This window comes from Blautia sp. MSK.18.38, from assembly GCF_024460535.1.
Taxonomy (GTDB): domain Bacteria; phylum Bacillota; class Clostridia; order Lachnospirales; family Lachnospiraceae; genus Blautia_A; species Blautia_A fusiformis.
In genome coordinates, this window is record NZ_JANFYP010000001.1 from 229,234 (window position 1) to 286,904 (window position 57,671).

General features: G+C 39.2%; 53 protein-coding genes (2 of these 53 only partly in view). 14 read left to right on the forward strand and 39 right to left on the reverse strand.

Annotation, left to right across the window (positions count from 1 at the left end; genetic code table 11):
- The 3 genes in view from NE638_RS01180 to NE638_RS01190 are tightly spaced (at most 41 nt apart) and all read right to left on the reverse strand, a layout consistent with a single transcriptional unit that may run on beyond the window.
- Nucleotides 1-160: the 5' portion of a helix-turn-helix domain-containing protein gene (locus tag NE638_RS01180; protein WP_055055853.1), read on the reverse strand. 62 nt of this gene lie to the left of the window's left edge; the window shows 160 of its 222 coding nt (coding positions 1-160); it begins with the start codon at nucleotides 158-160; its stop codon lies off the left edge, out of view.
- Between the two features lie 10 nt (nucleotides 161-170).
- Nucleotides 171-647, reverse strand: a complete 477-nt coding sequence (locus NE638_RS01185; protein ID WP_021652392.1) for a helix-turn-helix domain-containing protein — start codon at nucleotides 645-647, stop codon at nucleotides 171-173.
- A gap of 41 nt (nucleotides 648-688) precedes the next feature.
- Nucleotides 689-889, reverse strand: coding sequence for a helix-turn-helix domain-containing protein (locus NE638_RS01190; RefSeq protein ID WP_021652391.1), 201 nt, complete (start codon nucleotides 887-889; stop codon nucleotides 689-691).
- Nucleotides 890-978: 89 nt separating this feature from the next.
- On the opposite strand from NE638_RS01190, the gene NE638_RS01195 reads away from it, so the two are divergent.
- The 5 genes from NE638_RS01195 (at nucleotide 979) to NE638_RS01215 (ending at nucleotide 4,554) form a co-directional block, all read left to right on the forward strand.
- Complete coding sequence (locus NE638_RS01195) at nucleotides 979-1,185, forward strand: hypothetical protein (RefSeq protein ID WP_021652390.1); 207 nt, start codon at nucleotides 979-981, stop codon at nucleotides 1,183-1,185.
- Between the two features lie 113 nt (nucleotides 1,186-1,298).
- On the forward strand, nucleotides 1,299-1,661 hold the full coding sequence (locus tag NE638_RS01200; protein WP_173745659.1) for a helix-turn-helix domain-containing protein: 363 nt from the start codon (nucleotides 1,299-1,301) through the stop codon (nucleotides 1,659-1,661).
- A gap of 40 nt (nucleotides 1,662-1,701) precedes the next feature.
- On the forward strand, nucleotides 1,702-2,547 hold the full coding sequence (locus tag NE638_RS01205; RefSeq protein ID WP_173745660.1) for a hypothetical protein: 846 nt from the start codon (nucleotides 1,702-1,704) through the stop codon (nucleotides 2,545-2,547).
- 14 nt (nucleotides 2,548-2,561) lie between these two features.
- Nucleotides 2,562-3,116, forward strand: coding sequence for a helix-turn-helix domain-containing protein (locus NE638_RS01210; RefSeq protein ID WP_117628362.1), 555 nt, complete (start codon nucleotides 2,562-2,564; stop codon nucleotides 3,114-3,116).
- Nucleotides 3,117-3,450: 334 nt separating this feature from the next.
- Entirely contained in the window at nucleotides 3,451-4,554 is a 1,104-nt protein-coding gene (locus NE638_RS01215; protein ID WP_158439091.1) for a site-specific integrase, read from the forward strand.
- Nucleotides 4,555-4,826: 272 nt separating this feature from the next.
- On the opposite strand, the gene NE638_RS01220 is transcribed toward NE638_RS01215, so the two are convergent.
- From NE638_RS01220 to NE638_RS01230, 3 genes are all read right to left on the reverse strand, one after another.
- Nucleotides 4,827-5,006 carry a hypothetical protein gene (locus NE638_RS01220; RefSeq protein ID WP_028086473.1) on the reverse strand — a complete coding sequence of 60 codons (180 nt, stop codon included), beginning with the start codon at nucleotides 5,004-5,006 and terminating at the stop codon, nucleotides 4,827-4,829.
- Nucleotides 5,007-5,063: 57 nt separating this feature from the next.
- Nucleotides 5,064-5,693, reverse strand: a complete 630-nt coding sequence (locus NE638_RS01225; protein ID WP_173745661.1) for a type III toxin-antitoxin system ToxN/AbiQ family toxin — start codon at nucleotides 5,691-5,693, stop codon at nucleotides 5,064-5,066.
- A 324-nt stretch (nucleotides 5,694-6,017) separates the two neighbouring features.
- Nucleotides 6,018-6,431, reverse strand: coding sequence for a hypothetical protein (locus NE638_RS01230; protein WP_173745662.1), 414 nt, complete (start codon nucleotides 6,429-6,431; stop codon nucleotides 6,018-6,020).
- Between the two features lie 108 nt (nucleotides 6,432-6,539).
- Here NE638_RS01230 and NE638_RS01235 point away from each other — a divergent pair, with 108 nt between their 5' ends.
- Nucleotides 6,540-6,740, forward strand: a complete 201-nt coding sequence (locus NE638_RS01235) for a helix-turn-helix domain-containing protein (RefSeq protein ID WP_055264806.1) — start codon at nucleotides 6,540-6,542, stop codon at nucleotides 6,738-6,740.
- A gap of 51 nt (nucleotides 6,741-6,791) precedes the next feature.
- Here the strand turns inward: NE638_RS01235 and NE638_RS01240 are convergent, their stop codons facing one another.
- Both NE638_RS01240 and NE638_RS01245 read right to left on the reverse strand, forming a co-directional pair.
- Complete coding sequence (locus tag NE638_RS01240) at nucleotides 6,792-7,352, reverse strand: sigma factor-like helix-turn-helix DNA-binding protein (RefSeq protein WP_173745663.1); 561 nt, start codon at nucleotides 7,350-7,352, stop codon at nucleotides 6,792-6,794.
- A gap of 351 nt (nucleotides 7,353-7,703) precedes the next feature.
- Nucleotides 7,704-8,156, reverse strand: coding sequence for a hypothetical protein (locus NE638_RS01245; RefSeq protein WP_055299417.1), 453 nt, complete (start codon nucleotides 8,154-8,156; stop codon nucleotides 7,704-7,706).
- A gap of 184 nt (nucleotides 8,157-8,340) precedes the next feature.
- Here NE638_RS01245 and NE638_RS01250 point away from each other — a divergent pair, with 184 nt between their 5' ends.
- A complete protein-coding gene (locus NE638_RS01250) occupies nucleotides 8,341-9,495 on the forward strand; it encodes a hypothetical protein (RefSeq protein WP_173745664.1) in 1,155 nt (384 codons plus the stop codon).
- A 15-nt stretch (nucleotides 9,496-9,510) separates the two neighbouring features.
- Here NE638_RS01250 and NE638_RS01255 read toward each other — a convergent pair whose 3' ends face one another.
- From NE638_RS01255 to dinB, 3 genes are all read right to left on the reverse strand, one after another.
- Complete coding sequence (locus NE638_RS01255; RefSeq protein ID WP_055299421.1) at nucleotides 9,511-10,005, reverse strand: hypothetical protein; 495 nt, start codon at nucleotides 10,003-10,005, stop codon at nucleotides 9,511-9,513.
- Nucleotides 10,006-10,279: 274 nt separating this feature from the next.
- Nucleotides 10,280-10,519 (reverse strand): hypothetical protein, encoded by a 240-nt coding sequence (locus NE638_RS01260; RefSeq protein ID WP_026650126.1) that lies wholly within the window; start codon nucleotides 10,517-10,519, stop codon nucleotides 10,280-10,282.
- Nucleotides 10,520-10,539: 20 nt separating this feature from the next.
- Nucleotides 10,540-11,784 carry a DNA polymerase IV gene (gene dinB / locus NE638_RS01265; protein WP_173745665.1) on the reverse strand — a complete coding sequence of 415 codons (1,245 nt, stop codon included), beginning with the start codon at nucleotides 11,782-11,784 and terminating at the stop codon, nucleotides 10,540-10,542.
- A 194-nt stretch (nucleotides 11,785-11,978) separates the two neighbouring features.
- Here dinB and NE638_RS01270 point away from each other — a divergent pair, with 194 nt between their 5' ends.
- The 3 genes from NE638_RS01270 to NE638_RS01280 all read left to right on the forward strand — a co-directional run bounded on the left by NE638_RS01270 (nucleotide 11,979) and on the right by NE638_RS01280 (nucleotide 13,391).
- Complete coding sequence (locus NE638_RS01270; RefSeq protein ID WP_055299425.1) at nucleotides 11,979-12,431, forward strand: helix-turn-helix domain-containing protein; 453 nt, start codon at nucleotides 11,979-11,981, stop codon at nucleotides 12,429-12,431.
- 77 nt (nucleotides 12,432-12,508) lie between these two features.
- A complete protein-coding gene (locus NE638_RS01275; protein ID WP_173745666.1) occupies nucleotides 12,509-13,063 on the forward strand; it encodes an ImmA/IrrE family metallo-endopeptidase in 555 nt (184 codons plus the stop codon).
- 34 nt (nucleotides 13,064-13,097) lie between these two features.
- Entirely contained in the window at nucleotides 13,098-13,391 is a 294-nt protein-coding gene (locus tag NE638_RS01280; protein WP_173745667.1) for a hypothetical protein, read from the forward strand.
- A 72-nt stretch (nucleotides 13,392-13,463) separates the two neighbouring features.
- Here the strand turns inward: NE638_RS01280 and NE638_RS01285 are convergent, their stop codons facing one another.
- Nucleotides 13,464-14,219, reverse strand: a complete 756-nt coding sequence (locus NE638_RS01285) for an 8-oxo-dGTP diphosphatase (protein ID WP_173745668.1) — start codon at nucleotides 14,217-14,219, stop codon at nucleotides 13,464-13,466.
- A gap of 286 nt (nucleotides 14,220-14,505) precedes the next feature.
- Between NE638_RS01285 and NE638_RS01290 the strand changes: the two genes are divergently transcribed.
- Together NE638_RS01290 and NE638_RS01295 are read left to right on the forward strand one after the other, a co-directional pair.
- A complete protein-coding gene (locus NE638_RS01290; protein WP_161286424.1) occupies nucleotides 14,506-14,829 on the forward strand; it encodes a MobC family plasmid mobilization relaxosome protein in 324 nt (107 codons plus the stop codon).
- Entirely contained in the window at nucleotides 14,796-16,154 is a 1,359-nt protein-coding gene (locus tag NE638_RS01295; RefSeq protein WP_173745669.1) for a relaxase/mobilization nuclease domain-containing protein, read from the forward strand. The genes NE638_RS01290 and NE638_RS01295 overlap by 34 nt, the downstream gene beginning before the upstream one ends.
- Nucleotides 16,155-16,265: 111 nt before the next feature.
- On the opposite strand, the gene NE638_RS01300 is transcribed toward NE638_RS01295, so the two are convergent.
- The 16 genes from NE638_RS01300 to NE638_RS01375 form a co-directional block, all read right to left on the reverse strand.
- Nucleotides 16,266-17,453 carry an iron-containing alcohol dehydrogenase gene (locus tag NE638_RS01300; protein WP_173745670.1) on the reverse strand — a complete coding sequence of 396 codons (1,188 nt, stop codon included), beginning with the start codon at nucleotides 17,451-17,453 and terminating at the stop codon, nucleotides 16,266-16,268.
- 13 nt (nucleotides 17,454-17,466) lie between these two features.
- Nucleotides 17,467-18,153: a hypothetical protein gene (locus NE638_RS01305; RefSeq protein ID WP_173745671.1), complete on the reverse strand. Its 687-nt coding sequence runs from the start codon at nucleotides 18,151-18,153 to the stop codon at nucleotides 17,467-17,469.
- Nucleotides 18,150-19,007, reverse strand: a complete 858-nt coding sequence (locus NE638_RS01310; protein WP_173745672.1) for a radical SAM protein — start codon at nucleotides 19,005-19,007, stop codon at nucleotides 18,150-18,152. The genes NE638_RS01305 and NE638_RS01310 overlap by 4 nt, the downstream gene beginning before the upstream one ends.
- The gene (locus NE638_RS01315; protein ID WP_173745673.1) at nucleotides 18,988-19,869 is read right to left on the reverse strand and encodes a 4Fe-4S cluster-binding domain-containing protein; all 882 of its coding nucleotides are present in this window, start codon (nucleotides 19,867-19,869) and stop codon (nucleotides 18,988-18,990) included. The genes NE638_RS01310 and NE638_RS01315 overlap by 20 nt, the downstream gene beginning before the upstream one ends.
- 23 nt (nucleotides 19,870-19,892) lie before the next feature.
- The gene (locus NE638_RS01320) at nucleotides 19,893-20,807 is read right to left on the reverse strand and encodes a hypothetical protein (protein ID WP_173745674.1); all 915 of its coding nucleotides are present in this window, start codon (nucleotides 20,805-20,807) and stop codon (nucleotides 19,893-19,895) included.
- Complete coding sequence (locus NE638_RS01325) at nucleotides 20,804-21,931, reverse strand: radical SAM protein (RefSeq protein WP_173745675.1); 1,128 nt, start codon at nucleotides 21,929-21,931, stop codon at nucleotides 20,804-20,806. The genes NE638_RS01320 and NE638_RS01325 overlap by 4 nt, the downstream gene beginning before the upstream one ends.
- Entirely contained in the window at nucleotides 21,931-23,061 is a 1,131-nt protein-coding gene (locus tag NE638_RS01330) for a radical SAM protein (RefSeq protein WP_173745676.1), read from the reverse strand. Before NE638_RS01330 ends, NE638_RS01325 begins: the two co-directional genes overlap by 1 nt.
- A gap of 31 nt (nucleotides 23,062-23,092) precedes the next feature.
- Nucleotides 23,093-24,418, reverse strand: coding sequence for an aminopeptidase C (locus NE638_RS01335; RefSeq protein WP_173745677.1), 1,326 nt, complete (start codon nucleotides 24,416-24,418; stop codon nucleotides 23,093-23,095).
- A gap of 3 nt (nucleotides 24,419-24,421) precedes the next feature.
- Complete coding sequence (locus NE638_RS01340) at nucleotides 24,422-25,213, reverse strand: radical SAM protein (RefSeq protein ID WP_173745678.1); 792 nt, start codon at nucleotides 25,211-25,213, stop codon at nucleotides 24,422-24,424.
- Between the two features lie 108 nt (nucleotides 25,214-25,321).
- Nucleotides 25,322-25,459: a hypothetical protein gene (locus NE638_RS01345; RefSeq protein ID WP_173745679.1), complete on the reverse strand. Its 138-nt coding sequence runs from the start codon at nucleotides 25,457-25,459 to the stop codon at nucleotides 25,322-25,324.
- A gap of 66 nt (nucleotides 25,460-25,525) precedes the next feature.
- The gene (locus tag NE638_RS01350) at nucleotides 25,526-26,464 is read right to left on the reverse strand and encodes a hypothetical protein (protein WP_173745680.1); all 939 of its coding nucleotides are present in this window, start codon (nucleotides 26,462-26,464) and stop codon (nucleotides 25,526-25,528) included.
- Between the two features lie 88 nt (nucleotides 26,465-26,552).
- The gene (locus NE638_RS01355; RefSeq protein WP_173745681.1) at nucleotides 26,553-27,146 is read right to left on the reverse strand and encodes a hypothetical protein; all 594 of its coding nucleotides are present in this window, start codon (nucleotides 27,144-27,146) and stop codon (nucleotides 26,553-26,555) included.
- Nucleotide 27,147: 1 nt separating this feature from the next.
- On the reverse strand, nucleotides 27,148-28,542 hold the full coding sequence (locus NE638_RS01360; protein ID WP_173745682.1) for a radical SAM/SPASM domain-containing protein: 1,395 nt from the start codon (nucleotides 28,540-28,542) through the stop codon (nucleotides 27,148-27,150).
- A complete protein-coding gene (locus NE638_RS01365; RefSeq protein WP_173745683.1) occupies nucleotides 28,542-28,829 on the reverse strand; it encodes a hypothetical protein in 288 nt (95 codons plus the stop codon). The genes NE638_RS01360 and NE638_RS01365 overlap by 1 nt, the downstream gene beginning before the upstream one ends.
- A gap of 12 nt (nucleotides 28,830-28,841) precedes the next feature.
- Nucleotides 28,842-29,771, reverse strand: a complete 930-nt coding sequence (locus NE638_RS01370) for a radical SAM protein (RefSeq protein WP_173745684.1) — start codon at nucleotides 29,769-29,771, stop codon at nucleotides 28,842-28,844.
- A gap of 80 nt (nucleotides 29,772-29,851) precedes the next feature.
- Nucleotides 29,852-30,295: a helix-turn-helix transcriptional regulator gene (locus NE638_RS01375; protein WP_173745685.1), complete on the reverse strand. Its 444-nt coding sequence runs from the start codon at nucleotides 30,293-30,295 to the stop codon at nucleotides 29,852-29,854.
- Nucleotides 30,296-30,496: 201 nt separating this feature from the next.
- Between NE638_RS01375 and NE638_RS01380 the strand changes: the two genes are divergently transcribed.
- A complete protein-coding gene (locus tag NE638_RS01380; RefSeq protein ID WP_173745686.1) occupies nucleotides 30,497-31,630 on the forward strand; it encodes a tyrosine-type recombinase/integrase in 1,134 nt (377 codons plus the stop codon).
- A gap of 231 nt (nucleotides 31,631-31,861) precedes the next feature.
- Nucleotides 31,862-32,032: a helix-turn-helix domain-containing protein gene (locus NE638_RS01385; protein ID WP_244094787.1), complete on the forward strand. Its 171-nt coding sequence runs from the start codon at nucleotides 31,862-31,864 to the stop codon at nucleotides 32,030-32,032.
- A 60-nt stretch (nucleotides 32,033-32,092) separates the two neighbouring features.
- Here the strand turns inward: NE638_RS01385 and NE638_RS01390 are convergent, their stop codons facing one another.
- From NE638_RS01390 to NE638_RS01440, 11 genes are all read right to left on the reverse strand, one after another.
- Nucleotides 32,093-34,846 (reverse strand): YodL domain-containing protein, encoded by a 2,754-nt coding sequence (locus NE638_RS01390; protein ID WP_173745688.1) that lies wholly within the window; start codon nucleotides 34,844-34,846, stop codon nucleotides 32,093-32,095.
- Between the two features lie 80 nt (nucleotides 34,847-34,926).
- Nucleotides 34,927-42,609 (reverse strand): DEAD/DEAH box helicase family protein, encoded by a 7,683-nt coding sequence (locus NE638_RS01395; RefSeq protein WP_173745689.1) that lies wholly within the window; start codon nucleotides 42,607-42,609, stop codon nucleotides 34,927-34,929.
- 68 nt (nucleotides 42,610-42,677) lie between these two features.
- Nucleotides 42,678-43,766, reverse strand: a complete 1,089-nt coding sequence (locus tag NE638_RS01400) for a DUF5688 family protein (RefSeq protein WP_148463343.1) — start codon at nucleotides 43,764-43,766, stop codon at nucleotides 42,678-42,680.
- A gap of 6 nt (nucleotides 43,767-43,772) precedes the next feature.
- Nucleotides 43,773-43,913: a hypothetical protein gene (locus NE638_RS01405; RefSeq protein WP_170962603.1), complete on the reverse strand. Its 141-nt coding sequence runs from the start codon at nucleotides 43,911-43,913 to the stop codon at nucleotides 43,773-43,775.
- An 85-nt stretch (nucleotides 43,914-43,998) separates the two neighbouring features.
- A complete protein-coding gene (locus NE638_RS01410; protein ID WP_330603336.1) occupies nucleotides 43,999-49,491 on the reverse strand; it encodes a SpaA isopeptide-forming pilin-related protein in 5,493 nt (1,830 codons plus the stop codon).
- On the reverse strand, nucleotides 49,383-51,407 hold the full coding sequence (locus NE638_RS18375; protein WP_244094781.1) for a DNA topoisomerase 3: 2,025 nt from the start codon (nucleotides 51,405-51,407) through the stop codon (nucleotides 49,383-49,385). The genes NE638_RS01410 and NE638_RS18375 overlap by 109 nt, the downstream gene beginning before the upstream one ends.
- The gene (locus NE638_RS01420) at nucleotides 51,408-52,826 is read right to left on the reverse strand and encodes a CD1107 family mobile element protein (protein WP_330603334.1); all 1,419 of its coding nucleotides are present in this window, start codon (nucleotides 52,824-52,826) and stop codon (nucleotides 51,408-51,410) included.
- The gene (locus NE638_RS01425) at nucleotides 52,789-53,142 is read right to left on the reverse strand and encodes a DUF4315 family protein (protein WP_244094782.1); all 354 of its coding nucleotides are present in this window, start codon (nucleotides 53,140-53,142) and stop codon (nucleotides 52,789-52,791) included. The genes NE638_RS01420 and NE638_RS01425 overlap by 38 nt, the downstream gene beginning before the upstream one ends.
- Nucleotides 53,123-55,924 carry a CD1108 family mobile element protein gene (locus NE638_RS01430; RefSeq protein WP_173745697.1) on the reverse strand — a complete coding sequence of 934 codons (2,802 nt, stop codon included), beginning with the start codon at nucleotides 55,922-55,924 and terminating at the stop codon, nucleotides 53,123-53,125. The genes NE638_RS01425 and NE638_RS01430 overlap by 20 nt, the downstream gene beginning before the upstream one ends.
- An 18-nt stretch (nucleotides 55,925-55,942) precedes the next feature.
- Nucleotides 55,943-56,053 carry a DUF3789 domain-containing protein gene (locus tag NE638_RS01435; protein WP_173745690.1) on the reverse strand — a complete coding sequence of 37 codons (111 nt, stop codon included), beginning with the start codon at nucleotides 56,051-56,053 and terminating at the stop codon, nucleotides 55,943-55,945.
- 16 nt (nucleotides 56,054-56,069) lie between these two features.
- Nucleotides 56,070-57,671 carry the 3' portion of a VirB4-like conjugal transfer ATPase, CD1110 family gene (locus NE638_RS01440; RefSeq protein ID WP_173745691.1) on the reverse strand. Its footprint extends 855 nt past the window's final position, so only the last 1,602 of its 2,457 coding nucleotides appear in the window; its start codon lies off the right edge, out of view; it ends in the stop codon at nucleotides 56,070-56,072.

A 57,671-nucleotide genomic window follows, 5' to 3' on the forward strand; every position in this document is an offset into this window, starting at 1 on the left:
TGGCAAGCTGTCCATCGGCTATCAGGTCCGATCTAAGGGAACGTATCATGCGATATGCCGTATCCCTACTCACACCCATCATTTCTCTGACCTCAGCGGCTGTATAGTAAGAACGTTCCGCAGATGTAAGTTTTTTGATTACACCGTTTGCATTTTTCATACCAAGCACCTCATTCCAGATTTCTCTCAATCCAATTTTTCAAATTCTGCGTGATCTCATTTACTTCGTCTAATGTCTGAATGATTTTTTTCAGTTCCGGTTTTTCCTCTTCTGAGATAATTCCGTCTGCCGTAATATCAAGAAGTGATTCCTTTGCCTCGTTTATCTTCTTTAAAGAAGAAAGCATTCTCAGGCTGATTCTATCCAGTCCTGCATTCTCGATCTTCGGCATGTTCTTTCCAAGCGGGCACATCTCCCGGCAATAATTTCCTTTCAATTCTGGTGCCTTATAGCAGTCAGCCATCAAAAGGACCTCTTCCTGATATGGTATTGTGCTCCCAAGTTCGATTCTGGCTAGCCTTGTACGATCAATTCCTATTTCTTCCGCAGCACCTTCTCTGCTGCTCAGACGCTCATTTGACTTTGCCGCCTCATATCGTGCCTGGCAAAACATATTAGCCGCTGCTTTCGTAGCAAATTTCGACATTTTTCTCTCCTTCTATAAGCTGTATAATCAAGTTATGGTAATTAAATTGTGTACTCTGTATCGATATCCAGAGCCTTGCTGATTTTTTCAGCAAGTGCAGGTGCATACATTCTTCCATTTATGGTGGTTGTCACATAGTTCCTGCACATCCCAACTTCACCGCATAATTCCGTGACAGACATATCTCTGTCAATTAGGGTTTTCTTTACTTCTTTGCACCATGGAGACAGTTTTCGCTTCAAAATATCACCTCCGTTTTCAACAAATGTTTATTACATTTGTTGTTTACATTTGTTTGCGATTGCATTAAAATAATCAGAAAGGAGTTATCATGGATAATTGGATTGATAATCTCAGAAGAATTGGGCTTAAACGTTATGGTGACGAAAACCGCCGGATTCTTTCTGAATTATTAAGAAACGGTATTCCTGCCGGAAACACTGTTATGTCGGAAGCATCTGCTGAGGCTCTTATCATTGCTGTGGCGGCCATGATTGAAGAAAACAATAAAGCATTGCTCTCCGATTTATCGATGTAACTCTCTCTTTTTTTGTTTTGCATTAAACATTTGTTTATTACATTTTTAATATTAATCCCAATTTGTGAATTTGTCAACCATATTTTTCACATTTTGGGATTTTGGAGAATTGTATGATCACTCAGCGTATTTTATCACTGCTTGAAGAAAAGTCTTTGACAGCCACTGATTTATGTCGGGCTATCGGAATAAACACAAGCACTATGACCAACTGGAAGAACCGAGGGACTGATCCGCCCGCAAAAATGATAATCCCAATTTGTGAATTTTTAGGCGTGTCTAGCGACTATTTACTTACGGGCAAAGAAAGAAACTCAAAGCAAAACATTCTCTCTGAGGACTCCGAATGGTTAGCATTGATTCACCAACTTCCGCATGATGCGCAGTTGGAATTTCGAGGTGAATTGAAGGGGTACATAAAATGTTTAAAACGGCAGGAAACAGATACTGCCGAACCTCTTAAGAAAGCAAAATAATAAGCTTCGAGTGGTACCGAAGCAAAAGGGGGGAATGGCCATGAAAAGGAAAGTTATTGTGCTATTATGTACCTGTTCACTGATTTTATCTCCGGCTCAGTTCATTTACGCTCAAGCTCAGCAACAGGAGCAAAATTCATTAGAATTAGATGGACAGAAATTTACAAATGAAGATGCGCTATGGGAATACTTGGAAAAGACATATCCCACCGTCACGAGCACAGATATTGAGTCAGGAGATTATACAGGGAAATATGCAATTATTACTTCAATTGCTCGCAACGTAGACGTCCAGCCGACTATTGATTATGTCACTTGTGATATGTACTTTCACTCCAGAGACGAAAAATATGTTTTGGATGGATTATGGTGTACTTTTTATGATGATGAAGATATGAAAAAAAATGGATGCGTTAGCGGCGCTGATTATTTGGCGTCTATGAAAAACGATGATGTAGTTGAAGCTTGCTACTATATTAATTCGGATAACTCTTATGGTGCAATGAATATGTTAGCTATTCGTAAAATCGGTGAAAATGATGGATCTGCAGAATTAAGCGAAAAACTTCAGGTTTGTTTTTATCCCAGTGTTCCGAATGACAAAACTGGCAGATGGCGGCTTGCAACAACTTCAACTACTACTCCCATTGTAGGCTATGCCTTGAACTACTATAAGGACTATTTTAAATCCGATGACGAAATACATGGTATTGTCAATAAAGAACTTGATCAAACTTACAGTCTTTCTATTGTTGCAGGACAATTGTATGTCGTTACTCATAAATATTTAGAGGGAGAAGAAAAAGATGCCTCTTTGCTTTTCGGTGGCGATGTTATTTCTCAGATATATATCGATCCTGATACAGGTATTGTTACTGTTGCTTAATTTAGAGGTTGCTTATGACAATTGGTGAACGAATAAAAGAATTGCGGGCTGAGGCTAATCTGCGTCAGTCCGAACTTGGAAAAGCAATAGGTTTTTCTGGCCAAGTAGTATCGAATGTCGAAAGAGGTTACTCTTTCCCGTCAACAGAATTTGTTAATCGCAGTGCTGCATGCTTCGGTGTGCCAGCAGATTACATTCTTGGCCGGACTACTTCAAGATATGCTGTTGCGGATCCGAAAGAAGTTTCCGCAGTGCAAGCAAGAACAAAAGCCCGTTTGGCTCAGTTGCAGATGAGCCTTCCGGACCTGATCAAAAAATCAACGCTGACAGAGGAAACCTGCTGTGACATTCTGGCCGGAAAGACTGTTCCTGGAATAGATGCCACTGCGAGCCTGTCAAAAGCCCTCGACACCTCTATGGATTACCTTGTGGGTAATTCTGAATACAGCTGTGCCATTGCTTCAGAAGACGAACAGGATATCATCCTGCGGTACCGTCAGTTATCCAAGAAGGGAAAACGTATCTTTTTGGGAATGATGGAGAAGATGGAAGAAGAAAAAACAGAATAGTATATTTAACTGGGGAACCGTTGGGGTGTTATGTCAGCCGCCGGACACTTTGGTGAAAGGAGGCTGGTGCTGATGGTTACATATGGTGATTTATTTACTTTTGTAATTATGCTTTGTGCAGTTGTAACTCTTGTTATCAATTTAATGCATAAAAAATAGCGCCCTCGTCCTGGTAAGATAAGGCGCTATTTTTAGCTATTGTTTTATCCGGCGGTCAGGTGTACGCTGACCAACGGTTCTCTTGTTAAGTACATTATATCTATATTCAACATTTTTGTCAAACATTTGTTGATTACATTTGTTTGACACATTTGTTTAATAATGGAGGATTCAGATGCCGGCTTATAAGTATTTTACCAAAGATGGAAAGACAAAATGGTATGCCAACTTCTACTATGATGATTGGCTTGGCAAGCGTCAGCATAAATGCAAAAGGGGTTTTTCTACCAAAAAAGAGGCTATAGAATGGGAACGTGACTTTCTGGCACAGGGAGCCAAGGATCCAGATATCCTGTTTTCTGCTCTGATCAAGAATTATATGTCAGACTGCAGCTCCCGGCTGAAACTGACCACTCTGGAAAATAAGCAGTATCTGATAGACATGAAACTGCTGCCATTCTTTAAAGATATGAAGATCGGTGACATTACCCCGATCGTGATCCATCGGTGGCAAGATGCCATGATTAATTACAGAGATGAAAAGGGAAGTCCTTATTCCCAGACGTATCTGAAGACCATCAATAACCAGATGTCTGCTATCATGAATTATGCCGTCAAATACTATAAGCTCCGGAGTAATCCCTGCCTTGCGGCCGGTGCGATCGGGAAAAGCAGTGCAGATGAAATGAACATCTGGACAAGAGAACAGTTCGATTACTTCCTGACATTTGAAAAGAAAAGCGCATACAGGATGGCATTCAGCCTCATGTTCTATGGCGGGCTTCGGTCTGCAGAGGTTCTAGCCATTACTCCGGCAGATATCCTGCCGGACTGCTCCGTATCCATTAATAAGAACTTTGTGGTGATAAAAGGCGAACAATACTTCCAGACACCAAAAACTGAAAAGAGCAAACGTGTCGTGAATATTCCTCAATCGTTGTACAAAGAGCTTCAAGACTATGTTGCAAGTATGGCCATAGAGCCGGATGAACGCATCTTCTACTTCCAGAAGTCCGGAATGCGGTCAGAATTTAAACGTGCAACTGCCAGATCTGGTCTTCCAGAGATCAGGATCCATGATCTTCGCCATTCCCACGCAAGTATGCTGATTGACATGAAGTTTTCTATCAAAGAGATTTCGGACCGGCTTGGACATGAATCACCGGAAACAACCTGGAAAGTTTATGCTCATTTGTACCCAGGAAAAGACAGGAAGCTTGCTGACGCTCTCAATGAAGTAAGAGCCACAAATGATAATGCAGAAGATAAAAACATATGAAACGTACAGTATCATATAATAACAAAAAATCCCCAAAAATAAGACACTTTCTCCCCATTAACATCACCGTAGCATCACGGACAAAAATAAAATCCCGGAAACCCTTGTAAATAAAGGGTTTCTGGGATTTTGCTCATTATTCAAACTCCTTTGCGGACTGCGTTTCATAGCACGCAAGGCATATAATTAGACGCTTTACAATCGAACTTTTGTTTGAAAATTTATATTTTCCGTACCGTTCGTGAAGAGATAAACTCCAAAATAACTCCATTCTACTCTTTGTTATTTTGTTGTTCTTCTCTTGCGTAGAGGAGATCCAATGCCTGACACACAACACCACTCATACTCTGATAATGTCGCTCTGCATACTCGACAAGCCTCTGCTTTTGCTCCGGAGTCACCCGTACTCGTATGTTTTCTTCTTTACCATCTTTTGGTGTTTTTCTTGCCAAACATATCACTTCCCTTCCACAAGTATAGTTTACTACTGATTACTACAAAATGTCAATCTATTTTTCATCTTTTTTATATTCGCCAAGTGCCTGTTCAAGTTTTCGATAATCGCAATGGTAAGGAAGAACTTTATTCTTTCTAATCTGTTTTTCATATATTTTTGTTGCTTTTTTTGCAATATCATCTGCTATCTCTTTTAAAAAGTTATATTCCTTAATCATAAGAAATGTTCTTTGATTATCACTCCTTGATCCACTACTGCTGATATTAAATTTCACTTCTGTGTATACGGTATTATCTACCGGAAACATTTTTCTCATATCCAATACTGAAAGTATACGTTGTCTTGCATTTCTCTGATCTTCAGGCTCTATTTTTCTCAAAATTTCCTGATTTTTCACTTCAACAATAATATCATCTCTATCTACTGGATCCTTTTTGATGTCTATAACTTCATAAACTCTATACCAATTAGCAGTCACATCTGCCCATCCCTTATGTTTTTCTTTTGCAGATGTTAATGGAATTACATACTTCATTCCGTCATTGTTCAATAAAATCCCCAGGTGAGGTTTCAATCTATAATTTTCATCTTCTTTATTGAAAAAGATTTCAGAATCTATTCCATTTAAATATTCCATATAGTCTACATCAATGTAAACGAATTGTACTTTATCAAAATTCATATGTATCCCCTAAAAAAAATAGGAAGCTGTCGCTTCCTTTATCGTTCCACACTTCAACGCCTTTGGTAGTGGTACACCAACCTATATAGTTCTGCATTTCAACGCCTTTGGTAGCAGCACACCAACCTATATCGTTCCACATTTCAACGTCCTCGGTAGTGGCACACCCAACACAAGTGTTGATTCTTTTAATATAGCCAGTATATCATAAGCACCAACTTCTTGTATAATTATAATATGATAAAAACCTCGATTTGTCAATATACTTTCATCTTTACTTTAGTAAGTCTTTTATTGATTTATAATAACCAGATATCCCTTATCCTATTCTTCTATCTCCAGTATAAATTCCTCTGGATTGTCTATAATATTATACGTTCCATCACTCTCCTCCGGCAAGTAAGAAAATGCAAACATCTGCTTTCCCTTCTCTGCCTGCCGCTTTGAGGCATACACAATCACATATAACACATTCGGAATCGACTGGTCATAGCTGAACCGCACGCTTTTAAATGAATTTTCCCTGCAGCATTTTACAATTTTTTCTGCACAGGCTTTCTGATCCGCCACATACAGTTTATTTAGCACTACTGTCAAACGCTCTTCATGGTAATTGTCCGCTGTCATTGCATAGGAACCATACACATCCATATCTCTTCCAAACTGCAAATATCCCAGACAACCACCTGTAATCATTATTATACCGATTATCAAATAGATAAACCACCTTTTTTTCATCTTTCTTCTCCTTCGCCCTCCCCTGTATCATAATACAAGTGTATGACGGAACAGCTTATTTTTCAATACAGTTGTATTTATAATTTTAGGAAAAGACGAGGTGTCGTTATGATTGTATATATGGATTTGGAAAATCTGCTTAAAGAAAAGAATATCAGCAAAAATAAGCTATGTGAAGCCTGCAATTTACAGCGTACACAGCTTAACAACTACTGTAAAAATAAAGTGTCCAGAATTGATTTCTCAATTCTTGCAAAACTCTGTGAATTTCTGGATTGCACACCGAATGATATACTGAAATTAAAGTAGGGCATTGGATTTCTCCAGTGCCCCTTTTGATAATTTGATATTCAATTACGTTTATTTATTGCCATTATGATCAGACGGCAATCTCACTTCTCCTGAGCGTCTTTTCATAATAGAATTTTGTGTCTCCATCAGTGTTGGGATATAATCATTTTCCTGCAGAAAATCACCAGCCGCTTCCGCATAAGATTCATAGCCAGCTGCTTTCATTCTCTTCAACATTTTTGCTAAAGCACTGTTCTTGTTCCTGCTTACCTGGCGGGTGCTGATTCCAAGTTCTTCTGCTGTTTCTTTCAGCTGTTTTCCCATGATGAAATAATCACTCACGATTTTCTTTTCATTCTCTGTCAGAACACTGAACAGCTCCTTGAAAAAGATCTCATTTGTAATATCAGCTACAATATTCTGATCTCTGTCAGCAATAAAATCCGTTGCACTACTGATTTCCGACTGTAACCCACAGAATAATACGGTATTATTTCTCCGATGCTGCTGATGAAACATATAATGTTCCTTATTGTAAGAAGTATTGAGAACTTCCAGTTCCTCTGCTGTCACGTTGTCATATTTCACTTTCTGGTATCTGTCATAAAATGTATATTCTCTTTCTTCCATGATTGTTCCTCCGATTTGTCGATTAAATTGATTTGCAACAAATCGAAGGTCATGGATATCTGGCATAGTGCCAGCCTTTTGCCTGCATTTCGATATGCCTTTCCCTTCCGGCATTTATGCCGAAAACGAAACAACATAACAAATATGTAACCTCATTTTGGGCATAAAAAAAGGCCATACCCTTCCGGGCACAGCCATACGCCTAAATATTTGAGAAAAGAAAAACCTCCGCAAACAACTGTCTGCGAAGGTCTATTTCTCTCAGCATATCAAGTTTAGCATATTGATTTTTTCAAGTCAGTACCAGCACTCTTTCATTTATCTTCCATTTTAGTACCAATACGGTTTCACTTATGTTTCACTTCCCTCTGTAAGATTATTAGTCCATAATAATTTAGAATATGTAATTTCTGCTTCCTTAAAATATCTATAGTAAGTGGTTCTTGACATATCAAACATTTCCGCAACCACCTTGTGTCCATTATTGAACCCCGAAAAGTAAAACTGATATAGCATGTCATAATATATCGCACCTTTCCCTGGATATTTGCGAAGCCATTGTAAACACAGCTCCATTCTATGTAGCAACGTGGCTGTAGCACGCACTTCAACCAATTTATTTTCAAGATATTTTCCATTGAGCATTAAATCTTCTCCCAAAACAGAATCAATAAGATTTTCTATAGACTTCATATCACTGTCAAAAAGTTCATCTTCCACTTCCTGTGTTCTAACCATCACTGCAAATTTCGCCATCTGGTAAGATTTTAGTAATACTTTGGTCTTGCGTAACATTTCTTCCATGATCGTACCTCCTTATTATCCTAAGACACTTTCATGGGGCCCCTTTGATATTTATAGTGTATCACGAATACATACCCTATTCCAGAACATGTTCATTTATTTTTATACCTTATTCAAGGTATTGTTTTATTCCTGTATCAGGTATATAGTTTTATTATAAGGTATTTCATGGAGGTGCATAATAATGAATCAGCCACAAAAAAATAATTCCCAAACCACCGATATTCGTCAGAAACATATAAATGCAATACGTCAAAGATTAAAGCAGAAGCGAGAAGAATATTGTAAAACACGTTCAGATAAAAATATACTTGGACCTGGTGCAATCCATAATTATTTAAAAGAAAACTACCATGTCTACACAAGCCAAACAACTATACAGAACTTTTTTTCCAATAGTGACGGTATTCAAAAAATTGATATTTCCGCTGTTCTCGCAATGTGCGATTGGTGGGGATGTGATCCAGGCGAAATATTAGCTTTTCCTGATCAGTCTTCTTTCTCCACAAGTAACAGTTATAAGCAAACACCACATCAACAGTTGTTATTGGATACCAGTTATAATGGAAAATTTCATTGTTATTTTTTCAAAATCTCCGGAACTGATTCTTCATTTAACACACCATATCCTTACTCCCTGAAGAAAAGGGAAGATTTAATCAAAGGTACAATTACCTTTAATATTGATCCCGACAATGGCTCAAAAGCTTATTTTGAATACAAACAACTTGTTCATCAGTTTCAAAAACCTGACGAAATAAAAGTCAAACGCTGTACTTGCTTTCCAATGGAATCTACACTGAATCATAATATATATTTGGACTTTGTCGATCAGGACGGACGTTTCTACTACATTTTTTTCAATCATCAAGTGTTTATAAATGGTCCCTTGTATTTTAGGATTGGTGGTATGATAACAGAATCATCAGAGCATGATAATGGTCCATTTTTCCAAAAAATAGTTCTTTTTCACGAAAGACCTGACGATTCACAAGATGACTTAATTCGCGGATTACTTAATACAAACCCATACAATTACTTATTGGATGAACGAGAACTTGAGCGACTTGCGGCAACTGATACTGATATCAAAAAATTCTGGGATAATTATAAAGATTTGCTTGCTCCTCGTAAAAGAGAAATCTATTTTTTTAACGAAACCTTAATTACCAAAGAATCTGGATATCTTAGTGAATATGATGCAAAAAAGACGCTCATTAAATTACGCCACCACAGTTACTCTCAAAACCAAATCATCATTGGTCGTGATGAAGATGCTCACCGAATAGCCCGACGAATGCAAAATCCGAAAGACATTGAGCATGATGATTACCAATAAACGGTAACAGGCACATTATTGTGCCTGTGCCTTTCTGGCTACTCCCCAAAGCATCGCTGCATACAAACGAATGGCTTTTTTCCTCTTTCTGTAGTATGTTGTATATGGCATATCTTCTAGCATCATCATAACATCTTCATTCGTATTCTTGAACGAATCAAAGTACCTGTATCGCAATAGCCGATAAAATAATTCTCCATCATCCGGGTATCTTTTTACAATTAGCAGTGCATCTTCCATTATTTCGAGTAAACACAAATTGAAATTATTTGATGCAAGTCGTTCTTGAATTCTCCTCTTTTCTATTGTGGAATCAAAATCAAGTATGTTGTTCAATAATAGAGTTAGATTCTTTCTATCCTCTATATAAAGTTCTTCATCTATTTCCTCAAGATTTCTATACACACGAAACTTTACCTTCCGATATAAATCCAGTAACATTTCCGCATTTTTATACATTTCATCTGTTACCTGTTCCACTTCATCTAATACTCCAAACAAGTTCTGCATAATTGTCCTCCTTCCCGACCGCTTCCGCAGCCAGACCAATCATTGTATTGTTTATTCCATTCACAGTCTGTCACTGTCCTAACATCTCTTCATGCAGATTCCGCAGAAATATCCGCTGTGGGATAACTTCTATTTCTGGCTGACCGGCAACTGTATGATCTCTTGAAAGCAATCGGTTCTCACGGGAAAGGATGTATCCCCGACTGCTGATGTTCTCATCGAATATCTATCTCTCCAAAGGGGCCCTGATTCAGGGCTCCCTTTTAGGACGCCGTTATTTACGTTCCATAAACCATTTATAATTTTCTTCATAGGTCAGATGACAGATTTTCCCGCCCACCTGACATGTATAACGATATCCGGTTCCGCCAGCTTTTCGACTGGCACAACGTTCCGGTTTTGAAACCTTATCAATCGCATACTTACGTCCATCTTCCCAGACAAACGCTGTAGGGATCAATTCTCCTTCCCGGCTGAATACCGCCAGGACATCTACATACACTTTAGCTGTCATTACAAAACACCTGCTCTCTCCTATCCATGAAAATATGCTTGTGGATGAACTGTGTGTTCCTTAGCATTCAGCTGTGCCAGTATCTTATCTTGATACATAAATGCTCTCTGAATACTCTGATAACCGAATCTTCCACGGATCTCATCTACCACCTGGTCCATTTTTTTGATTTTTTCTCTTTTCGTTTCATCCATAAATAAATCAAGCTGATAAGGCATCTCTTCCGACACCAGATCACATCCTCGAACACCAAGACTACGAATCGGATGTTCCCAGTTATAATTTTTCTGAAATAACTCAAATGCTGTTCTGACAATTTCTTCTGTAAGGTTACTTGCCCTGTCCAACTTGCACTGTCTCGTGAAATGATACAGTCCATTATCCCGAATCGAGATTTCTACTGTCCTGCACTGAAAACCATTTTCACGAAGCCTGGCTCCTACACTTTCTGAAAGCGCCATCAAAATAATCTTCACATCCAATTCACTAACAAGATCTCTTGGTGTTGTTGTGCTGTTCCCGATAGACTTGATGGGTGCTTTATATCCTTCTACTGAAACTGGAGTCTCATCCCATCCATTTGCAAAGGTATGAAGTACCAATCCCATCTTTCCAAGATATGTTTCTAATATAGAAGGTTCTGCTCCTGCCAGATCTCCGATTGTACAAATGCCTAGTTTCTTCATCGTCCGTTCAGTGCTTCGTCCTACCATGAGTAAGTCTCCTACTGGAAGTTTCCATGCAATATCCTTGTAATTGTCTTTGGAAAACTCTGTGATGGCATCTGGCTTTTTATAATCAGAACCGAGCTTTGCAAATATCTTATTCCAGGAAACACCAATACTTACAGTAACGCCCAGTTCATATTTAATCCGTCTGCTGATTTCTTTCGCAATCTTCATTCCGTCTCCCTTGATAGAAGTACTGGCAGTCACATCCAGCCAGCTTTCATCAATCCCAAATGGTTCTCTCTGATCCGTGTATTCACTGTAAATCTCCTGTGCCATTCTGGAAAACCTCAAATAAAGATCCATGCGAGGTGGTACAAAAATTATTTCCGGGCAAACCTGCCTTGCCTGCCACAATGCCATACCTGTTTTTACTCCGGCTCGCTTTGCAATATAATTCGCAGTCAGCACAATTCCATGTCTTGCCTCCGGATCACCACCGACTGCCATCGGCTTCCCGGCAAGTTCTGGATAATGCAGCATCTCGACACTTGCATAAAAACAATTCATATCTGAATGGAGAATTGTCCTGCTCATAACATTCACCTACCAGTCTTAAAAATCATAATAAAAGTTCTTTGCTTCATATTGACTTTGTGAAGTTTTTGAATTATAATTTCTACTAACTTCACGAACATTTGTTTGTATTTTATACGTGATAATGAACTCTGTCAATAGTTTTTATAAAGTTGATGAAGTTACGATTTCAAAAACTTGGAAAGGATCCCACTATGAATTTTTCAGACAAGATTAAATTTCAACGAGAACAGAATCATCTGACACAGAAAGAACTTGCAGAACTGGTCGGCGTATCCCAGCGTGCGATTGCAGCTTATGAAAGTTCCGGCACTATCGCACGAATCTCTACTATGAGAAAACTCGCTCATGCATTAAATGTCTCTTACGATTATTTAAAACATGATGAGATCACAGATCCTTCTTATGGAATTGAAAAAATGGATTATATTGATGAAGTCAATGGACAGCTTGGTGAAAAAGGAGCCAGAGACATCAATGAGATTCTCGAAGCTAACCGTGCTCTTTTCGCTGGTGGCGAACTTGACGAAGAAGCAAAAGATGCTTTCTATCAGGCTGTAACCAAAGCATATCTTTCCTGTAAGATGGAAGCTAAAAAGACATTTGGACGGAAAAAGAAAAACACTGAAACGGAAAGTGATTCATAGATGTCCGTATTTTCGTACAGCACTTTTGCTACTCTATACTTGCAGCAAACTATCTTATGAAATATCGAGGTGTTTTTATGAGTTCAAAATATATAAGAGACACTGTTAATAAAGTAAAAGCAAAATATCAGGAAAGTGATCCGTATCGTCTTGCAGCTGCTATGCATATTATTGTTAAGAAGCTTCCTCTTGGAACTGATCCAAACTGTTGTAAAGGCTTCTGTATGCGGGAATGTCGAAAGACCTGCATCGTCATTAACAGCGATCTGCCGGAAATCATACAACAGATTATCCTGATCCACGAGATTGGGCACGCACTCCTTCATCAGCAAACCCTTCAGATCAAGTGTTTTCATGATTTTGAATTATTCGATGGAGTGTCACAATGTGAATATGAAGCGAATTGCTTTTCCGCTGATTATCTTCTGGAAGATGAAGATGTCCTGGAAATGCTTAACGCTGATATGTCCTTTTTCCAGGCTGCAGCTGAACTGAAAGTTCCACCGGAACTTCTTGATTTCAAATTCCGAATGATGAAACGTAGCGGCGTTCAGATTGTAGATTCTCCGATTACTTCCAACAGTGACTTTTTAAAAGATATCCCTACTTCGGGAATTATAGAAAATTACTAAATATGCTATTTTTTGAAAAAGGAGATTTTTGAAAATGATCAACTTAAATAAACGTAGAATAGATTTTGGAAAAGGGGATGTAGGCATTGGTGTCATCGGAAACACTATAGATTCCGCACAACTGGCATTTTATAATCAGAGTGCACGTCCCATCCATATACTCAAGAATCCAGATCAGAATCCTGGGTTCGAACCCATGGAATTTAAAGAAGAACCTTTTATCATGAGCTTTTCCAATCCAGAAAGCATTGATGCAGTTATTTCAATTTTACAACGTGCCAAATATATTAATTTCACTTCCAAAAGCGAACAGCAAAAAACAGAATAAATAAATGATATATCTTATAAAGAATGGCTGTCTTTTCTCCAATGATCCGGCAGCCATTTCTCATGTAATTCTTTAATACAAATCTCCCACATATCCATCCGCTTCCAAATGCATATAGCACTCATCCACCTGCTCTGATTCCAGAATCTGCAAAACGTGTTCCATACCTGTAGCAAGTTCTCTTGTTTTTAACTCTTCCAGCGGAATCCAATAAACGCTTCCTTCCTCAGAACTCTTCAATTCTCCGGTAAACTTATCCGCTTTATACAGGGTAATGACATAGTGCACACCACTCTTATGCCAATGATACAATCCTCCAAGCTTCGGTGCTTCAATCGTAAGTCCTGTTTCTTCCCAAACTTCACGAATCATAGATTTCTGAAAAATCTCATTCGCTTCTACGTGACCACCTGGGAAAGTCGTACCGGTATAGCTATCATCCACTTTATCCAGAGCCAGTACGTTTCCTTTATCATCCTGAATCATACACATATTCATAAAACAGACCTTCTCAATCCGACTCTCTTCTTTTTCATTCAGAGATTTTCTGACACGTTTGTTGATATCCGATCGTTTGGATTTATAATGCTTAAAGACCTCTCCATATGGAATCCAAATTTCAGCATCTTCGATTTTTTCATAGACAGTATCCACTACTTCTTCCAAATGTTTGTCATTCGGAAAAGTGTATTTTTTCATATAATAATCTCTGGTTGCCTGAAACATCCATTCCGCAATCTTTTCTTTCTGTTTCATTTTTAACTGGGAGTACTTCTTATTCGTTTGCAGTAGTCTCCCATCTATCATCTTATGGTTTTTCCGTGACATCGGTTTGACCTCTTTTCTTCTTTCTCATTCAGATTTTACTATACCACAGAATCAGGCCTGCGTCATACTTCTGAGCTTCGATGTCCTCTTTTTCTTCTCTCAGTACCTTATTTATAGAGGGATCTTTTTTTAAGACTCTCTTCCGGCGGCTGTGCCACCGGTAAATAGCAAGGACAGGAAGTGAGGATACACTTCCGAAAAATCCCAATTTAGGGTACCCTGCCCTAAATTGAAAAAGCGCTGAAAGCAACGATACTACTGCCCTCGCAGAAAGGAGAACACGCCAATGGCTGAAAGAAAGCGAAACAAAGAAATCCATTTTTATGTCACCGAAGAAGAACGGAAGCTTATCCGCAGAAAGATGATAGAATCAAAGACCAAAAACATGGGAGCTTATCTGCGTAAAATGGCAATCGACGGTTACATCGTCAACACCGATACCACTCCGCTGAAGAAACAGTATGAGGAAATGCACAAGATTGGCGTAAATATCAACCAGATTGCGAAGAAGGTGAATACCACCGGAGATCTATATCCGGAAGAAATGCAAGAACTGAAAGAGATGGTGAAAGAACTATGGCGTATATTAAGATCTTCCCCATTAAAGTAACAGACAAGAAAGCTCTGGACTATATCACGAATCCAGATAAAACTGATGAAAAACTGCTTGTTTCCAGTTTTGGCTGTTCTCCTGAAACAGCTGATCTGGAATTTGCCATGACAAGAGAACATGCAAAAAAGAACGGAATGGATAAAGGCGATAACCTGGCATTTCATCTGATCCAGTCTTTTAAGCCTGGTGAAACAGATGCAGAAACCGCCCATCGCTTAGGACAACAATTTGCAGATGAAGTACTGAAAAGAAAATATGAATACGTGATCAGCACTCATGTTGACAAAAACCATATCCATAACCACATCATCTTTAATGCAGCAAGTTTTGTTGATCATCATAAGTATGTTTCCAATAAGCGGAGCTACCATAAAATCTGTCGGATCAGTAATCGTGTCTGCTATGAAAATGGACTTGCCACCAGTATGCCAACTGGAGAAAAAGGAAAAAGCTATAAAGAGAACATGGAATATCATCGTGGCACGAGTTGGAAAGCCAAGCTACGTGTCGCAGTTGATAAGGCAATCTGGACTTCCATCAACTATGAGGAATTTCTACAAAAAATGCAGTTAGCCGGATATGAAGTTCGACAGGGAAAACATCTATCCTTCCGTGCACCGGAGCAGAAGAATTTCACTTATATGAAATCTCTTGGAAGTTATTATAGTGAAGAAAATGTCCGTATCCGTCTGGCTAAAAACCGTAGCAAAGTGAAAACTCCAAAGCATTTGTCCAGAGAAGCTCGCCTATATATCAATATCTCCACGTATGTTACGACCGGCAATCGAGAAGGATTTGAACGATGGGCAAAACTCAATAATCTGAAAGAGGCTGCTCGTACCTTCAACTATCTTTCCGAAAATAACCTGCTAAATTATGAAGATTTCCAACAGCATCTTTCTGATGTTGATGCTTCTGTTAAATCGGCTGAGCAGAGAATAGTACAAATCAACAGTGAACTGAGCACGCAGAAAATCATTCAAAAACACTGTGATTCTTACCGGCTTTGTCGTAAAGTGATTGAAGATTGCAAATCTGCCAAAAATCCAAAAGCATACCGGACCAAACATCAGGCAGAATACCAGCTCCACGATTCACTAAAAAAAGAGCTTCAGGATCTCGGTGTTACCAAAATCCCAAGCTCTAATAAAATCCAGAAGAGGATAGAAAATCTTGAATCTGAACAGGTTGCTACGGTCCGAGAAAAACAGGAACTGCAGAAAAAGCAAAAGACACTGGATATCATTAGACAAAATTTTACAGCACTGCTCAGTGCTCCGGAGATGCAAATTCCTGTATCAGGAAAAGAGCCAACTCTTTAAAACGAAGAGGTACCTACATAACGGTGCCTCTTCGTTTAATTACATACGTATCCATAGGTGATATCCTTTCTTAAAAATCCAAATATTAATGCAAAATCTACTCTTTACTTACTACCCTTCACTTATTTTCATACAGCATTCTCTCAAAATACTTATAATATCGTGACTTCTAATATTCTTTATTCCAGTCAATTCACATTTCCCGCATATATGATATGCCATCTCACTAATTGTGGTCTCAATATCATTTGAAAAGCATGAGAAAGTCTTTTGCAGTTCCATTTGTTCGTATAGATAAGTTTCTAAGTGTTTCACAGTTGCTAGTGCACCATTACTATCAACTGATATGTCTAGCCCAAAAACTTCACTTCCAAATCTACAAATTGCATCTATCGTCTCATTACATATAATGTGCCTCAACCATTTAGGCACTATAACCGCCATACCAAAGGAATGTGGTATATCATAATATCCCGACACTTCATGTTCTATTGCATGACAAATCGGTGTTCGTCCTGTTCCATTTTCCAAAAAACCATTCAACGCCCAGGATGCAATCCAACACAAATTAGCTCTAGCCTCATAATCCATTGGAGACTTTTTTAAAACAAGAGAATACCTTATGACATTTCGCATCAAGCACTCCATAACTTCAATATTCATCTGCATTTTGGTGCCTCTAGTAAAATATGTATTCTCCATTATATGAAAAATAATATCTGCACAACCAGCCAATGTATATTTAATATCCTGTGTGTAAGTAAACTCTGGAACAATAAAGGAAGCTTTCGGGTACAATAAGGAATGACCAAAACTGATTTTTGCTTTTTTTTCAGGAATAGAAATAAGCCCACCACAATTCATTTCAGATCCTGTAGACAAAGTTGTTGGTATTGTGACGACTGGCAAAACATTTTCTATCCTGACCTCTCTATTCAGTAAATCTTCACAGGTTTCCTCAGTACAAGCTATTGCAGATACTGCCTTGGCGCAATCCATAACGGAACCTCCACCCATCGCAAGTAACAATTTAATCTTTGATTTTCTACACAACTGAGCAATCCGATCAACAACATAAGCACGTGGATTTGCCATTATCCCACAACATTCTATTGTTTCTACATCTTCACTATTCAAAATGTTTATGATTTCATCGTAATAACTTGAATTTCTACGAAAAGAATCACTATACAGTACCAATACTTTCTCGCCATACTGTTTGATTACGGTAGGAAGGTGACATAATTCATCCTTACCAAAAAACACACGGACAGGGTTATGAAATTCAAACTGATACAAGCTTAGCCCCCCTTTAATCATATAAATGATATAATTCATACGCTGCACGCACCAAATACAGCGATTCTTTATTATGAAGAAATTCTGTTCTCAGCGAACAATCACGTAAACGGAACCTATCTAATGCATCGGCATCCTTTATAATACCAAGCAACATTTTCCCATAATTAATATTATCCATTGAATTTGTCCATTCCAGCCATACTTTCTCAAATGCCTCATCCCTGAGTGAATGAGCAGTAATGATTGCCCCATATACATTACTTTTTTCTGAAGTGTTTCTGAAATATTGACTATATAGTATTGCTCCTCGTAAACCATGATTTTCATCTTCCCCATCGTTTATTCTCCCTATATCATGGTATTTGGCAATTTCTAGAACATCGCGGATTATTTCCAAAGGAAACTCTTTTATACAAGCCAGATAGTAAGCAAAAATACATACTCTACTTATATGTTTTTCACCATGCACTTGGCTTTTATAAAGCAAGGAATTAACTAAAAGGTTCATTTCTTCTATAAACAAATTGTATGTAGAGGTTCTTTTTATCTCACTTAATAAATGCTCTGCCGAACATTGGGATATTTCCGTCAGATGAGGATAATACTTATCTCGAACTTCAAGATAAAATTCCTCACCAACAGATTTACTTTGCCCATTAAATATATGTTCGAAAAATTTATTTTTAAACTGATTCATTGCAATATTTCCCCTTGGCTTCCAATTTGTATTCCCGGCGGTATAGAATATGGGTTCATTTCTGCAATACCCATGCAGTATCTGCAATAATCCTTATATACTTTCGTTGATATTGCAGTTGCAATTTTCGCTTTTGCACAAACCCCAGTTCCAATTTTCTTTATGTCTATGTGCTCCCATGGATTTTTTTCCACACCGTATACTTCTTTTGTTGTAATTCCCCGTGGACACACAGTGAGTTCCCCATTACTCAGAGTATGACAAGATTTCAAAGCACATTCAGTGTAAATCATCTCTGAAGTTCTACAAGGAATGATTTTCTGGTTGGGACCACTCAATTTTTTCCATCTCATTTCTTCAAACACACTATGTCGAAGCAATGTACATCTTATTCCCGCTGTTGTTAACTTATCATAAAACTCTTGTGCACGAGTCTCTCGCCCTGGATAAACATCAATTCTAACATCAAGTTTATTATTAAGTTTTCTCAGTGAATTCATCATCATATCATTCGGCATGATCGTACCATTCGTGATTAGTTTTCCATCTTTAATATTTTTTGATTCTGCAACAAAATCAATAAGTTTATATAAATCAGGATTAGTAAATGGTTCACCTCCTAATATTGAAAAGAAATCAACATCACACAATTCAAATAGTATTTTGCAATCCTCGATTAAAGAATCCACATCATATATAGACGGTTTGATGTAAGGAATCATATGGCAACAGTCTCTACACTTTAATGTACAAGTTTGACCTACCCATACCTCTAAAAAAGATAGTTTTACCTTTCTATTTCGATATTTAATTAGATTTTCAAGAAATAGTTTTCTATATTTCAAATTTTTCATATTCATTGCTCTTTACCTGTACTCCCGGAACCACATAATATGGATTAAATGCTGTAAGTCCTAGACAATATTTACAATAATCTTTATATAAAGAATCTTCAAAACATGTTGCAATTCTTGCCCTAGCCTCTACATCATTTTTCAATTCACGTATATTAACGTGTTCAAATGGGTTCTTTTCAAGAGAAAACACCTCTTCAGTTGTTATTCCCCTAGGACATGCTGTTAATTCTCCATCACACATAGTGTAACAATGTCTGACAGTACAATCACTATAAATCATTTCCGACATTGATTCACAGATTTTCATCTGCATTGGACTGGAAACATGCTTCCAGTTTGATTTCTTATCCCCTCGGTAAAACTGTATATGGTTTCGGATTTCATTTTCTTCCAGAATCTTTATGAATTTAGCCGTCTTATCCGCCTGTCCAGGATAGACATCCACTCTAATCTCTAATTTACCTTTCATCCGTCGCAATGCGTCTATCGTCCGCTCTTCCGGAACAACCGTTCCATTAGTAACAATTTTTCCATCTTTAATATCTGCAGATTCAGTCACAAAATCTATCAACTCAAATAGGTTTTTGCAACAAAATGGTTCTCCGCCTGCAATAGAAAAGTAATTTATGCTACATAGTTCCAGAAGCCTTTTACAATCACTAATTAATCTCGACACTTCTAATTTTTTCTGCTTGATATATGGAATCATGTGCAGACAGTCGCGGCACCTCAGATTACAAGTTTTTCCAACCCACACTTCCAAAAAATCTAGTTCGACTTTACTATTTTTGTATTTTTTTAAATTTTTCTTGTATATCTTCTGATATTTTGCATTTTTTTCTGAAGATAATTCTTTCATGGCTTTTACTCCTTGACAACTAGCTAGATTCTTACAATTTTTCCACTTAATACCAACGACAGCAATACTTCATTCAAACAATTAGCATCCATTTTTTTGAGATATGTCTCTCCGAGAGTGATTTCATCAACTACACCCGTATTATAATAAAATTGATGCTTAGTCCAGTCATTTATAGATACTGCCCGTAGGGAAATGCCATCACACGAAACTTTATTCTTTCGCGAAATCCATTCATGCCCGAAAAATATTTCTGCTCTTCCATTGTTTAAGACATAATCAATTACTGGTTCAAATTCATCCAAAGATACCCTATACAAATAAATATCTTTCTTTAATACAACTATTTCTTCTTCTACTGATTGAACTGGATTCCGCGAATAGATGCATATATTTCCATTTTTCATAACATGCATTCCACCTGCAACAGCACGGCCGATATAGAGAATTAGTTGATCATAATCGCTTACTGAAAACACACCATCAACCACCTCATTACAGTACATATTCTCTTTCTGTACAGATGCTTTCAATTCTGATAATCCACTTATCGAATTAACATGATAGGCATACGGTTTCATTGCCCTAAGTAATTCTTCTTTAAATTGTTTGATTTGCTTCAGATTAGCATCAGCACGTGCATACACTATTTTCATCATTTCATCTAGTGTTTTTTTTTCATCCTCACCGAGCAATACTCTTACATACTTTGTTGCTTCATCTTCAATTCTAATCAAAGTTTCTTTTCTGTCTGGCTTGATCTTGAGTTCGGCAAGATAACGTTCATATGCGAAGCATGCATCAATATATTCTCTTTCTTGCTTTGACCAAACTTCATTAATTCGATAATTCATATCATCTAACAATTGTAAGATTGTCTGCTTTTTTTCTTGAAGAGAATTCTTTATTTCATGCAATATACATACATCTGATTTCATATGCTCCAGTCCTGAATAGTTGTATTATTCTTATCCGGTAAACGCTCCCATTCAGTCCAATTCCCCTTAGGTGCACAATAGCGGCACATATCAAAAGGTGTGTGCATTCTTTTTATGATTTCCTGTGCTGTTAATCCCTCTTCCATTAAATCAATCTTCCCTGTTTCTTCTATTGCAAGATTAAATTTATCCGAAAGATAATGTATCACAAATGGTACATAACAAGTTGCAATCTTAGTACCATACATAGTTGCACAGCTGCCTTTCCAATGACAGCGATAAAAGTTTTCGTCAATATCGGAATCTCCTAATGCATTGTAAATTTTCTGAAACTCCAGGACAGCTTCTGTCACAATATAACGTATACCTGTTTTGGATAGAAAACGATTGATTTCATCAATAGAGTGCTTTAAAGAAATATACTGAGTCACAATAAATGTAACATCATTATCGATAATCGTCTGTATCAGTTGGTCACTCATTTTTGTCACAAGTATTCCGTTTGAAATTAAACGAATGTCTGTATATGGATAAACATTTCTGATTAAGCGAATATATTTATCCAATTCTGGATTCAACAGTGGTTCTCCTCCGATAATGCGAAACTTCTTAATATGAGGAAAAAAGTTTTTCAACTGTTTGATTCCCTCTTCGAATTCCTGATAACAAGGAAAATCGCATGTTTCTACCAAACCGCAAAACATCGAACAGTTCTTACAATTCAGATTACAATGCTCTGCAGCATGAATCTCCATGGTTTCAAGTTCTGTTCTTTCTGTATAAAGACAGATTTTAGCTATTTTTTCACCATCTGACAGTTCGCCTTTTAATGTTTCAATTGGCGCATATAATAAATTGTCCAAATCAATTCCATATGCAGATATCATTTTTTCAGCTCTATAATTCAGCTGTTCGTCCAAAGAAGGTACAATAAACTTTTCTATACTACCAGCTTCAAACATAACAGCTCCTTTTCCAGATGAAACAATAGGAGCCTCTTTATATCTTAAATCCCATTTACAGTTATTATCCTCAATAATGCATACTATGTTATATCCATTTCGATGAAGTAAGTCATATAGGATGCGACTTTCATCCCCCCATGTAATGATTGCAACATTCATTATTCACCATCCCCCATTTCTTCAAGGTATTTATCAATGGCATGTGCCGCCTCATTTAACTGCATGATATACGCGCTATCATAATCAAGCAATTTACTTCTATTCATTTGAATTTGAACGCCTGCTTTGAGACACATTCGGTTAAAAATACAAATTTCTGGACTTTGCTTTTGCATATTACCAGTTAACATATGATTTGCAGCAAAACAAATTCTACAAAAACGAATCAACTTGCATCCATAACATATGTTTTCTTCTGTAAACACAAAATCACTGGTTTTCATTTTTTTGTACTCAGCTGCTTTTGCTTCGGAACCCATTGTAAATTCAGTAAACCCATGACAAGGTGCATATTTCCCCGACGCATCATAACACTCTAACGGATCGTCTATTTCCAGACAATATCGAAATGAGCCATCTAACGGAAGGAAAAAATCCTGTAAATGATACCTCAGTAAAAGACAAACTCTTTCCTGTGGCTGTTCTGAATAGTATTCAATGAGTTTATCAAGTTCTCTGTCTAAGAGAGGAATGCTTTTTTCCAAATTCCAGTCTGTTGCCCATTCAAATGCATTGCAAACATCGAACCCTTGCTCTTGAAGCCATATTGTTCCCTCTGCAAGATGAGCAATTGTCTTTTCATTAATTGTCATACTGACTGGACAATGTTTCCAGGTCTGCTTAAAAAAATCAATATCAATTTTTTTGAAACTTCCCTCACCATTTATTAGTTTTCTGTTTTCATCGTTCTGATCCTGCTTTCCATCGATGCTCAACATTAGTTCGTATCGATCCACTCTATCTTTCAGCCAATCCTGGATTTCTCCATGTACCAGAGTACCGTTTGTAATTGCCCGGAATAAAACAGGAATATGATTGTAATTCTCAATCACATAATCATCAATTTTCTTCATCAACGGAAAATTAATAAATGGTTCTCCACCATGTAATTCTATGACCATACTCTCATATCCACTCATGTCTAAATATGCATGATCAATAATTCTTTTTGCAGTTTCAAAACTCATACTTTTTCCGTTTTTATTTTTTTCATAGCAATACTTGCAACGAAGATTACAGCTTTCTGTAATAATCAGCATTATTTTTTTATGATTTGCTAGCCATTTCATTTACAATCACCTTCATATATTATTAACAATTTTAATCTGCGAGTGTTCCGATTGGATGCCATCGTGGCAATAAAACCGGATCCGATTTATAGATTCTTATTTGGTTATCAGACAGTAAACTTCTATCTATTACTGCTTCATATACATATTGATCAAACCAACGATCTTTCATATCCAAATATCCATTATTCCCCTTTTCTGGACCATAAGAATTTTTAACGAGCCAACCAGATAATCTTCCTTTCGAATCAAATCTTACCCCTTCAAAAAGCATAGCATGAGTAAGTTCTGAAATATGATATAAAAGGCTTTCTTCTCTGTCAGGAAATTGTATTCCTATTTGATTCATATCATAAAAATTTAAATCAAGAACTCCTTTTTTCTTATCTACACCATACCTAGAATCGCAACCAAACCAAACAGGCATATTATGCTGAAGCTGATCAAGGATTAGACGCTTAAATTCTCTTCTTCCTAAGTTTAAGTACCGAACACTCCTTCCCTCAACCATGTTTTTCAAACCTTCAATCTCATATGCATGGTCGGCTTGCATTTCTAACCCTGATAAACTTGTAATAGGAATCATAGTCTTAATTCTCTCTGATGGAAAAAAAGTATGATAAAACTCCCTCGGTGTCATCTTTTCTTTTTGTTGCGCATCGGATCCAACATAAATCTCTATAGATTCTGGTGGTTCACCCATTGCAGCACATAAAAAACTATAGATTTTGCTCATTTCATTCTTTTTTATGAAATTGAAATCCGCTTTTTTATTTTTTAAAACATATTCCTTTTTTATATTACTTGCAGTAATACGAAGCATATTGCTTAATACTGCAATCATATCGCCAGTATTTTTTGACTGACTATTTTTCATCATATAGTTTTGTGGTGCCACTCCATATTTGTCCAGAATATTTACAATGTAATCCCACTGACCTGCGTCCTGTATTGGGTGTTTAAGTAGCATCAAAAATATTCTATCATCAATTGAATCTGAAATATGGTCTATGATATAGTTTATAAAACAATTTGACTTCTCCAAAAGATCATAGAAAGCTAAATATTCTTGCGATAAAAGCAAATCCATCTGATATTTTTTATAATATTCTTGTCGAAGGAAATGGCATGTTGCATATATCCAACATCTTCCACTACTGTATTGATCCTCAACATCCAGTTTTTTCATATGTATTCTATATTCATCGAAATTGACACCTTCTACACTTTCTCCTCTCAAGGATGGAAAAATACCTTTTTCAGGCATCTGTTTCGTCATTTTTTTCCATACAGATGATTTGTAATATTGATTGTGAAAAAACACTATATCATCATCAAAAAGAAGTTCTTTATTCATATATCACCTATAATCTGAAGTATAAGCCACATGCTCATTCTCAAATAAAATTTCTTCGTCTGTTATTTTATATTTCTGGCAAAGATTACACATCTTTCCCATGTAAGTATCCTCTTGGCAATGTATTACTTCTCTAAACAAATAATTATGAAACACTTTTTCTCTCTCAACCAACAACTCATAAGTTATGTTTTCATCTTCAAATACATTTGCGAGTGAAGCTTCAATTGTAGCACAATATAAATTTACACTTCCGTCCATCATTACCATATAACGTTCAGCATTCGGATAAAAATCTCTATCATATCTGCCAGTTAATAAAGAACATCCCATATTATATTTTAAGTGCTTAAACTCTTCATATGCTCTTCCTACCGGAATCATCTCTTCACACTCATCTTTGCTTACAATCCAATACCCTGACTGTTCTATTCTTTCTTTTAGTTTATCAGTCCAGAACTTGCGATGATAACGGTCATCACTAACTCGAACAATTATGCCCAGATTCTTTACGCGTTCTGAAATATCATCATTGAGCAAAAAACTTCCATTTGTAAAAACCGTAATTCTATCACAGTTTTTTTTGATTATGCTTACCATTTCTTCTATTTTTTCTATATGTAAAAACGGTTCTCCGCCGAGAATATACACATCATCCGGTCTATTGTATTCTACTAACTCATAGAATTTATTTAATACACCGTCTTCCATCCAGGAATATTTATGAGAACTGTTCACCATGCAATGTCCACAATGAAAATTACACTGTTTTGATATCATTATTCCAAGAACCATATTATTCCCCTTTAATATAATAAATTAAAACGAATAGAGGATGGAATCAAAAACCAATTCCATCCTCTACCTTAATGGTTTTAAGTAGCTATGATTGGCCCTATATGATTACATCTGAGGTCTCTTCCAACCGCCACTCTTGCTCCAGCCGCCGTTGCTCCAGCCCATTGCTACAGTATTTGCGGACTGTTTTTTTACAACAACATTCTTATTGAGCTTCTTTGAGAAGATTTCAATTTTCTGCATTGCGTCTATCTCCTTTCTATTTTATTTATAAAAACAGCTCTCTTGCGATTGCTATGTTTATACTTTTTACTGTTTTTTACATATTTCCTGCTTTATACTGCGGATTCTTTCATAATCAAAGGAATCAAAATGATCCTGATGCCACATAAGTCTCGACCACATCAAATAATGATGTGGACTTTTATCTACATATCCTTTCCCGTTATCATGAATGTAACTATCGATACATTTGCAAATGAATTCTGTATCTGCATTTCTTGTACTGAGTTTAAACAATTTAACAGCGCTTGTATCAAAGTATTCTTCACTAATTTCATAAGGCAGAATGCTTTGCAATGCATAGAGATACTCTGCAGAAGTCCTTTTTTTCTCTTTTTCATAACAATCATTGCAGTAATCAAACGATCGACAACCACCACAAATATGTGAACATCCATTATTCACTAAAAGGACACAATCTGAGCCTAATTCTTCGGTGACAATGCGAAAGGCATCGATATTGCGTATAAATTGACGACCAATTACGATCTCATCGTATTTATGAGATATCTGTCTGATTCCATCTAACGTATTTGGCATATTATTCACACTATTAACTAGCTTTGCATTCGGAAAAATCGCACTAACTAGTTCGTAATATTTATCTAAAATTGCAATCTTATCAACAGTTACCCCATGCTTTTCAAGCTCATTACGACACATATAAAAATCTTCTTTAGTAAGCTTGTCTGTATTAAATACAATTTCAAAACCCACATCAGATTTGTTTATCATCTTTGCAATTTCCCAGAATTTCTGAATATTCTCGGGATTTTTAAACTGATTTGCCACATGAGTTCTTCCATGAAACTTATCTCCGAGCGGAAGAGAACAATAGAAATTATCAATATATCTTCCATAGTTTTCTAACATACCTTCAAAATCAGACAATGTTGTTTCTATTGCTATTCCCACAGAAAAACGTTTTTTCCAAATGTTATTCTCATTGAGATTACTTGTCATCATCGTTCCTCCACTATTACTATTCTTCAAACTACATCTAACGATAAATGTAGATTCTTATCACATATGCGCCATGAGATACATCATTTTCTCAATAAGGATTATTTTCTTCAATTATTATCCATTTATGATCAATACAGCACCTTATGTCCTTATCTACTGGATTATTAATGTAATCTTTATTGATTGAAATAATGTTTTCAACTTTGCGATATCCATTGCTATATTCCCAATCCCCATATGCTTCATTACGAAAGAATGTAACAATAACCAAAGAATCAGTTTCTTCAATTGAAAAGTCATACAACCGCGATGAACTTACCCATGGCTTCCATGTATGCATAGAAATTCCAGCAAATGAGTAATAATCGAAATTATCAAGTGTACGGCAACTTTCCTTAGTAAGAGTAGAACAATAACGAACAAATTCATTATTTTCTAATCTCATTTTATTAGAAATTATATACATATGTGTTTTATATGAATGTCTATATCTCATCACCTCTATCCATTCAGCAAACTCACCATCCAGCATCTCACAAAAAGTTATTATGGCTATTTTATTTTGAAAAATGATAATTTTACTGTTCGAAGTGGTATTTTCAATAAAGCATGGTGATTTTTCTACATTCGTAACATTATAATGCTTTAAAATTCCTGCATCATTCTCAATATCTAAACCCATCTTAGACCTCCAAAAAATCATAACCAACTATTCTATTCATCAGCTCTGGATCATCCAGTATTAATTCAACTAATTTAGGATAAAGAGTCCGATTAACAGAACATTCAATATCATCTACATTCTGCTTTATGCCAGCACATTTCATATGCACTGTACATCCACCCATGCAATAATATCTCCAAGGACAAATTTGGCAATCATCACTGATTTTCGGCTTGAAATATTCATTTTGTTTGATTGCATCTTTTATCAACTGTATCAATTTTTTGTCATCGGAGACATTTCCCATTTTCTCTTCCGGAAAGTCTGTCACATCACAAGGGTAAATATCTCCATGCCTGTCAATTGTAATCATTCTTCTACCACCATTACATCCATTAGACAAACACACATCTAATTTTTTGGCAGTCAACAAATTCATACTCTTTATCCATACATTATAGTCATACACTTCTATATTCATTTTATGTAGTTGCAGAATATACTCAAAGATCCGCTGCACCACACCGGCAATTTCATCTGAAGTCAGGCACAATGAATCATTATCACAAAAACAACTTCGATGAACAAAATTCAGCTTAATATGTGTTAAATGTAATTCATTGACAAGAAATGATACTATGTCTTCTATATGCTCCAGTGAATTTCTTGTAATTGTTGATATTGTAGATACGTTTTCGCCTGTTATTTCACGGAAACTCTGAATTCTTCTTTTTATCAGATGATGGGTTTTTCTGCCATTTGCCAGAACTCTTTGAGAATCATGCACTTGTTCATTTCCATCTATACTAACGCTAATACCAATCTCATTTTCTCGCAGTTCTTTAATTAGTTCATCAGATAAGAGCAGTCCATTTGTCTCAATCGTGATAGTTGGTTTTATACCATATCGTTGTAATTCATTCTTGATGAAAAATATCTTGTCTTTCTCAAGCAGTGGCTCACCACCCCAAGGCTGAATTGTTATACGATCGTCTTCTATATCTCGGCAATATGAAGCAATGTATTCACATATCTTACGTAGCATTTCATATGTTATAGATTCTTCGCCTGGCTGATCGTTTATTTCCCTAAGACAGTATTTGCAACTCATATTACAACGGTTCGTCATATCGATCATAAAAAACATCGGTCTGATATCATCCGCCTCTGTTTCTTCATCCGACTTTTCTTCAGCCATTTCAGCGGCAAATCCCCTTTGTAAGAGTTTGAGCAACAAATCTTCAGTGCAATTGTTATTTATAACCTGAAGTCCCAATTCCATGTCGGTAATTAAAATATGCCCCGATCTATTTAAAAAAAGACATTTTTTTTCGTTTCGAAAAAGCCACATATCTTTAAGCTTAAATTGCGTATTTTCAATTTGTCTTTCTCCGAAAAATTCTGGTATATACATTACTCAACAATCCCTCCAACAATCAACCATTCATAGAACTCTTCCCAAGTCTCATCTGAAATTTTTGCATCAAAAAATGCTTTAAGTTCGTTTACATCCATCCCTTCAGACAAACTATGAAATAATTCCTCGTAACAATCATACGGTTTTTCAATACAAAACTCTCTTCTATCGTCTTCTCGTCCAATATAAAGTGCCTGCTCAGTATTAACTATATAAGTATAAGGAGACAAAAAGAATTCTTTGACATTATCAACAGTAAAGCAATGCTGTTTTAAATATCCCATTAGATTTCCTCCTTATTCGTATGGTTTTATAATCCTATCACCGAAATAATTAAATGCTGTTCTATACGTTCCAGCACAAATCATTTCCACCTTACATCTTTCACAAGCTTTTCCAAATGTACCTAAAAAGCTCTCTTCTCCTGCCATAACATCAGACTCACCAGTGCTAGTAGGTGCTGCATACTTTCCATAGGTCTTTGCTTTAGGTGCAACAAAGTCCCAGTAATACGGATCCATCGAACAGAGAGGCATATTTATGCAATACAAATGTCTAACAGAACCGGAGTCAATATCTGCCATATACTGATCAAACATTTTTTCAAAATATGGTTCTAAATCTGGAAAAACCACCATGTAATCATATTTTGTGTCATCTGCCAATCCACAATAATCAATACTACATATCTGCATATCTACATCCTGTGGAAATGTATTTTCGACAAAGTTATAAAAATCAAATAAATCTTTATAATTTTCCTTTGTTATGCAATGCTTGACTGTCACATGGAATCCATTAGATTGTAAACATCTTAATCCTTGTATACTTCTTTCGAAACTACCTGCAGAACCATTTACTCTCTCATGATCAACTGCTACTTGACTATGAATTGTTGTAATTATCTCAACATATCTTGGATCAGCCATTATCAGAAATTTATTCAAAAAATCTGTTTGTGAAAACTTTTCGGAATTAGACAATACCGTAACATTTATTTTTTTTTCACAAAGGAATTTAATAAATTCACAAAATTCAGGATGTATAGTAGGTTCTCCCCCAGATACAACAATAGAATCCATTCCACTTTCAGTTATCATGATCTCAATCGTTTGTTTCAGTTCCTCCAAAGATGGAATCGGATATTTTTTTTCTTCTTTCGAGCATGGACAAAAACTACATTTTTGATTACACATATAGCCTATAGCAATATATCCCTGTGTCATAATTATCACCTGCCATTTATATTAGTATTTATGTTTGATAATTTTTGTTAAATTGAAAACCATCTAGCTTTAAACTTATATTAACTAAATGAAAATTTATTTTTCGGTTTTATTGCAACGAACATATTCAGACAAAAAACTGTCTCAATCTTTTGAATTGCCATTTCGTCGAAACGTATAGTTCTATTCTCTAATTTTGCAAAGCTATTGTTCAAATTCAAAGGTGTAACTTCAGTACTTATAATAATTTCTTTTGGGAACAGACCTCGTCCACGAATATAATCATGTGTTTTAGAATTACAATCAAACACAAGAATAAGCGATAGATAAATACTCCATGTCATTTTTCTTTTTCTTGTTTCTATCGAGGAATATGTCTGGCGTGAAACACCAATCATATCAGCAATTTCTGTCTGGGAAACACCTAACTTTGTACGTAGTACTGGGAGTTCATCTACTAAACAACCGATTAGTTGTTCTCTTTCAGTTTCATTAAATTCTGTCTTGATTTGTTCATTTTCCATATATCCATCCGACCTTCGCAGAGTATCAAACTCTGCGGTTTATGATTTTTATTCAAGATTTACAAAATATATTATATCACTGTCTCATATTTTGTCAATATGTCGCATTTGGTGTGTGCTGCATAATATCAAACTATTTGTTTTTGTAGTCGATTAATCCTTTTTGTCGTCACTGTTATAGTCATACGTGGAGGTGATCTCATGCCAAGAAAAGGCGAAAATATCTATAAACGAAAAGATGGCAGATGGGAAGGCAGATATGTTAAAGGCAGAGACGGTAAAAAGGCGATATACGGATATGTATATTCAAAATCATACTCTGAGGTAAAGAAAAAACTGATACTGAAAAGAGCTGAATACGCCCTGGAAGAAAATAAGCCGTCATCTTCTATGATGAAAGACGCACTGTTCTCTGAACTGTCAGAGATGTGGCTATGTTCCATTAAATCATCAGTAAGGGAATCAACCTGGATAAAATATAGGAACATTTTGAAATGCAACATTGTTCCACGACTTGGAAATAGAAACTTGAGCGAAATTGATTATTCGGTAATTTCTGCTCTTTGCAACGATTTAATGGAATCAGGCGGGAAAGACCAGAGTGGGCTTGCTACAAAGACGGTAGCTGATGCACTTTCCCTTACTAAGGCTGTCATCAAATATGCTTCCCGAATGAAATACATAACGGATTGCACGGCTCTTGATGTATCCGTAAAAGTAAAAAATGCATCTCTTAGGATACTGAGCGTTCAGGAGCAGCAGATTTTGATTTCTGAACTTACAGAGGAATTGAATCTCCCAGGATTGGGAATCTATCTTTGTCTTTTTACAGGGATAAGAGTAGGAGAATTGTGTGCGCTGACCTGGGATGATATTTCTCTTGAAAACAATATGATCCATATTCACAGGACGATGCAGCGCATACAGACACCGGATAGTGAAAGGAAAACTGCGATTCTGATTTCAAAGCCGAAGAGCCAGTGCTCCATCAGAGATATCCCTATAGCAGGTGCGTTGCGTGAAAAATTGGTTCAGCAGGCTGTAAAGAAGGGATATGTGCTGACTGGAAATAAAACCAGCTATATTGAGCCGCGTACCATGCAGAACCGTTTCAAAGCAATCGTGGAACGGTGCGGTATCCGGGATGTCCATTTCCATACGCTCCGCCACACCTTTGCTACCAGGTGCATCGAGGTAGGATTTGACGTGAAAAGCCTCAGTGAGATCCTAGGCCACGCCAATGTCAGCATTACGCTAAACCGCTACGTCCATCCATCGATGGAGTTGAAACAGAAAAATATGGATAAACTTTCTAAGTTATTTACCGTCAAATAAGCCGTCTATATTTTGAAAAAGTGTCGTATTTCCAAGGAAAATAGAGCCTGTTACCGAGAGTTTGATACTCTACGAAAATAATACCTTATTCTGTAAGGTATTATTATTTACTTTAATATAGGCAATATTGCCTATCACACTTATTTACCATTATAGGCAATAATGAATATATGTCAATATAAAAAGGGAGGCATATATTCATTGATTTCCTATGAACCATTATGGAATACCATGCAGAAAGTTGGTGCATCAACTTATACCCTTCAGGTTAAGGGTGGAATTAGTAGCTCAACAATCCGAAGGCTCAAAGCCGGTGAATCAGTATCAACAAACACAATTGATGCTCTTTGTCAAATACTACATTGTTCTGTTCAAGATATTATTGAATTTTTACCTAAATAAGGATTTCCAAAAATCATAACGATTTCTGGAAATCCTTTTTGTCGCTACTTACAAATGCTCTTATCTATTCACATACTTATCAGCCCCTCTCTCCGGCCTATCTTTTCCCTGCTTTTCTTGAATAATCCTCTTATTAATCTCAAGCCGTTCATGAATGGATAATTTCTTATCTTTTCCATCTACCGCCTGCTTCTTCTGTGCTGGTTTTCTATCTATTTTTCCTCCATCCTTAACCACTACATTCACTTCGGTACTTGTTACTCGCTCATCTATTCTTCCTTCATTTCTTTCTGCTATCTGCTGTTCTCGTCTCTCCTTCACGCCTTTTTCTTCCAGGTTGCAAAAGCTCTGCAGATATGGAAGCACATGGTTCTGCATGTCTGTCAAATCTTCCATATACTTTTGGAACTCTTCACTTCCTTTGCCTTTCTGGTATTTGATCCAATACTCATCTGTAAGCTTCATTTCATTATCATACTTCAACTGACTCACAATACCTCCATGTCCATTTCCAATATCCATTGACTTCTTGAAATGATGCAGCATCTGTTCACCTTTTTCCGCATAATACACCGTCACATATATCTTTGCGATTTTTGTAGGTTCTTCTGCCTTCGGATCACGTTTTGCATACCATTCTTTATCCATTTCTGCTGTTTTTGCATCCAGCTCGGATAACCTCTGACATCTTGGATTCATGAGACCACTCTCTTCACAATAGTTTACATACACCATTGGTTCCATATCCTTTGGAAGCTCTGGTTCATAGGCTTTCAGTCTTTCCATCAATACACCTGCACGAACAGACAGATTGCATTTTTCATCTACAATATCCTTCAGATACGAAATATAGGAATGAATATTTCCACTTCGCAAATCCAGCATTACTTCCTGTACCGTATTTTCTCCCGGCTCCACATTGTCTCGATACTCATACGGATCAAAAGCTTCTGCAATCTCATCCAATGCCTCTGCCAGCTGTTCTGTGGTCATCTTCTCTGGATACATTGCTTCTCGAACATCCCTCATCGGTACATACTTGTAGTCCGGCAATGCTTCATGAATTTTCTCAATCCCTTCCCGTACCAGTGCAAGTTCTCCATAAAACCGAACATCATCCATCAGATTTCCAAACACTGTATTTCCTTTTACGATTGCAAATTCAGCGTCATCATAGTAACTGTCTTCCGGATCACGATAGATAATCCCCATACTGCATACTCGATAGGCATTTTCAGGATTCTCTCTATATTTTTCATAGACTGCAGCAACCTGATTAACATCTATACTTTTTTCATAAGCTCCCATATCATGGAACTCATCGCATTCTGCGGCAAAGTATTCCAGATAAGGCTCTTTCTTCGGTGGCATATTGTTGAGTACATTGTCAATCATGTTGTAATTTGCCTCTTCCAGTTCCTCCACCTTTGCCAATGGCTTATATTCTCCCTGGCTTTTCTGAATTTCTGCCATTACAACTTCATCCATTTCTTCTACTTTTTCCATCAGCCGATCATAATCCCTACGGGTGCGTTCTCCAGTCCAACCTTCATCTTCCAGAAGTTCCTCTGCCGCTTCTTCAATAGAATTTTCATCATTCTCATAGACGCCACCATCCATCAAGCGGAAATCTTCATCGTAAAAGGAATAATCATATCCTTCTTCTGTCCTCTGAATAGCAAAGTAACGTTCTCCTACCTCATATGCCAGTTCACTGAGAACCTGTTCTTCCAGATTAAGGAAAGAATCCAGCTGTTCAAAACTGATACTGTCTACAAAATGAGCAGTTACTTTTTCCCCGTCATTCAGAACTACGATATCACTGACTGACAGGGAATGCCCACGGAAATCTTCCGGTCTGTCAATGTTGAACCTTTCAAAAATATCATCCAGTGACATATTTCCCAGTAATTCGCCAACATAGACCAGCTTATAATCTTCTTTTTTTATCTGCACACCATGACTTTCAATAAAGCTCATATTCATAAATGCATAGTTTTCACCCGGTGAATCGTCCTTGATCTGATAAATACCAAAGGTTCGCCTTGTTCCTAACAACAGGTTTGCCTCTTTCAAAGACTGAATCTGCGGATATTTCTGCATTTCCCGTTCCAGGTTACGGAAACGCTCCAGTTCTGCCATGGACATCTGATAATGCTCCGGTCCTCGTTCGATTTCCATGCGTTCCGTGGCATAGACCGGTGATGAAAAATTAGTGATCAGATAGATATCTGCTCCAGCATCGTATAATTTCAGTGCTTCTTCCTGCTCAATGACACTCATAGGCTCCTGAAATGCTCCAAAATCTTCATCGGCATAATCCAGATCCTGATCCCTTATCCGTTCCCACATCTGTAATTCCATGCCAAACAGACCTTTATGTGCCTGTATCATTTCTTTGCTTGCATATTCTCCCTTGCTGCCATCGCTACCCAGGCAATAAATCTTAGAACCCATCCTGTGATAATCTAAGGCTGCTTCTTTTCTGAGCGATACCATATCTTCTGCCGTATATCCATAATCACGTAATTCCAGCTTGCCTATGGTTGGATCCGGCAGTTCCTGAATATCCATTTTTGCATCATCCAGTAGATCCTCTACACCTTCTTCATCTGCCTTGCTCAATGCATCTGCCAGATTTCTTACCAGAGTCCTAACTTTCTCTTCCTCGCCGATCAGATTCGCATATTCAAAAAGCTGTTCTTTTACATCTGTTGGAAATTCTATGCCTCTACGCTCTGCCTGACTGATCTGTTCCTTAGTATATTCCTGCATTTTCTGCGTTTCTTTTCCTGTTATCATATTTCTCGCCATTCAAATTTCTCCTGTGTTCTAAAAAATGGCATAACCGGCAGAACCTTCTTCTACCAAATTATGCCATCTTTCCTGTTTACTTATTCCAGACCGAAGTCCCGTTTTCTGGTTTCCTTGCCAGTTTCACTTTCCCGCTGACTCTTTTCTTTGTAAATCTGCAGTTTCTCATGGATAGAACCTCGTGCCGGTCTTTCTTCTTTCTCTTTTGATTCCGCCTGCTTTGTTTCTGTATCTTCCCGTTCATCCATATTGAGAAGTGCATTTAATTCTGACAGACGCTCCAGTTTTTGGTTCAGTTCCTCTTCTTTTGGAAATGGCTTCCCGACTTCCTCTTTGGCATTTGTCATCTGCTCCCGTACCGTTTCCAGCCGTTGTTCTGCTTCTGCCAGTTTCTCCGGATAACTTTCCAAAAGATTATTGATACGAGTGATATTTCCCAAAGCATCAGCTCCCAACCGAACTTTAGCTACCGATTCATGCTTTACAGACAGGATAAACTCTTTGTTCCAGCTGTCGAATTGGATTCTCATATTAAATCCCTGATAGCTTCCAATGTCCATAGCTGCATCTACAGACTTAATGTCTTTGCAGACCGCCAGAAGTGCCATACCTGCCTCTTTCTTTTCTGTGAACACTTTGCCACTGATTTCCATAGAAAACTGCTCTGGATCTGTGATTTTATGCTCAGAAAAATGAGCGATGTCTGCCTTGTAGCTGTCAATGATCTCCATCAGTTTTGCAATCTGTTGCGGAAAATTCCTTGCAATGTCATCTTCCAAACGGTACTGATTATTCATGTGGTTGGCTTTTAAAAGTTTCAACTTTGCCACGTCCACATCCAATGCCATCTTCTCTTTTACTGCCGGATTTCCGGTTGCAAGTGCTTTGACCTCTGCATAGGACAGCGCCGCTTCGTCCACATCTTCACAACTTCTGACCGGTGCTTTGCTCGTCATAATCTGGGAGATGAATTTCTGCTTATTCTCGATCAACTGCCACATATAACTGTCGAATGTGGATTCTGTTACATACCGGAAGATATGAACCTTTTTATTATGGTTTCCCTGACGGATAATACGTCCTTCCCTCTGTTCCAAGTCAGATGGTTTCCAACCAATATCCAGATGATGCAGGGCGATCAGACGGTCCTGCACATTGGTTCCAGCACCCATTTTTGCTGTTGAACCAATCAAAAAACGAACCTGTCCGGATTTTACTTTTCCAAACAACTCCGTCTTCTTTACTTCTGTATTTGCATCATGAATAAAAGCAATCTCTTTTTCCGGTACACCTTTCTCCATCAGTTTCTGCTTCAAGTCATCATAAACATTAAAACTGCCATCGCCTTTCGGTGTGCTCAAGTCACAGAAAATCAACTGTGCGGATTTCTGTGCTGCTGTGTCTTTCCATATTTCATAGCTTTTCTCTGCACAAACTGCTATTTTACTTTCTGGATTATCTGGCAATAATTCATTCACCAAACGTTGATCCAGTGCTAACTTCCTTCCGTCATTGGTGATTTTTAGCATATTATCGACCGAGGCATCTACCCCTCCGTTTCTGACAACTTCTGCACGTTCTCCAAGGCTTTCTACGATTTCTTTCTGCTGTTCCGTTGGTTTCAGCACCACTGTTTCATATTCCGCTTCCGGCACTGGAAGCTTTAATTGATCGGAAGTCTTGATATCTGCAATCTCCTTGAACATATTCATCAGTTCCGGGATATTATAGAATCTGGCGAATCTTGATTTTGCTCGATATCCTGTTCCTTCCGGTGCAAGTTCGATACTCGTGACAACTTCTCCAAAAGTGGAAGCCCAGGAATCAAACAATCCAAGTCCCATATTCTGCAATTTGCTGTTCTGCAGATACCGCTGCATAACATATAATTCCGTCATGCTATTGCTGATCGGTGTGCCCGTAGCAAAGGTAATGCCTTTTCCTCCGGTAATCTCATCCAGATACTGACATTTATTGAACATATCCGCCGACTTCTGTGCTTCGTTCTGTGCAATCCCAGCTACATTCCTCATTTTTGTATAGAGAAACGCATTTTTATAACTGTGTGCTTCATCGACATACAAGTGATCCACTCCTAGTTCTTCAAACGTAACTACCTGATCTTTTTTCTCTTTCTGATTCAGTTTTTCCAGCCTTGTCTGCAGTGTTTTTCTGGTCTTTTCAATTTGTTTGACAGTATAACGTCCGCCGTCCTGTTCATACCTTGCACTCTGGATTGCCATTTCCAGATCATCAATCTGCTTCCGCAGCATAGCTTCCTGCCTCTCATCAGAGATTGGAATACGCTCAAACTGGGAATGTCCAATGATAATGGCATCATAATTCCCCATAGCGATTCTGGCACAGAACTTTTTTCGGTTTGCTGGTTCAAAATCTTTCTTGGTTGCTACCAGGATATTGGCTCCCGGATATAACTGCAGGAATTCTGCTCCCCACTGCTCCGTCAAATGGTTTGGCACGACAAAGAGATTCTTCTGTGATAATCCCAGTCTTTTACTTTCCATTGCCGCCGCTACCATTTCGTAGGTCTTCCCAGCTCCTACTACATGAGCAAGAAGCACATTCTCTCCGTAAAGCTGGTGTGCAACAGCGTTTTTCTGATGTGGGCGAAGTTCAATTTCCGGGTTCATTCCTGGGAAAGTTAAATGACTGCCATCGTATTCACGGGGACGGATGCTGTTAAATCGTTCATTGTACACTTTTACCAGCCTCTCTCGTCTCTGCTGGTCTTTAAAAATCCAGTCTTTAAATGCTGCTTTCATTGCATCCTGCTTCTGTGATGCCAGCATGGTTTCTTTCTTATTAAGGACACGGATCTCATCACCATTTTCATTGACACTCTTATCATAGATGCGTACATCTTTCAGGTTCAGGGTATCTTCCAGAATCTTATAGGCATTTGCTCTCTCAGTTCCATACGTTGCATAGGCAAACGCATTTCTTGGACTGTCGGCATTCTTTCCTGTAATCCTCCACTCACCATTTACCTCAGAGAATTTAACCTGTATTTCCTTCTGTGCAAGATACCACGGCGTATGAAGCAGTTCCGTCATAAAATCCTGATAATCTGAAGGTTCGATCCAAGTAGCTCCAACACGCACCTCAATTTCGGATGCTTCCAGATTTCTCGGCTGAACTGCCTCTAAAGCACGGACATTCGGTGTAAATTCCGGATGATTCTCTGCAAAGGTTCTCGCAGCGTTTAATTTATCCCTGACATTTCCAGACAGATACTCATCTCCGCTTTCCCACTGGTCTGTCAATGGATTCTTAAAGATAACTCCAACCAGTTCCTCCGTGATTTTTTCTTCTGTCTTTCCAGTCAGCTGTGCCATATAGGTCAGATCTACCTTTGCTCTTTCATTCAAAGATAATGCTAACGCTTCTGTCGCTGTTTCTACGCTGGTTACTGCTACTGCCCTTTTGATGGTTCGTTTTGTAAACATATCTGCTTTTCGCTTCAATGTTCCATCTTCATTCAAGTCTTCCAGGGAACACAGCAGACAATAAGAAGAGTCATCAGAAAATGCACGTTTGTTAGCATTACTTCCAATGACTCCATACTTTGCTGTGTAAGTATTATATACTTGATTCAGTTTCTCCTGCTGTTTCTGGATTTCTTCGTCTGTAACAGATTCCTCCATCTGCATGGCAATCAACTCCCGGACGGTATCACGGATTGCAACCATGCCTTTCACACGTTCTGCAGTGACGGCAGGCATTTTCACCTGATTCATCAAAGAATTGACTCGGTAATATACCTGATCATCTACCACTGTATAGCTGTAATTTCGCACATTCGGATCTGCAGGAATACTCTCTGGCATCTCATCCAGTTCTGTCTCCACATCTACTGCCGGTATCATGCTTCCCTGAATGTGTTTCACAGCTTCTTGTAACTGTAATTCCAGATCTGCTCCTTCCATTGGCGCACAGGTTGTTTCCATACCATACGGACCGGACACTTCTTTCATTTCACCCAGAATCATTTCCGGATGCTGAACAAAATACTGATTGACTGTAATGCCATTGACATCACTATCCAGATTTATCCATTCCGGCATTTCTTTCGTAAGGCTTTCCCTCTTCTGGAAAAACAGGATATCAGCACTGACTTCTGTTCCTGCATTTGCCTTAAAAGCTGTATTCGGCAGTCGGATTGCGCCCAGCAGATCTGCTCGCTCTGCCAGATATTTCCGAACTTCCGGTGATGCCTTATCCATGGTTCCCTTTGTTGTAATCAATGCCGCCACGCCGCCTGGACGTAACTGATCTATCGTCTTGGCGAGAAAGTAATCATGGATCATAAAATTGTAGCGATCATACTGACGGTCATTGACCTTGTATGCACCAAATGGCACATTTCCAATCGCCACGTCAAAAAAATCATTTGGATAATCCGTCTTCTCAAAACCTTTGATCTGAATATTGGCATCCGGATAGAGCAGCTTTGCAATTCTACCGCTGATACTGTCCAGTTCCACACCATAAAGTTTGGACTGGTTTAGATTCTCTGGAAGCATTCCAAAGAAGTTCCCGACTCCCATAGATGGCTCCAGAATATTTCCTTTTGTAAATCCCAGATTCTCCAACACCTGATAGATACTTTCAATCACAATCGGCTGTGTATAATGAGCATTTAAGGTGGAAGCTCTGGCTGCAGCATATTCCTCTGTTGTAAGAACAGTCTTTAATTCCAGATATTCTGTCTCCCATGCAGCTTTTGTCTCATCAAATGCATCTGCAAGCCCTCCCCAGCCGACGTACCTGGATAAAATCTCCTGTTCTTCCGGTGTTGCATTGCGGTTCTCATCCTCACATTTCTTTAACAGCTGGATAGCCATGATATTGGCTCGGAATTTCTCCTTCGGTGTTCCCTGTCCAAGTTCATCATCTGTGATATGGAAGTTCGTTGCTGGAATCAGTTCTGCTATTCCGTTAATCTCTTCCAATGATTCTTTTTCTTCCGATACCTCAACTTCTCCCGACAGTTCTTTTTCTTTTTTATCATAATCTGTCCACACACGTTTAGAAATAGCAGTAAAATAGGAAGACTCTTCCTCCATGATTTCTTCCTTGATTTCCCGTAATTTATCTAAGGTATCCGCATTTACTGTTTTGTTGTGATAATGATAATAAAGTACTTCTTGTCCAAGTTTTACATCCAGACGTTCCAATTCTTGTGTTGACATTCGCTCCCAAATATCATCTTTTTCCGTATGAATCGTGAAACCTTCTCCATCATCATGATATTCTAATGTGTATTGAAGTCGATTCTCTTCTCCCTTAACTTTGCAAGCAAAATCATAGATTTTTGTTCTGGTACCGGACATATATTCTGAATCAACTAGTCGCAGATCCGTTATATCTTCCGCTGTAAAAGTATCCTGTTCCAGCTGTTCTCCTAACATCTGCTGTGCTTCTTCCAGGTCTGCCAGTCTTTGTGCTTCCTGTCGCTCTTCGTACTTTTCCATTTCTTCCGGTGACAAATAATCATCTGTGCGGATTAACTGGCGAACACGTTTTGCAACCTTATTCCACTTTAATAAAACTTCTACCTCTGGATTGCCAATCTTCCCTTTTCCAAGCTTTAATCCTTTTGCATCGTGGGATGCGTCAGAAGCATCTGCTCCTGGTATTCCGGGTGAAGAACCACCTGTTCCATATTCATTTTTCAGGAACTCAGCTGCATCTTTCATATCATGGTGCTCCATGAAATACTCATAGATTCGGTTACGTCCTCCGGCAGTAATACCGCCTCTTCTTAACACTGCATCAATTTCATCCTGTGTGATAAAGGATAGAGCCGGTCGCTCTACTTTAAACTGTTGATCCACCCAGGAACGCTCCCTCTGGAGATCTTTATAACGTTGGAAATATTCAGGATTATGCTGTATTTCCCAGCGATGATAATCTTCTGGATTCTTTTCCATATCTTCCTGAAGCCATTCAAAACGATAGGCTGTCGCAGCTGCTTCTTCCGAATCTGTCCAAGCCGCCCCTACTACATCCTGCCAGTCAGAATAAGACAACCGTTCTTCTCTGTTTCTGCTCGTATCACGGAAATGGAGTGCCAGAAGATCTGTCATTTCTTTCTGTTCCTGCTCGATAGCATTATTGGAGATAAGATTATCAACGTAATTTCCCTCCTCATACATATCTCGGATTCTGTCAGCGGCTTCTTCCCACGTAACGATACGGTCAAAGTTTCTTCTGGCAGAATCACCTCTCCGGATACGGATACCATCGTTGTCGTACCAGATACTGATTTTCTGACCATCTATGGTAAATCCTTTTCCTCCAGTTCTATATTCATCTTTCAGGAAGCTTTGCATTTCTTCATTGTCCAGACCCTCAATCAATCTTGCAGTAATGTGAAACAGCGTATTTTTCTGTCCGCTTCCTGTTCGGAGAATATCGTCTACCACTTCATCAGAAATAAGAAAAGCGGCTGGCTGTTCTAATGCAGCTGCCGCTTTCCTTATTTCCCCTAACTGTTCCTCTTCTGTTGGGAACAGGCTTAACTGTAAATAATCTCCTGAATCACCAGTTCCTCTGCCTGTGCTTTGATCTGGTTCATGTGTCTGGTCCACGCCATTGTGTCTGCCATCTTGTCCGGTGCCGGATCTTTCTCCAGAAGTTCGTTCATCAGGTTGTCTACTCTCTGTCTTGCCTGACTGTCGATCTCCATCAGATGACTGTCCAGACGGTTCTGCAGAGTCAGAATGTTGAACCTTGCTACCTTGTGATTTCTCAGATACTCTTTCCTCATCATTCCATACTTCCCGATGGTTCCTCTCGTCTCTTCCAGGCTGATATCTGGAATCTGATACTCTCCGTTCTGGCTGTAAGTGATCTCTCTCATAGTCTGTTTCCTCCTTATTTTCTTCTCTATCTTCTGTTTTATTTGTACTGTTTTCACGCATTAACGTGTTAAATTCATTATAGACTACTTCTTTTTCTTTTGCAACCGTTTTCAGGTCATTTTCCAGATTATTCAGCACATATCGTCCAATCTGCATCAGGACTGGTCTGCTGATCTCATTGACTGCACTTCCCAGATGTCCTAATACTATCAGCTGATTAAAGTCCGTAATATGCCGAAAATCCTCTGCATCCAGATATTCCTGTGCATCCAGTCCACACCGGTTTAGTAATACATACCAGACACTATTGGTCATCAGTTCCCGAAATTCGACTTCCTGATTCTGTTCGTCCAGTTCTTCCAGAAATGTCCCTGTTACGTCCAGTCTCAGTTCTTCCAATGCATCTGGAAGCCATTCTTGCATACTCTCCTTCGCTGCCTGATGCAGACTTTCAGCAAGTCCTCCTTCTGTATCTTCCAGTGATAACTGCTCCTGCAGATAATCTGCCACCAGCTGTTCTCCTTCCACCGGAAGATTCCATAACTGAGGATCCTTTCCAAGATTCCGCACTTTATAAGTGTCCTGCACATCAAATACATACCGAAGTTTCGTTTTCGGTCCGGAAGTATTGTCAATCAAGGCAATCCCTTTGGATCCCTTTTTGATCCAGCGGTACATCTTCTGATTCCAGATTTCCATGGATGCTACGGCAGTTGCTTCCGGTCGCTGTGCATAAATTAAAAGCTGTTCTGGAAAAGTGTATTTGTACAGTCTGGATGCAGTGTTTAGGAACCGCATCCATTCCTGCGGACTGGCAGCTACATCTTTTGCCACCTCTTCCGTCAGCTGTTCCATTGCATATAATTTATTTGCCATGCGCTACTCCTTTTCATAAAATCAGGGACTGCTTAGCACAGTCCCCTTAAAATCATCGTTGTTACTCTTTATAATGCTGTGGCAAGCTCTTTTGACTTATTCTTTGGCACTTTGTCTCCCTCTTTTGCCTTGATTTCTGCCTTAGCTTTCTCCAGTCTTCCATGGATTCCACCTTTTACTTCCGCTTTTTCGGCTGCTTTTTCTTTCTCCAAACGAGCTTCCCTACGCTCAGCATTTTCCATAACTGCCGTTTTCCCATCACAAAACTGAACTTTATCGGAAAGCTGCTCCTGTCTCTCCACCTTTGTCTCATTGACTTCCTGTACCATCGCATTTAATTCCGGAACCTGAAAAATGCCGTTATCAGGAAGAATCAGCACTTCATGAATGGAAGATGGGATGACAAAGTAATCACTTCCCAGGCATTCCCCAATCTGTTTACGAATATCTTCCTGCAGTAACAGGGACGCTCCATTCATCTTAGCTTTGTTTGTCAGACAGAACATTGGGTTTTCCATGGCTTCCATATCCATTTTTTCATTCAGCAGGTTTTCTGGTTCTTCACCAAAAATCATAGATTTGATAATCTCATTCATATCCATAAGTGTGACACCACGTTTTCGGTCTGCCACCATCGCATCCGCTTGAATCTGTTCGGCAGATACTCCCCACTCGTTCATCAGAGAAACAGTTACCGGAATACTGCTGATCCCTTCTCCATTTTCCTCCAGATTTACTGCATAATAAGCTGCAAAATCTCCGTGTTCTGTGACTACTTTATCTGCAAGAAGATCGGTATTCCATTCCTTATCACAAATTCTCATCTGTAATTTGTCCTTCATCTTTTCATAATCCAGAATATCTGGAACTCCCATATCAAAAAATTCTGCTTTTCCCTGTGCCTCAATACGCATATCAGCCACATCGCTAACACAAGAGTCTACATCTTTTCCATGGATATATTCCTGGTAGAGGGAATCCAGATAGACTGTCGGTACGATTCTCTGATCTCCGTTTGGAATCGTAATACCTGTCAGCTTCAAACCGTTGTTTTTTTCTACTTCCTGCAGTTTAATTTCTGCGTCCTTATAAGACTCTGGCAGATACTCCTTTACATTGTCTTTGACATATTCATAAAATTCTTTTCTGTTCATCATACGCTTTTACCCCTTTCTGATCATGTGATGGTTCACTCTTTTTCTACTGACCATCTGCTCGGCTTTCTTCTGATAAGCCATCATTCTCTTTAAAGTTTTCTCCTGGTTCTTTTTTGCTTCCTGTCTTTTTACCATTGTTTTCATCATAGTTTTCTGTTCCTTTCTTTCATTAGTTGTATTGAAAAGGGAGCCCTGATTCAGGGCCCCCCTTTACTACAAATTAATTACTTTACTATTTTCTGTTTTTCTTTTTTCTGATATAAAGTCCTGCCATACCTCCTGTGGAGATTACCAGAAGAAGAATCGGCAGCCAAATATTCGTGCTGTCACCTGTTTTCGGTGCATTTGATACCTTTGTCTCTTCATGGGACTGTGGTGTATCCAGTGTTTTCGGTGTTTCTGGAACTTCCGGTTTCTCATTTGTCAGATTAAAGGTAACTTCTACAACCGGTGTACTGTCATCTGCATAGGCAAATGTCACTTCATGCTTGGTCTGATCCAGTGTGTATCCGTCCAGTGTCTTTGTTTCCACCAGATAATACTTGATAGCGGTATCATATTTGCCGTTCTTAAATGTGGCAATCTCATACAGCTTACTTTCTGCATGACCGGCAGCATCTGTCTTTAAGGTTTCCAGAACTTTTCCTTTGCTGTCACGAAGTTCAAATTCTACCCCTTTCAGCGGTTCTCCTGATGATTTATCTGTCTTATTGAGAATCACTTTTCCCTTGGCAGTGTCATCTTTCATAGCTACTTTCTGGATCTCTCCAGTATCCTTTACTTCAAAACTAACATCCGATGTCAGAATATATCCTTTCGGTGCCTGCTCTTCACGTAAGGTATATTTACCGATTGGAAGTTTTTCGATATAGTGTGCTTCCTCTGTGGAAGTCCAGCTCTCTACTACCTGATCATCCTTATCGAGAATCGTCAGTTTCGCACCTGGAATCTCAGTTTCTCCTGTGATATCAGTCTTACTGATCTCTACTTTTGTCACATCATCTTTCATCTCATGCTTCTGAACCTCTGCTGTATTCTCTACTGTGAAAGTAATACTTTCTGCAGTGACATATCCATCTGCCGGTTTTGTCTCTGTCATGGTGTATTTCTTACCAACAACCAGTTCTTTGATCACATGGGATTCTTCCGTAGAAGTCCATTCATCTACTGTATTGCCATCTGAATCCGTTACTTTTAGGTGTGCACCTGGAAGTTCTTTACCTGTTGTCAGGTCTGTTTTGGACAGCTCCACTGTGGTTGGCTGATTTTCAAAAGTAAAGTCGTAGCTTACTTCTGCCTGGTCTTCTCCGGCATATTCAAAGGTAAATTCCTGTACTTCTTCTGTTGTAACAAATCCGTCCGGCGCAAAGATTTCTTTCACATAGTATTTTCCGTCTACCGGAAGATCTGCCGTAAAAATAATCTGTCCTTTTTCATCCGTTACCCGCTGCTCGATCAGACTGTCTTTCTCAAGAAGTACCTCGCCCTTTGCATTTTTGATATCTTCACTGGTATAAAGACCGAAGACACCACCTGCAAGAACACGGTCTGTATCTTTTTCTTTCTTCAGAACCGTAACCTTTACTTTCTGACGGGCATTCTGCCATTTCTCATCATAAGTGATGACTGGTGTGTCCTGATCACGGTAGGAAAGGTCAACATATCTCGGCTCTTTGTCCAGCACATAACCATGGGCTGTTTTCACTTCCTTCACATAGTATTTTCCAGCCGGGAGATCTCCCATCTGTGCAATACCATTGGAATCTGTGGTAATGGTTCCCACTTTTTCATCTGCTTTGAAATAATCTTCACTGACACCATCTGCCGCTTTGATATCTTCCGCAGCAAATACATCGAACGTCACATCTGAAAGGCTTCCGGTTACATACTCAAAGAGATGCTCCACGGTACCTTTTACATGATCCAGAAGTGTTATCTTATCCAGAAATTCTCCATTTTTGTTGATGATCAGAAGTCCTGTTGGAACTTCATCTTTCATCTCTACTTTCTGAATCTCGGCTCTATCTTCCAGCGTGAACTTCACATCCATTGCTTTCAGATATCCATACGGTGCCATTTCCTCACGAAGAGTGTATTCCTCTCCAACTGTCAGTCGTTTGATCACATGTGGCTGATCTTTTACAGAAGTCCACTGATCCACAACATTTCCTTCTTTATCAAGAACAGTGAGTTTTGCTCCATCCAGTTCCACACCTGTTGTTACATCAGATTTTGTAATTTCTACTGTTGTCGGCTGGTTCTTTTTCACTGTTTTCAGTTTTACTGTCTTCACATCCTGTCCCTGGTAAGAAGCATCCAGATTCAGAATTTCATCAGAGGATACAAATCCCGCCGGTGCTTTTAACTCTTTCACATAATACTGTCCACGTGGCAGATCCAGCGTACATACTGCAAGACCATCATTATCAGAAGTCATTTCCTGTAAGAGTGTGTTTGCTTTCACGATTACTTTTCCATCCACCTTAATATCCGCTTTGTTATAGATACCAAAGACAGCTCCTGCTACGGTTGCACCATTTTCTGCATCCTGTTTTTCTACCTGAATCGCAACTTTCTGTCGGTCATCGCCAACAGTCACTTCCTGTTCAATTACCGGTGTATCCTGATTGGCATAGACAAATGCGACTTCTGATCTGTCATGGTTCAGGACAAATCCTTCCGGTGCAGTCTTTTCTACTACATAGTAAGAACCAAGTGGCAGGTTATCAGCAACTGCTTTTCCGTCTTCCCCAGTCGTTACCGTTGTTACCAGTGCATCTTTTGCATAGATCAGCTGTCTGTTTCCGTTTTCATCTTTCTGGTAATCCGGTGTATAGATATTTTCAGCTGCATAGACATTAAATTCTGCACCCTTCAGGTATCTTTCTTCATAAACAAAATCTTTCTTAAATCCGGTCAGCATCTCACCTTTTTTATAAATCGTCAGCTTTCCTTTTACCGGATGGTTCTCGTAATCTACCGTAATAATGGCATCTCCGCTTTCAGAATCCATCTGGTATGCTGTGTTTGCATCCACTGCAATCTCTACATAATTCTTGTTGATTGTGTACCCTTCCGGTGCGTTGACTTCCTCAATCCGGTAATGTCCGATCTTCAGATTCTTCGGCATGATCAGATACCCCTGATTGTCCGTAAAATAGGACTTATGGGTTGTTGTCACTGGGTAAGTTGTTACCTGCTCCACATACTTTTTATTATCCAGGTCATATACCTTAAATTCTGTTCCTGCAATCAGAACGGATTTCTTTGTTTCATCGTCTTTTTTCACGATTTTCAGTTTTGCCTTAAACTCTTTATCCAGAAGCACTCGCCAGATCTGCGGCTCATTTGGATGATGCTCTGTGATATTCACTTCAAAATCATCAACTGGCTTGTAATTGTGCGGTGTTGTAGTTTCACGCACAATATAGCTTCCAAATGGTAATGGAATACTGCAGGCATATCCTTTGTCATCTGTGAAAATCTCCGTTGCTCCATTTTCTCCACTCACTACTGGTTTGGCAGAATCAAAATCATAGCTTCCATCTGCTTTCTTTGTAAGGGAAGATTTCAGATAAACTGTAAATCCAGCTCCGGATAACAGATCTGCATCTGTCTTTCCATTGTTGGCTGCTTTGATGATCTGGAATGGCTGTTTGATGACCTGCTCACTGGAAGCGCACTCTCTTTTTACTTCTGCTGTCATATCTCCTTCATAACTGCATGTAAGATCATGCTCTTCTGCATCTGCTAGGTATCCGGTCGGCGGAGTAATCTCTTTGACATAATATTTGCCAAGATATAAGCCATTTACAGAAGCCTGTCCTTTGTCATCTGTTGTAAGAGAAGCTACCTGCTCTCCTGCTTTATAAATAGTTCCCGTTGCTCCATCCGGGTACACGATATCTTCACGGGCATACAGTCCATAAACTGCACCTTTCAGTGTGGCATCTCCCTGTGGTACTGCTTTTCCTGTTTCTTTATCAACTTTGAATAAATTGATCTTTGCTGTCACACGGTCATTGCTAAAGGTATGGGCAAATGATACGGTTGCTTCTTTATCATTGGTGTAAGAAAACTTGAACGTATACACATCTTCTGTATTTCTTACATAGCCTTCCGGCGCCTGATCTTCTTTTACTGAATAGGAATATCCAATCGGAAGATCTGCTGTGAATTTTGCAGTTCCATCTGCTCCAGTAGTTGCTTTCTCAATCAGTGTTCCTTTTTTCACAACAACGGTTCCGTCTGCATTTCTAATATCATCGGATGTATACAGAGCAAAAATACCGCCTTTCAGTGGTTTCTTGGTGTCTTTATCCTGTTTTACTACAGAAACATCTGCTTTCTGTCTCTCGTTGTTAAAAGTCACATCTGCAAATACAACTTCTTTGTTCTGACCAGCATAAGTTAGAGTCACTGACTTTTCTTCGCTGCCGTTATAGAAAGAGTCCGGTGCTTTTGTTTCTTTTACCACGTAGGTTCCAAGATGCAGGTTTTTCAGTGTGACAGAACCATTCTCACCTGTTGTCAGGTTTTCTTTTACAAGGTCACCTTTGCTGTACACTTTTGTACCATAAGCAGTTACGATATCTGCCCCGGCATACACGTTATACACTGCATTTTTCTGTCTGCGGTTTTCATACTGAAATACCGTTCCATTTTCACTGACCTCTGCTCCGGTCAGAACCTGTCCTTCTTTGTAAATGGTAAGCTCTGCCAGCTGTTCCTTATTTTCCACGGTTACAGCTGAGGTCTTACTTGCTACCAGTTTTACATTTGTTGCCGTTGCATTTACTACATATCCCTGTGGTGCTGTGATCTCTTTCAGATAAACAGTATCCTGTGTCTTGATGATCGTAACAGAAGATTTTCCATTCTTATCTGTTGCCGGCATCTGAGTGATCAGCTTTGTACAAGCCTCATCGCTGTATACACCGAATACTGCACCTGCAAGATTGACATCCGCTGTATCGTCTTTCTTTACGATTTCGATCGTAGCCTGTTCAATCCAGGACACCTTTAAGCTTACATATTTTTCATCAGCAACACCTTCTCCAAATACAAATGCCAGATCCTGAACACTTGCATTCGTAGTCAATTTATATGCTGAATAATCTTTTGTAATACTTCCCTTCATTTTTGCAGAAAAAGTAGCACTTACATCTCTTGTCTGTGTCAGAGGAGCTGAGAGATAAAACGTGGTTCCTCCTCCAATTGTTACGCTTGCACCTGCCGCACTTACATTTCCAGTAGATACATTATGGAGCTTTACTCCTTTTGGTAAGTCCATTGTGATTTTCTGCTGGGAAGATGCGTTGAACTGAATGTTCTCCGTTCTCTGAACATTTCCATCTACATAAGCCTTTACATCCGGCTTTGAAAATGACATCGCTACATCTGGTATTTCCGGCTTATTCACACAATAATTATAGAGTTCTTTTGCCAAAGCCTCTCCTGTAGCATTGGTTCCGTAAAATGCATCACTACTTCCGTTGGCATATGATGCAGCCATATGAATAATGATGAATCTTTTTCCTTCTGAAAAATCCGTGTGTTTATTAGCGAAAAAACTCTCGCTTCCTGCGGCATCTGTACCGTAATAACACACTTTTGCTAACGCCTGATTGTCTCCAATCTTTGTAATTGTATAATTTCCAGATCCAGGTCCTGGCTTTGCTGGCTGTACACAATACGCAATTGCTCTGACGCTTCCGTAGCTGATATAGTACGGCTCTGGCTTGCAAGGAATTTATCATTCTTCCATAAGGCAAAAGCACAATTCCGGTCAGAACAGTAAAAGTTTACTTTTCCTTCTCGGACATCAGCTCCACAACGGGGACATTTGCCAATGACTTCTCCTTTTGCTTTTCCCTGAAACTGATTTTTCTTCTCTTCTGAAATCCCCTGATATCTGGCAACCAGTTCCTGCATCAGCTCTGTAATCCCATTTAGGAATTCATCTGCTGTCTCTGTATTCTGGGCAATGTGATTCAATGCCATTTCCCACTCTGCTGTCATCTTCGGAGATTTAATCTCATCCGGCAGAACCGTAATCAGTACATTGCCATCATCTGTCGGTACCAGATTTTTCTTTTCTCTTTTCACAAAGCCAGACTGAATCAGTTTTTCAATGATTGCTGCCCTTGTTGCCGGAGTACCAAGTCCTTTCTTCTCTGTATCTTCGGTCAGTTCTTCATTTCCTGCACGTTCCATAGCAGAAAGCAGGGTATCTTCTGTGTACTGTTTCGGTGGCTGTGTAAAATGCTCCGATACAAAAGAATCACAAGGACCGTAATGCTTGCCAGCCCAGATATCCAGCTCCGGCTCTTCTTTCTCAATCTTTACGCCAAAGAACTGTTTCAATTTATTTTCGATTGCCTTGAATCCTTCCTGCTTTGTTTTCTTTGCCGTGAGATAAAACGTATGATAATTACAGGTAATCTGGCATTTATGGCTTTCATAAATATAAGGATCTGCGGTTGCTGTCAGTACCCTGGCACTGATCAGATACAAAATCTTGCAGTTTCGTTCTTTCAGTTTACCTATATCTGCCTTTGCTGCTTCCATGGTCGGGATAATTGCATGGTGATCAGATACTTTCTTTGAATTTAATACCTTACTCACGTCCGGCTGATATTCCAGCCCTTCGGCATAGGGCATTTTCCCAAGCAACATCTGAATCAGAGTTTCTGTGCTTTCTCCCATCTCATCTGTCAGATACTGGCTGTCTGTTCTCGGATAAGTAACAAGCTTCTGCTCATACATCTCCTGCACGGCATCCAGCGTCTGCTGTGCGGTATAACCAAACATTCGGTTGGCTTCCCTCTGTAAGGTTGTCAGATCATAGAGCTTCGGTGGACGAACTGTTTTCTCCTTCACATCGTCCTTCTCTACTTCACACATACGCTCCGCACAATCCGCAGCCACTTTATCTGCATCCTCTTTTTTCTGAAAATGCTCCGTGACTGCATCCATATCATCAAACTTGATATGAGCCATATAATATTTTTCTTTGGTAAATTCCTTGATCTTCTGATTTCGATCCACGATCATGGCAAGTGTTGGTGTCTGTACTCTTCCAACTTTCAGATTCTGGTTATACAGAACAGAAAAAAGACGGCTCGCATTGATTCCCACCAGCCAGTCTGCCTTTGCCCTGCAAAGTGCTGACTGGTAGAGACTGTCATAACACGAACCGTCTTTTAATGACGCAAATCCATCTTTAATTGCCTGTTCTTCCATAGATGAGATCCAGAGCCGCTTCATCGGCTTTTTGCATCCTGCCTGCTCATACACCAAACGAAAGATTAACTCACCTTCACGTCCTGCATCAGTAGCACAGATCACCTCATCTACTTTGGAATCTCTCATCAGTTTCTTTAAGATTCCGAACTGCTTCTTTGTGCCCTCCAAAATCTTGTGTTTCCAACATTCCGGCACAATCGGCAGATCCTCATATCTCCATTTTTTATATTTTTCATCGTATTCCGATGCATCGCATAATCCCACCAGATGTCCTACGCACCAGGAAACGATATAACCGTTTCCCTCCACGTAGCCATCTTTTCTTGTTCTGGCTCCAAGCACGGAAGCCAGTGCCATCGCAACCGATGGCTTTTCTGCAATCACTAATTTCATTTACTCCTGCTCCTCTTCTTCATCTTCTAGTACCTCATCATTGAAATCTTCATCTTTCAAAACTTCTGTCCCTGCATTTTCCTGTTCATCTGCATCGTCTACTTCCCGTTTTTCTGACTCTGAATCTTCGGATTCATTTTCATCCTCTTCCATCTCATCTTCATCATCATATTCATGTTTCGGTTTGTAGACTTTCAAGTAATAACCACCTGCCGCAGCTCCAACAGCAACCAATCCGATCAGTAGATAAGTCCCTGCTGAACTTTTGTCTTCTGGCATCTGAATTTCATCCTCTACCTTATCTTTCTCATCTGTCTCTGTCGTTTCCGGCTTTTCTTCTTCAGCCTGTTTCTCTGGTTCTGCATAAACCGTATCCACTTCCGGAAGTGTCACAGAATCAGAAAGTGTGAAGTTCATCAGATCTTTCTCACTGACTTCGGTAAGGAAATACACATTATCCTGAGATTTTGAATTGTCGATGATCAGATAAAAAATCTTACCACTCTTAGTTGAAATGGTATAAAACTCTTTTGTGCCTTCCGTAGCTGTTTTGGTAACAGAATCTGCTGTCTCGCCTTCTTTATTAAGCTGTTCCTCAATACCTGTCACTGTCCGATCATCCACAGTTCCTTTTGCATCTGTTGGCTCAGAAGCCTGTGCATCCTGCGGAAGTGGTGAAGTCGTTGTTTTCTCAGTCCCAGTTGCATCTGCACTGGTCGTGGTTGCCATCGCACCATTGCTGTCACTTGAAGTTTTCTGTTTCTCTGCCTGCTTCTTTGCCCATTCATAATAAGGATTCTGCAACACATACTTTTCAGAAGTATTTCCGGCACCATCCGTTACCGTGATTTCAATCTGTTTTGTTGTAAAATCTTTCTGTGTCAATTGCACTCTCAGCATTCCATCCTTCAGATCTGTATAAGTGGTGCCATTAACTGTCACAGAAGTAATTCCGGAAACGGTATCATTTCCCTGAATCGTCAGTACACCATCTGTCAGAGATGCAGAAAGCGTCGGCTTTTCTGTGTCATAACACTTAATAGAGCGATTCTGCTCATAGACCTTCCCCTCACCATCTGTCACACGCACATAGACCGTCTGATTACCAGTAATGGAAATACTTCCGTTCCCTGTCACATCCTGCCAGCTTCCGTCTTTCCCAGCTTTCGCTTCAATTTTTGTGATAGAAAATCCTTCTGGCATATGACTGGCATCCACAGTAATTGCGACTGTCGTTTCTCCCTGTCTCCAGCCATCTGGCTTTTCAATCGTAATTGCAGGTGCTGTATTCTCTGCCGCTAACACACTCTGTGTCTGCAACATAGGCGATGTCAGGCAAAGAATCGTTGTTGCCGCAAGCAATCCTTTTTTCACGCTATTTTTAGATTTCTTCTGTTTCATCTTCTCTAAATTCATCATCAGACCTTGTTTCCTCCTTCTGTATTTCTACCCTGCCGGGCAGTTCATTTTTCATTCTCTTTTTGAAAGCTTCCAGCTCTGGAATACTCATATCCATTGCACGGATAATTCTTACAATTTCCAGATTTTCCGCTTCTGTTTTTGCAATCTCCGCAGCCTTGAACCGCTTTAAATCTGCTTCATATCTGGCTTTGGATGCTTCCATTTTTTCCTTGGCTTTCTCATAATCTGCCGTTGCTTTTTCAAGACTTTTCATCGCTTCTCCTTTCCGGACGGCTGTTACACCGCCCTTTTCCTTACCATCGTCCGAATCCATAAAAATGGCTCTGCCAGTATGGAGAGTTGATGGACGTATACTGAACCGGATGCCCACAATGAATCATCTGACCATTGCCCACATAGATTCCGATATGCGTTACTGGTTCTCCTGCATCGTAGGTTCCGGTAAAGAAGATTAGATCTCCTGGCTGTGCATCTGACTGTGATACAGGTGTACAAATGTTGTACAATCCCTGTGCCGTCAGTCTTCCGGTGTTTCTAACCCCAGAATGAACCAGGCAATAACTTACAAATCCGGAACAGTCAAATCCGCTAGGAGAGTATCCGCCCCACACATACGGTGTTCCAAGATATTTTGCAGCCTCTTCTAGTAAACGTTGCGCTGCTTCACTGGTATATTCATTACCGTCAAAGCCTGCCCCTTCTCCTGTTTCCAGATAAAAGATTGGGTTTAAACGCTCTCCATTTTTCAGAAGCTCAATATGAAGATGGCTTCCTGTAGAATTTCCGGTATTGCCTACAAGACCTATCTCATCACCTTTCGTGACGGATGCACCTGCAGATACACTCCGGTTGCTTAAATGTGCATACCGCAGTTCATAGCCTTTACTGTCCTTGATTACAACATAATTACCATAGCTGTCGTTATAAGCAGAAGTTGTAACTGTTCCGGTCAGCCCTGCCATTACTTTTGTCCCTTCCGGTGCTCCGATATCCATACCATTGTGTAACTGATTTGCTCCTGAAATTGGATGAATCCGATATCCATAATAGCTGGTCACACTGGAATACCAGTTAAAATCAACCGGTGTTGCAAACATCTGTAAATTACCTTTCGTATCGTTATAGGCACTGAACAGTTCTTTCTGGAAGAATCCCAGCCTGTCCTGACAGATAGACATTAGGTTTCCACTATTTAAGGTGACATTCAGCACATCTACATCTCTTGTCCTGGTCACTTCCACTTCCTGGCTTCCATTATCATCAGCCAGATAGCATTCCCAGGTCTGATGCCCATGTGCGGATGCCGCCGCATGACTGTCATAATAGACATCAAATTGTACACCGTATCTTGCGAAAGCTCCGGTATCTTCTACCGTATATTCGACACCATTCATTACCACTTTTGTTCCCATTGGAACAAACGGATTGGAAGCATCTACTGCTAAGGTATGATTGGCAGTTGGATATGCTCCACTGGCAGTCGGTCCTCCGCTCCAAATACCACAACAGATTGGACAGTTACAATATCCACTTGTAACAACTTTTCCCAAAGATTCTCCCACCCTCACCGTTGCTGTCTCCGTCACGGTTTCATTGACTGCTTCCGTAGTCAGATGGTATTGCTCTGCAAACAACACATCCAGCTCCGGCTTGACCTGTTCAAAAGTAAATTCTTCATACTTTGCAGACAGATAACTAATCAGAATAAATGGATCATGCTCAATAGGTCCGATGTTATATCGGTATTCCTCATGTCCCGGTTCTTCAGATTCCATGTTGTTGATCCGCTCCTGCAAATTAGCTTCCAGCTGTGTATAATACAATTCCGCATCCCGGATTGCCTGATCCGATGACAGATAACTGGTTCCTGTGTAAGTGATCACATTTTGTAAAAACACCGCAGAGCATGACGTGACATTCGTTATGATCAGAAACATCAATCCGATCAGAACAGCTACACTGATATATACCTTCCGGTTTTCTTTAAAGAAGTTGGTGACTTTGCCGCCAATCTTCTTGATATAATCAATCGTACCTTTTGTAGCTGTTCCTACTGTCTGCTCACTTCGCTTCGCTTTGGCATAATCCCGTTTGATCTGTTGCTTCTGAATCTGTTTTTTCAGTTTCTTCTGCTCCTGACGGGCTGCCGCCTGTGTCTGTTTCTCTTCCTGTCTTTCAAGTCTGCTTCTTTTTCTGGATGCCCTCTGTTTCCTGCGTCTGGCACTTCTCTGTTCCATCCGGTAAACACCTTCGCCGCTTTCTTCTAACTTATGGGCACCTTCTACCGCCGCATTATCGTCTTCATTTTTGCTGATCTCACGGTGCAATGCTGCGAAAGTTGCACTTCCAGCTTTCTTAACAACAGAAGTTTTTTCTGTTTTCACAGATTCCCCTTCGCCAAACTTCAAGCGAGATTTCTTCTTTCCAGGAGCTTCTCCTTCATTTGCCTGATAGACCTGTGCTTTCTTTGAATGCTGCTTTGCTTCCTTTTTCTTTTTGGCTTCCTCATAAGAAAACTTTTTGGCTTTTTCCTTCTGTTTCTGATGTTGGAAATTGACTCCATCCGTATCCATCTGGTTCAATTTCTCCATATCTTTATCATTTTTTACAGAAGCACCAGTTTCCTCATAAGCAAACTTCAAACGCTGTTTTTGTTTTGGCTTTTTGCTGCCACCAGTCTGATTTCTCCGGCTGTCTCCTCTGTTTTCTGATAGATCAGCACGTTTTTCTTTCAGTCTCCCTGACTGTCCAGCTTCGGATTTTTCTGCAAGTCTGGATTCTTTTCCGACTTCAGCACGGATTCTTTTTCTATTTTGCTGTTTACTACTCTGTCCAAAATCCTCACTTTGCTTCTCTGTCCGTATCAGTTCCGGTGCATCTCTGGATTTTTGCACAGAGGGACGAATATTTTTCCCACTCCGTTCAGACTGGTGGGGAGACTTATCCACAAGATTTTCTTCTTTTTCCCCCTGTTTTCTTCCCATCTGCACATCACTGGCACGGTTACTGACACGAACAGAAGATTTATCTGTCAGGTTTTCTTCCACCAGACCATCCTTGGTCATCTTCTGGACTTTCTTGTCCCTGACTTTCATTCTCTGTTCTGCCACTGATTACTCCTCCTTCTTTGGATACCCTTTCCCTGCCTGTAATAAACAGAGAAAAGCGATGCCAAAAACAGCACCGCCACTAAAAGTTAATACATATGAAATTGCTTGTAACATTGTTTTCTCCTTTGATTTAACCGGCTTCAGAAGTCTCTTCTAAGCGGGTTGTCATGATTTTATAGAGGGAATTCTTCGGGAATCTGTCTACGAATGGAATAATGACATTTCCATAGAACAGAAGTCCTTCCCCCTCATTACTGTTGGTTACATAGGACAGCTGGGTTGGTGAGATATTCAGCTGTTTTGCCAGAATCTGCCTGTCTCCGGAAGCCTGGTTGAGCATATAAATAAAATCTGAATTTTCAAAGATATTCTCTATCTCCCTAGAAGACAATAAATCCTTGATATTCTGGGTAATGCCAGTTGGAATACCTCCCCATTTACGAAATCTCTTCCAGATCTCCACACTATAAGCTGCAGTCTGTTCTTCTTTTAAAAGAAGATGGAACTCATCTACATAGTATCTGGTGGACTTATGGGCAGAACGGTTCATCGTTACCCTGTTCCATACTTGATCCTGAATGACGAGCATCCCGATTTTTTTCAGCTGCTTACCAAGTTCCTTGATGTCAAAGCAGACAATACGGTTATTGATATCCACGTTTGTCTGATGGTTAAATACATTCAAAGAACCTGTAACATAGATTTCCAACGAAGTGGCCAGCCGCTGTGCTTCCGGCTCTTCCTGTTTTCTCAGAAGGTTGTATAAATCCTCCAGGATTGGCATCTTCTCCGGTACTGGATCGGCAAGATATTCCTGATATACTAACCTCACACAACGGTCAATGATGGTCTTTTCTACCGGCTCCAGTCCATTCTTTCCTCCAACAATCAGCTCACACAAAGACAGAATAAAATCTGCTTTCAGTGACAACGGGTTGTCTTCCTCGGAATAATTCAGATTCAGATCCATTGGATTGATATACTGGTCAGATACCGGAGAAACCCGTACCACCTGCCCATGCAGTGCCTGCACCAATGGGGAATACTCGGCTTCTGGATCACAGATAATGATATCGTCTTCTGTGATCAGAAAGCAGTTTGTAATTTCCCTCTTTGCTGAGAAAGACTTACCGGAACCTGGTGTACCAAGAATCAGTCCATTTGGGTTCTTCAAACGCTTCCGATCAACCATGATCATGTTGTTGGATAATGCATTCAGTCCATAATAAAGAGCTTCCCCTTCCTGAAACAGTTCCTGCGTCGTAAATGGCACGAAGATCGCTGTTGAAGATGTGGTAAGCCCTCTCTGAATTTCAATTCGATTGACTCCAAGCGGAATACAGGACATGAGTGCTGCTTCCTGCTGATAATCCAGCTGTTTTAGGGAACAGTTATATTTCTGTGCAATTCCCTGTACCTGGAAAATATTATTATCCAACTTCTGACGCTTCTTAGCGGTATTCATTACCAGAACTGTCACAAGGAACATTCGCTCATTTCTGGACTGCAGATCTTCCAACAGGTTCTTCGCCTCTTCTCCATAAGTCACAAGATCCGATGGAAGCACGTCCATATCATAACCAGAACGTACTGCACGCTTCTGCTCTTCAATCTTCATCTTATCCAAATCTGAAATCTTGCTCTTAATCATTTTGATTGCTGAACTCTGATCAATAGACTGGATATGAATGTTGACATTGATGCTGTCATCTACATCCAGGAAGTCTGCAAG

Coding starts and splice junctions, on each gene's coding strand:
- NE638_RS01185 (WP_021652392.1), bottom strand. CDS start 647: ATGTCGAAATTTGCTACGAAAGCAGCGGCTAATATGTTTTGCCAGGCA.
- NE638_RS01195 (WP_021652390.1), top strand. CDS start 979: ATGGATAATTGGATTGATAATCTCAGAAGAATTGGGCTTAAACGTTAT.
- NE638_RS01200 (WP_173745659.1), top strand. CDS start 1,299: ATGATCACTCAGCGTATTTTATCACTGCTTGAAGAAAAGTCTTTGACA.
- NE638_RS01205 (WP_173745660.1), top strand. CDS start 1,702: ATGAAAAGGAAAGTTATTGTGCTATTATGTACCTGTTCACTGATTTTA.
- NE638_RS01210 (WP_117628362.1), top strand. CDS start 2,562: ATGACAATTGGTGAACGAATAAAAGAATTGCGGGCTGAGGCTAATCTG.
- NE638_RS01215 (WP_158439091.1), top strand. CDS start 3,451: ATGCCGGCTTATAAGTATTTTACCAAAGATGGAAAGACAAAATGGTAT.
- NE638_RS01225 (WP_173745661.1), bottom strand. CDS start 5,693: ATGAATTTTGATAAAGTACAATTCGTTTACATTGATGTAGACTATATG.
- NE638_RS01230 (WP_173745662.1), bottom strand. CDS start 6,431: ATGAAAAAAAGGTGGTTTATCTATTTGATAATCGGTATAATAATGATT.
- NE638_RS01235 (WP_055264806.1), top strand. CDS start 6,540: ATGATTGTATATATGGATTTGGAAAATCTGCTTAAAGAAAAGAATATC.
- NE638_RS01240 (WP_173745663.1), bottom strand. CDS start 7,352: ATGGAAGAAAGAGAATATACATTTTATGACAGATACCAGAAAGTGAAA.
- NE638_RS01245 (WP_055299417.1), bottom strand. CDS start 8,156: ATGGAAGAAATGTTACGCAAGACCAAAGTATTACTAAAATCTTACCAG.
- NE638_RS01250 (WP_173745664.1), top strand. CDS start 8,341: ATGAATCAGCCACAAAAAAATAATTCCCAAACCACCGATATTCGTCAG.
- NE638_RS01255 (WP_055299421.1), bottom strand. CDS start 10,005: ATGCAGAACTTGTTTGGAGTATTAGATGAAGTGGAACAGGTAACAGAT.
- NE638_RS01260 (WP_026650126.1), bottom strand. CDS start 10,519: ATGACAGCTAAAGTGTATGTAGATGTCCTGGCGGTATTCAGCCGGGAA.
- dinB (WP_173745665.1), bottom strand. CDS start 11,784: ATGAGCAGGACAATTCTCCATTCAGATATGAATTGTTTTTATGCAAGT.
- NE638_RS01270 (WP_055299425.1), top strand. CDS start 11,979: ATGAATTTTTCAGACAAGATTAAATTTCAACGAGAACAGAATCATCTG.
- NE638_RS01275 (WP_173745666.1), top strand. CDS start 12,509: ATGAGTTCAAAATATATAAGAGACACTGTTAATAAAGTAAAAGCAAAA.
- NE638_RS01280 (WP_173745667.1), top strand. CDS start 13,098: ATGATCAACTTAAATAAACGTAGAATAGATTTTGGAAAAGGGGATGTA.
- NE638_RS01285 (WP_173745668.1), bottom strand. CDS start 14,219: ATGTCACGGAAAAACCATAAGATGATAGATGGGAGACTACTGCAAACG.
- NE638_RS01290 (WP_161286424.1), top strand. CDS start 14,506: ATGGCTGAAAGAAAGCGAAACAAAGAAATCCATTTTTATGTCACCGAA.
- NE638_RS01295 (WP_173745669.1), top strand. CDS start 14,796: ATGGCGTATATTAAGATCTTCCCCATTAAAGTAACAGACAAGAAAGCT.
- NE638_RS01305 (WP_173745671.1), bottom strand. CDS start 18,153: ATGAATCAGTTTAAAAATAAATTTTTCGAACATATATTTAATGGGCAA.
- NE638_RS01310 (WP_173745672.1), bottom strand. CDS start 19,007: ATGAAAAATTTGAAATATAGAAAACTATTTCTTGAAAATCTAATTAAA.
- NE638_RS01315 (WP_173745673.1), bottom strand. CDS start 19,869: ATGAAAGAATTATCTTCAGAAAAAAATGCAAAATATCAGAAGATATAC.
- NE638_RS01320 (WP_173745674.1), bottom strand. CDS start 20,807: ATGAAATCAGATGTATGTATATTGCATGAAATAAAGAATTCTCTTCAA.
- NE638_RS01325 (WP_173745675.1), bottom strand. CDS start 21,931: ATGAATGTTGCAATCATTACATGGGGGGATGAAAGTCGCATCCTATAT.
- NE638_RS01330 (WP_173745676.1), bottom strand. CDS start 23,061: ATGAAATGGCTAGCAAATCATAAAAAAATAATGCTGATTATTACAGAA.
- NE638_RS01335 (WP_173745677.1), bottom strand. CDS start 24,418: ATGAATAAAGAACTTCTTTTTGATGATGATATAGTGTTTTTTCACAAT.
- NE638_RS01340 (WP_173745678.1), bottom strand. CDS start 25,213: ATGGTTCTTGGAATAATGATATCAAAACAGTGTAATTTTCATTGTGGA.
- NE638_RS01345 (WP_173745679.1), bottom strand. CDS start 25,459: ATGCAGAAAATTGAAATCTTCTCAAAGAAGCTCAATAAGAATGTTGTT.
- NE638_RS01350 (WP_173745680.1), bottom strand. CDS start 26,464: ATGATGACAAGTAATCTCAATGAGAATAACATTTGGAAAAAACGTTTT.
- NE638_RS01355 (WP_173745681.1), bottom strand. CDS start 27,146: ATGGGTTTAGATATTGAGAATGATGCAGGAATTTTAAAGCATTATAAT.
- NE638_RS01360 (WP_173745682.1), bottom strand. CDS start 28,542: ATGTATATACCAGAATTTTTCGGAGAAAGACAAATTGAAAATACGCAA.
- NE638_RS01365 (WP_173745683.1), bottom strand. CDS start 28,829: ATGGGATATTTAAAACAGCATTGCTTTACTGTTGATAATGTCAAAGAA.
- NE638_RS01370 (WP_173745684.1), bottom strand. CDS start 29,771: ATGACACAGGGATATATTGCTATAGGCTATATGTGTAATCAAAAATGT.
- NE638_RS01375 (WP_173745685.1), bottom strand. CDS start 30,295: ATGGAAAATGAACAAATCAAGACAGAATTTAATGAAACTGAAAGAGAA.
- NE638_RS01380 (WP_173745686.1), top strand. CDS start 30,497: ATGCCAAGAAAAGGCGAAAATATCTATAAACGAAAAGATGGCAGATGG.
- NE638_RS01385 (WP_244094787.1), top strand. CDS start 31,862: ATGCAGAAAGTTGGTGCATCAACTTATACCCTTCAGGTTAAGGGTGGA.
- NE638_RS01390 (WP_173745688.1), bottom strand. CDS start 34,846: ATGGCGAGAAATATGATAACAGGAAAAGAAACGCAGAAAATGCAGGAA.
- NE638_RS01395 (WP_173745689.1), bottom strand. CDS start 42,609: ATGGCAAATAAATTATATGCAATGGAACAGCTGACGGAAGAGGTGGCA.
- NE638_RS01400 (WP_148463343.1), bottom strand. CDS start 43,766: ATGATGAACAGAAAAGAATTTTATGAATATGTCAAAGACAATGTAAAG.
- NE638_RS01405 (WP_170962603.1), bottom strand. CDS start 43,913: ATGATGAAAACAATGGTAAAAAGACAGGAAGCAAAAAAGAACCAGGAG.
- NE638_RS18375 (WP_244094781.1), bottom strand. CDS start 51,407: ATGAAATTAGTGATTGCAGAAAAGCCATCGGTTGCGATGGCACTGGCT.
- NE638_RS01420 (WP_330603334.1), bottom strand. CDS start 52,826: ATGATGAATTTAGAGAAGATGAAACAGAAGAAATCTAAAAATAGCGTG.
- NE638_RS01425 (WP_244094782.1), bottom strand. CDS start 53,142: ATGGATTCGGACGATGGTAAGGAAAAGGGCGGTGTAACAGCCGTCCGG.
- NE638_RS01430 (WP_173745697.1), bottom strand. CDS start 55,924: ATGAAAGTCAGGGACAAGAAAGTCCAGAAGATGACCAAGGATGGTCTG.
- NE638_RS01435 (WP_173745690.1), bottom strand. CDS start 56,053: ATGTTACAAGCAATTTCATATGTATTAACTTTTAGTGGCGGTGCTGTT.